General features: G+C 73.3%; 42 protein-coding genes (2 of these 42 cut by a window edge). 31 read left to right on the top strand and 11 right to left on the bottom strand.

The window, feature by feature from the left end; all coding sequences use genetic code 11:
• Positions 1-468, top strand: partial view of a hypothetical protein gene (locus tag WMF11_RS28900; RefSeq protein ID WP_437902473.1) — the 3' portion only. Its footprint begins 39 nt before the window's first position; 468 of the gene's 507 nt are visible here — the last part of the coding sequence; its start codon lies off the left edge, out of view; it ends in the stop codon at positions 466-468.
• 195 nt (positions 469-663) lie between these two features.
• On the opposite strand, the gene mug is transcribed toward WMF11_RS28900, so the two are convergent.
• Entirely contained in the window at positions 664-1,176 is a 513-nt protein-coding gene (mug, locus tag WMF11_RS28895; RefSeq protein ID WP_437979356.1) for a G/U mismatch-specific DNA glycosylase, read from the bottom strand.
• A gap of 392 nt (positions 1,177-1,568) precedes the next feature.
• Between mug and WMF11_RS28890 the strand changes: the two genes are divergently transcribed.
• From WMF11_RS28890 to WMF11_RS28855, 8 genes are all read left to right on the top strand, one after another.
• A complete protein-coding gene (locus WMF11_RS28890) occupies positions 1,569-4,616 on the top strand; it encodes a hypothetical protein (protein ID WP_437972978.1) in 3,048 nt (1,015 codons plus the stop codon).
• Between the two features lie 162 nt (positions 4,617-4,778).
• A complete protein-coding gene (locus WMF11_RS28885) occupies positions 4,779-6,221 on the top strand; it encodes a sigma 54-interacting transcriptional regulator (protein ID WP_437902471.1) in 1,443 nt (480 codons plus the stop codon).
• Positions 6,222-6,279: 58 nt separating this feature from the next.
• The gene (locus tag WMF11_RS28880; protein ID WP_437972977.1) at positions 6,280-9,504 is read left to right on the top strand and encodes a hypothetical protein; all 3,225 of its coding nucleotides are present in this window, start codon (positions 6,280-6,282) and stop codon (positions 9,502-9,504) included.
• A 155-nt stretch (positions 9,505-9,659) separates the two neighbouring features.
• Positions 9,660-12,995: a hypothetical protein gene (locus WMF11_RS28875; RefSeq protein WP_437972976.1), complete on the top strand. Its 3,336-nt coding sequence runs from the start codon at positions 9,660-9,662 to the stop codon at positions 12,993-12,995.
• Between the two features lie 70 nt (positions 12,996-13,065).
• The gene (locus tag WMF11_RS28870; RefSeq protein ID WP_437541615.1) at positions 13,066-13,668 is read left to right on the top strand and encodes a hypothetical protein; all 603 of its coding nucleotides are present in this window, start codon (positions 13,066-13,068) and stop codon (positions 13,666-13,668) included.
• Between the two features lie 136 nt (positions 13,669-13,804).
• Complete coding sequence (locus WMF11_RS28865) at positions 13,805-14,725, top strand: MYXO-CTERM sorting domain-containing protein (protein ID WP_437972975.1); 921 nt, start codon at positions 13,805-13,807, stop codon at positions 14,723-14,725.
• Between the two features lie 196 nt (positions 14,726-14,921).
• Positions 14,922-16,391: an alpha-amylase family glycosyl hydrolase gene (locus WMF11_RS28860; RefSeq protein ID WP_437972974.1), complete on the top strand. Its 1,470-nt coding sequence runs from the start codon at positions 14,922-14,924 to the stop codon at positions 16,389-16,391.
• 42 nt (positions 16,392-16,433) lie between these two features.
• Entirely contained in the window at positions 16,434-17,276 is an 843-nt protein-coding gene (locus WMF11_RS28855; RefSeq protein ID WP_437902466.1) for a glutathione S-transferase family protein, read from the top strand.
• Positions 17,277-17,342: 66 nt separating this feature from the next.
• Here WMF11_RS28855 and WMF11_RS28850 read toward each other — a convergent pair whose 3' ends face one another.
• Positions 17,343-18,383 carry a phosphatase domain-containing protein gene (locus WMF11_RS28850; RefSeq protein WP_437541608.1) on the bottom strand — a complete coding sequence of 347 codons (1,041 nt, stop codon included), beginning with the start codon at positions 18,381-18,383 and terminating at the stop codon, positions 17,343-17,345.
• Between the two features lie 536 nt (positions 18,384-18,919).
• Between WMF11_RS28850 and WMF11_RS28845 the strand changes: the two genes are divergently transcribed.
• Positions 18,920-20,851 carry a M2 family metallopeptidase gene (locus WMF11_RS28845; RefSeq protein WP_437979355.1) on the top strand — a complete coding sequence of 644 codons (1,932 nt, stop codon included), beginning with the start codon at positions 18,920-18,922 and terminating at the stop codon, positions 20,849-20,851.
• 27 nt (positions 20,852-20,878) lie between these two features.
• Positions 20,879-21,466, top strand: coding sequence for an RNA 2',3'-cyclic phosphodiesterase (gene thpR, locus WMF11_RS28840; RefSeq protein WP_437902465.1), 588 nt, complete (start codon positions 20,879-20,881; stop codon positions 21,464-21,466).
• A gap of 64 nt (positions 21,467-21,530) precedes the next feature.
• Here thpR and norR read toward each other — a convergent pair whose 3' ends face one another.
• On the bottom strand, positions 21,531-23,108 hold the full coding sequence (gene norR, locus WMF11_RS28835; protein ID WP_437972973.1) for a nitric oxide reductase transcriptional regulator NorR: 1,578 nt from the start codon (positions 23,106-23,108) through the stop codon (positions 21,531-21,533).
• 329 nt (positions 23,109-23,437) lie between these two features.
• Between norR and WMF11_RS28830 the strand changes: the two genes are divergently transcribed.
• The gene (locus WMF11_RS28830; protein WP_437902463.1) at positions 23,438-23,896 is read left to right on the top strand and encodes a globin domain-containing protein; all 459 of its coding nucleotides are present in this window, start codon (positions 23,438-23,440) and stop codon (positions 23,894-23,896) included.
• Positions 23,897-23,952: 56 nt separating this feature from the next.
• On the opposite strand, the gene WMF11_RS28825 is transcribed toward WMF11_RS28830, so the two are convergent.
• On the bottom strand, positions 23,953-24,366 hold the full coding sequence (locus WMF11_RS28825; RefSeq protein WP_437972972.1) for a secondary thiamine-phosphate synthase enzyme YjbQ: 414 nt from the start codon (positions 24,364-24,366) through the stop codon (positions 23,953-23,955).
• 169 nt (positions 24,367-24,535) lie between these two features.
• Here WMF11_RS28825 and WMF11_RS28820 point away from each other — a divergent pair, with 169 nt between their 5' ends.
• Positions 24,536-24,889 carry an HNH endonuclease gene (locus WMF11_RS28820; protein ID WP_437541598.1) on the top strand — a complete coding sequence of 118 codons (354 nt, stop codon included), beginning with the start codon at positions 24,536-24,538 and terminating at the stop codon, positions 24,887-24,889.
• Between the two features lie 98 nt (positions 24,890-24,987).
• Here WMF11_RS28820 and pdxH read toward each other — a convergent pair whose 3' ends face one another.
• Positions 24,988-25,575, bottom strand: coding sequence for a pyridoxamine 5'-phosphate oxidase (pdxH, locus tag WMF11_RS28815; RefSeq protein WP_437902461.1), 588 nt, complete (start codon positions 25,573-25,575; stop codon positions 24,988-24,990).
• 259 nt (positions 25,576-25,834) lie between these two features.
• Between pdxH and WMF11_RS28810 the strand changes: the two genes are divergently transcribed.
• From WMF11_RS28810 to WMF11_RS28770, 9 genes are all read left to right on the top strand, one after another.
• Complete coding sequence (locus tag WMF11_RS28810; protein WP_437972971.1) at positions 25,835-27,385, top strand: protein kinase domain-containing protein; 1,551 nt, start codon at positions 25,835-25,837, stop codon at positions 27,383-27,385.
• Positions 27,386-27,546: 161 nt separating this feature from the next.
• On the top strand, positions 27,547-28,572 hold the full coding sequence (locus WMF11_RS28805; protein WP_437972970.1) for a hypothetical protein: 1,026 nt from the start codon (positions 27,547-27,549) through the stop codon (positions 28,570-28,572).
• Between the two features lie 910 nt (positions 28,573-29,482).
• Entirely contained in the window at positions 29,483-30,961 is a 1,479-nt protein-coding gene (locus WMF11_RS28800) for a PQQ-dependent sugar dehydrogenase (RefSeq protein WP_437972969.1), read from the top strand.
• 234 nt (positions 30,962-31,195) lie between these two features.
• Positions 31,196-31,387 (top strand): hypothetical protein, encoded by a 192-nt coding sequence (locus WMF11_RS28795; protein ID WP_044965791.1) that lies wholly within the window; start codon positions 31,196-31,198, stop codon positions 31,385-31,387.
• A 41-nt stretch (positions 31,388-31,428) separates the two neighbouring features.
• On the top strand, positions 31,429-33,606 hold the full coding sequence (locus WMF11_RS28790; RefSeq protein ID WP_437972968.1) for a hypothetical protein: 2,178 nt from the start codon (positions 31,429-31,431) through the stop codon (positions 33,604-33,606).
• A 157-nt stretch (positions 33,607-33,763) separates the two neighbouring features.
• Positions 33,764-35,272, top strand: coding sequence for an FAD-binding oxidoreductase (locus WMF11_RS28785; RefSeq protein WP_437902456.1), 1,509 nt, complete (start codon positions 33,764-33,766; stop codon positions 35,270-35,272).
• A gap of 4 nt (positions 35,273-35,276) precedes the next feature.
• Positions 35,277-35,816, top strand: coding sequence for a crossover junction endodeoxyribonuclease RuvC (gene ruvC, locus WMF11_RS28780; RefSeq protein ID WP_437972967.1), 540 nt, complete (start codon positions 35,277-35,279; stop codon positions 35,814-35,816).
• A gap of 309 nt (positions 35,817-36,125) precedes the next feature.
• A complete protein-coding gene (locus WMF11_RS28775) occupies positions 36,126-36,824 on the top strand; it encodes a LolA family protein (RefSeq protein WP_437541581.1) in 699 nt (232 codons plus the stop codon).
• A 469-nt stretch (positions 36,825-37,293) separates the two neighbouring features.
• Positions 37,294-38,832 (top strand): PrsW family glutamic-type intramembrane protease, encoded by a 1,539-nt coding sequence (locus WMF11_RS28770; protein WP_437972966.1) that lies wholly within the window; start codon positions 37,294-37,296, stop codon positions 38,830-38,832.
• A 147-nt stretch (positions 38,833-38,979) separates the two neighbouring features.
• On the opposite strand, the gene WMF11_RS28765 is transcribed toward WMF11_RS28770, so the two are convergent.
• Entirely contained in the window at positions 38,980-39,549 is a 570-nt protein-coding gene (locus WMF11_RS28765) for a serine O-acetyltransferase (protein WP_437902454.1), read from the bottom strand.
• A gap of 253 nt (positions 39,550-39,802) precedes the next feature.
• On the opposite strand from WMF11_RS28765, the gene WMF11_RS28760 reads away from it, so the two are divergent.
• From WMF11_RS28760 to WMF11_RS28730, 7 genes are all read left to right on the top strand, one after another.
• Positions 39,803-40,510, top strand: coding sequence for a response regulator (locus WMF11_RS28760; RefSeq protein WP_437541577.1), 708 nt, complete (start codon positions 39,803-39,805; stop codon positions 40,508-40,510).
• 177 nt (positions 40,511-40,687) lie between these two features.
• Positions 40,688-41,458: an energy transducer TonB gene (locus tag WMF11_RS28755; protein ID WP_437972965.1), complete on the top strand. Its 771-nt coding sequence runs from the start codon at positions 40,688-40,690 to the stop codon at positions 41,456-41,458.
• A gap of 57 nt (positions 41,459-41,515) precedes the next feature.
• Entirely contained in the window at positions 41,516-42,226 is a 711-nt protein-coding gene (locus WMF11_RS28750) for a MotA/TolQ/ExbB proton channel family protein (protein ID WP_437902452.1), read from the top strand.
• On the top strand, positions 42,177-42,638 hold the full coding sequence (locus WMF11_RS28745; protein ID WP_437972964.1) for an ExbD/TolR family protein: 462 nt from the start codon (positions 42,177-42,179) through the stop codon (positions 42,636-42,638). The genes WMF11_RS28750 and WMF11_RS28745 overlap by 50 nt, the downstream gene beginning before the upstream one ends.
• 10 nt (positions 42,639-42,648) lie before the next feature.
• Positions 42,649-43,080: an ExbD/TolR family protein gene (locus tag WMF11_RS28740; protein WP_044965786.1), complete on the top strand. Its 432-nt coding sequence runs from the start codon at positions 42,649-42,651 to the stop codon at positions 43,078-43,080.
• 198 nt (positions 43,081-43,278) lie between these two features.
• Positions 43,279-46,215, top strand: a complete 2,937-nt coding sequence (locus WMF11_RS28735) for a carboxypeptidase regulatory-like domain-containing protein (RefSeq protein ID WP_437972963.1) — start codon at positions 43,279-43,281, stop codon at positions 46,213-46,215.
• Positions 46,216-46,316: 101 nt separating this feature from the next.
• The gene (locus WMF11_RS28730; RefSeq protein ID WP_437972962.1) at positions 46,317-47,723 is read left to right on the top strand and encodes a hypothetical protein; all 1,407 of its coding nucleotides are present in this window, start codon (positions 46,317-46,319) and stop codon (positions 47,721-47,723) included.
• A 128-nt stretch (positions 47,724-47,851) separates the two neighbouring features.
• On the opposite strand, the gene WMF11_RS28725 is transcribed toward WMF11_RS28730, so the two are convergent.
• A complete protein-coding gene (locus tag WMF11_RS28725; RefSeq protein ID WP_437292956.1) occupies positions 47,852-48,499 on the bottom strand; it encodes a hypothetical protein in 648 nt (215 codons plus the stop codon).
• 206 nt (positions 48,500-48,705) lie between these two features.
• Here WMF11_RS28725 and WMF11_RS28720 point away from each other — a divergent pair, with 206 nt between their 5' ends.
• Complete coding sequence (locus WMF11_RS28720; RefSeq protein WP_437972961.1) at positions 48,706-50,094, top strand: sigma 54-interacting transcriptional regulator; 1,389 nt, start codon at positions 48,706-48,708, stop codon at positions 50,092-50,094.
• A gap of 946 nt (positions 50,095-51,040) precedes the next feature.
• The gene (locus WMF11_RS28715) at positions 51,041-52,345 is read left to right on the top strand and encodes a GRAS family protein (protein WP_437520963.1); all 1,305 of its coding nucleotides are present in this window, start codon (positions 51,041-51,043) and stop codon (positions 52,343-52,345) included.
• A 106-nt stretch (positions 52,346-52,451) separates the two neighbouring features.
• Here WMF11_RS28715 and WMF11_RS28710 read toward each other — a convergent pair whose 3' ends face one another.
• From WMF11_RS28710 to gltB, 4 genes are all read right to left on the bottom strand, one after another.
• Positions 52,452-52,862: a hypothetical protein gene (locus tag WMF11_RS28710; protein WP_437902448.1), complete on the bottom strand. Its 411-nt coding sequence runs from the start codon at positions 52,860-52,862 to the stop codon at positions 52,452-52,454.
• A 147-nt stretch (positions 52,863-53,009) separates the two neighbouring features.
• Complete coding sequence (locus WMF11_RS28705; protein ID WP_437972960.1) at positions 53,010-54,005, bottom strand: MDR/zinc-dependent alcohol dehydrogenase-like family protein; 996 nt, start codon at positions 54,003-54,005, stop codon at positions 53,010-53,012.
• A 9-nt stretch (positions 54,006-54,014) separates the two neighbouring features.
• Positions 54,015-55,454 carry a glutamate synthase subunit beta gene (locus WMF11_RS28700; protein ID WP_437972959.1) on the bottom strand — a complete coding sequence of 480 codons (1,440 nt, stop codon included), beginning with the start codon at positions 55,452-55,454 and terminating at the stop codon, positions 54,015-54,017.
• On the bottom strand, positions 55,447-57,671 hold the 3' end of the coding sequence (gene gltB / locus WMF11_RS28695) for a glutamate synthase large subunit (protein ID WP_437541553.1). The gene runs 2,383 nt beyond the window's last position; only the last 2,225 of its 4,608 coding nucleotides appear in the window; the start codon falls outside the window, past its right edge — the gene reads right to left on this strand; it ends in the stop codon at positions 55,447-55,449. The genes WMF11_RS28700 and gltB overlap by 8 nt, the downstream gene beginning before the upstream one ends.

Below are 57,671 nucleotides of genomic sequence, written 5' to 3'. Positions count from 1 at the left end.
CTCGCGGGCGCGCTGCTGCCGTCGCCGGCGGCGGCGGACGACGGAGCGGGGCTCTTCGCGCTCCCGCCGAGCCGGCTCGACGCGGCGGACGTCGCGGGGATGCCGACCTCCGAGCCGCCTGCGATGTCCGGAGCGACGTTCGTCGATCTGATGGCGCGCGCGGTGATGGCCGTGCTGTCGCCGCCTCCGTCGGAGCTCCGCGTGGCGCCCCTCATGGGCCGAGGTGGGGGCGGAGGGCTCCGCCTCGTCCTGCCCGTGTGCGAGGACGGCTGTTCGCGTTATGCGTCCCGCGCCGTCTTGCTCGTCGCGCAGAGCGCGCCCGACTCGCCGCTCGCGTGGCTCGCCGCGGTGACCAACCGCGGAGGGCGATCGCCCGAGGGGCCGCCCGGCCTCGCGGCCGTCCGGGAAGAGGCCCGCCGCGCGCGCGCGAAGGTGCCTCAGGAGGAGGCGAGCGCGCTGCCCGAGTAGGCGCGGCGGCGAGTCACGCCGCGGGTGCCCGCCAGGAGGCCGCCTGTCTGTCCGACCTGTCCACCGTGTCCGCCGTATCCGCTGCTGAGCTGGCCTGAAGCGGAGGAGCCGAGTCGGCGCAAGACGAATGTCGCGCGGGGCGGCGGTGGGCTGGACCTTCCTCTCGGGGGATCGGCGTCGGCGCGCGTCCGCCGCTCACCGCGAGGCCCGGGCCGACGTGACCGCCTCGTGGAGGGCGCGGAACATCGCCGCGAGCCTGTCCGGCTGGTAACTGGCGTTGAGCCCGCTGGGGTTCGGCAGCACCCAGAGCCGCGTTGCGCCGAGCGTCTCTGTCTGGGGGCCGGGCACGGCGCGGGGCCTGCCGAAGGCGCCTCGATAGGCGCCGATCCCGAGCACGGCGAGGAAGCGAGGGCGGTAGCGCCGCACCGTGGTCTCGAGCCGCCGCCCGCCCGCGGCGAGCTCCTCGGCGGACAGCTCGTCCGCCGACGCGGTCGCGCGCTCGACAACGTTGGTGATCCCGTACCCCAGATCGAGCAGCTCGCGCTCCTCGGACGGGGAGAGCACGCGATCGGTGAATCCGCCGGCGTGCAGCGCCGGCCAGAACCGGTTGCCGGGGCGGGCGAAGTTGTGCCCGACGGCGGCGGTGTAGAGGCCCGGGTTGATGCCGCAGAAGAGGACGTCGAGGTCGGGGGCGATGACGTCCCGCACCGTCTTGCCGGCGGCGGCGAGGAGCTCGTCGCGGGTGGGTCGTCGGGGTCGGGGAGGGGAGTGCACAGGCTTTCCAGGCGGGCGCAGGGCGCCGCGGCTGCAGCTTACGACGCCGCCGCGCGAAGGAGCGCGGGCGCCGAGGGCGAGGAGCGCGGGCGCCGGGGACGACGGGCGCGGCCGACGGGGGCGAGGACGTGGATCGACGCTGGACGGGGGCGCGGCAACGGATACCGTCGTGCTTTCCCCGGATGCTGGTGCGCTCGCTCGGTCTGATCTCGGCTCTCCTCGCGGCCGCCTGTGCGCGTGCGCCCGAGCCGAGCCCGGCGAGCGGCGCGGGGGCTACCCGGGCCGCGCGTGCGTCGGGCGCGGCCGGCTCCGCCAGCGCTGCCCCGGTGGGGGCGCGCTATTTCCAGGCGTTCTCCGAGGGCGTGTTCCGGGCAACGCACGACGGACCGGCCGCGGCCGTCGCGGCGCGCGTCGTCACGGAGGGCGCGCGGCTCGAGCTCGGCGGAGACGGCCGCGTCGCCGCGGCGGCCTGGGAGGCCGATCTGTGGGCGTCCGGCGAGCCCGTCGTCGGATCTCTCGCGATCGCGCCCCACCTCGGCGGGGGCTTCCTGCACTGGACCCGGCGCAGGGCGTTCCGCTCGCGCGGCTTCACGGGGCCGCTCGCGGAGGTGGCGCTCGGCGGCGGCGGCGCGGTGCGGGGCGCCCGCAATGGCCTGCGAGGCGTCGTGGTCTTCACGGAGCAGGGGCCGCGGGAGCTCCTGCCGGGCGAGGATCGGGGCCGGGCGCTCGACACGCCGGCCATCCACGATCTGGCCGCGCTGGACGCCGCGCGCGCGGCGCGCCTCGACGTCTTCGGCCGCGCCGCGACGACGGCGGACGGCGGCAGGACGTGGATCGATGTCGGCCAGCGGCTCGGGCTCGCCGTGCGCGTGAGCGTCGCTCCGGACGCGCTCTCGCTCGACACGCCGCTCGGGCGCGTGCCCGTCCTCCCGGACGGATCGCTCGGCCGGCCCGACGGCGATCTCCGCGCGATGTGGCAGCCGAGCGGGTCGTTCCAGCTGCTCTTCGCGGGCGCCCAGGCCGCCTCGCGCGACGCCCCCGTCCTCGACGATCTCGCGCCGCTCGCGGCGGCCGTCTCCGCGGGCGCGCTCTTGCCCGACGGGACCGCGCTCGGGGTGTTCGAGGGCGGCGTCGCGCGGATCGACGTGAGCACGGGCGCGGTGCGCGAGCGGTTCTCCGGCTGGCTCCCGGACGGGCTGGGCTGCGCGCCGGTGCCCGCGAGGGGCGGGCCGCTCTTCCTCTGCGTGTGGGACGATTACGACAACTACGGCAGCTACGTCCTGCGCTCCGAGCGCGGCGAGGCGCCGCGGATGGAGCGCGCCTTCAGCGACGAGGGGTTCTTCGTGGCCGACGACGGCGGCGCGCTCGGCTACGTCGGCGGCTGCGCGGCGTCGCCGCGGGTCGCCAGCGACGAGGAGCGAGAGCGCCGCTACGGCGAGGTCGTGATCCACCCGAGGATCTGCGTGCGGCGCGGCCCGGACGACTGGGTGGAGCATGCGGTCGAGCTCGGCGAGTCGCAGACGCTGGTCGGCTGGGCGCCGCGCCGCGACGGGAGCGCGATCGCGCTGCTGAGGGGCGAGCGCGACGCGCGCCTGCCAGCGCCCGCCGGGGCGCCGCGGGGCCGCGACGAGGGAGGCGCGCGGGTCGTGCAGCTCCGCGGGCACCTCGCCGGCTGGTACTGGACGCCGCCCCCGCGCGACGGGGCACGGGCGCTCGTCGACAGGCGCTTCCGCGCGCGCGAGGACGGCGGGGTCGACGGGTGGCTGTCGTCGGTCGAGTGGCCCGATCCCGTCGGGCAGGCGAGCCTGGGCGTCACGATCGCGGACGACGGGACGGTCTCGCCGCACGTCCTGCCGCCGGATCCGGCGGGGATGGTGGTGACCGGCGACCACGGCGTGCTCGTCACGGCGGGCGCGGAGCTCTACGAGACGCTCGATCACGGCCGCACGTGGCGCGCCGCCGGGCGCTCGCCGGTGCCGCCGCCGTCGTTCCAGGGCGGGTGCTCCGCGCTCGGCTGTGCGTTGAGCGGCGTGGTGCGGCTCGGCTGGGGCGCGGGCGAGCCGTCGCCGGCCATCGCCGCCGCGCGGGGCCCCGGCTGCGGGGCGGCGGAGGCCAGCCGCGCGGGCGCCGCCGGGGCCGACGCGGCGGCTTGCGTGGGCGGCGTCGGTCGGATCGACGAGCCGCCGGCGGCGCTGCCGTCGCTCTCCTGTGCGCCGATCGAGCTGCCGGCGCTGCGCCCGCGCGCCGCGCCCGAGGCTGGCTCGGAGCGATGGACCGTGCCGACGTCGTATGGCGAGACGCTCGATGTCGTCGCCGACGCGCCGCCGCCTGGGCGTGCCGCGCAGCCCGCCGAGGAGGCGCCGCCCGCCGAGGACGCCGCGCCCGAGGAGGCGCCGCCCAACGTCGCGGCGTCGGGCAAGGGCGGCGCGGCGCCGGGAAAGGGAGGTCCGAAGGGCGCGGCGGTCCGGACGCACAGCGTGCTCTACCTCCCGCCGTTCGATCTGCGCGGCGAGGCGCTGCGGCTCAACGCGACCGGGCTCGCGCCGAGCGGCGGGCACGGCGGGAAGCGCAGCGCGTCGATGCCGCTGCTCGCTGCGAGCGGCGAGGTCGGGCTGCTCGTCCTCGCCGAGGCGGGCGAGCTGCTGCTCGGCCCGCAGGGCGCGCGGGCGCTCCCGGCGTTCGAGCCGCGCCGAGGTTACGAGGGCACCGCGCCGGGGCGGGCCCCGGGTCTCCTGCTCGGTCCTGGTCGCGCGCTCGTGCTCGGCGAGCTCCGGCGCCGCGTGGCCGTCGAGGAGCACACGCCGGAGCCCCGGCGGCCTGCGCGCCTCGTGGCGCTCGACCGCGAGGAGCTCCGGGGCCGGCCGATGACCCTCGCGTGGCGCGACGATGGGGAGGCCGGCGTGCTGGTGCTCGACGGCTCGGCCCTCGAGATCGCGGGCGCGGCGGTGCTGGACCGCATGGGGGGGACCGCGGGCGAGGTGGTCGCGCTCGCGCCCTGGGCGACGCTGACCGCCGCCAGCGACGCGCGCTGCCGCGCCCAGCGGGGCGCGTGGCGCGCGCTCGTGGCGCTCGATCCGGAGCGCGCGCTGCGCCTCGACAGGAGGGCGCTGCCCGCGATCGCGCTCGGGAACCAGGGCCTCGCGCAGGTGCGCTGGGGGCGCGAGCGCGTCTGCCTCGAAGCGCTGCACCTCGCGGCCTCCGACTCGAGGCGGCGCGGTGAGCGCGCGGAGGGCGCGGCGCTGATCGCGCGGTGGATTGCCGCGCGGGGGCAGGGGAGCGGCGCCGGCGCCGGCGCAGGACAAGGTGTGCTGCGAGCGCAGGCGACGACGCAGCGCCTCGTGTGCTCCGTGGGCGCGCGGCCCGAGGACGGCTGAGGCGCGGCGTGGATGTGGGCCAGCCGCTCCGAAGACCCCTCCGCGAGCACGATCGGCTCGGACGAATGATGCGCCCGGCGGACGGATAGGTTGGTACCATCACCATTCCCAATGCACGGCGACGGGACAGAACGGTCGAAGGACTTCGATAGTACAGCGTCAATGCAATTTCGTGCTCCGTTCTCTCGGCAGACCAGCGCCGGGGCGGGGCTCGTGTTGCTCTACGCCGACAACTACGAGCAGTTCCGTCCTGCGTACCCCGTGCTCGAGCAAGGCTCGGTCCTCGGCCGCGATCCGACCGCGGATGTGTCCGTGCCGACGCGGAGCGCTTCGCGCCATCATGCCCGGATCGAGCGCCGGGGCGGCGTCTGGCGGCTGACCGACCTCGGCGGCCGCAACGGCACGCTCTGCAACGGCGAGTTCGTCACGGAGGCGTCCATCGCGCACCTCGATCAGGTCCGGGTCGGCGACGCCATCTTCAAGTTCGTCGAGCGCGACGTCGAGAGCTACGCCCGCTACCGCATCGACGGCGCCTACGTCGAGCCGCCGGGCTCGCAGGAGGGGCCGCCGAGCTTCTCGATGGGGCGGATCGTGGGCGGCTACCAGACCCGGAGCCTCGCCCGCAGCCTGCACGAGATCGCGCGCAGCGAGCTCTCGGTGCTGATCCGCGGTGAGAGCGGGACGGGAAAGGAGATCTTCGCCCAGCAGCTCCACGACTGGAGCGGCCGGCGCGGCCCGTTCCTGGCCGTCAACTGCGCCGCCATCCCCGCCGCCCTCGTCGAGGGGGAGCTCTTCGGGCACCGGCGCGGCGCGTTCTCGGGCGCCGACCGCGACAGGGCGGGCATCCTCCGCGCGGCCCACGAGGGCACGCTCTTCCTCGACGAGATCGGGGACATGCCGGTGGAAGCCCAGGCGAAGCTCCTCCGGGTGATCCAGTCGAAGGAGTTCACGCCGCTCGGCGCGACGCAGGCCGAGCGGATCGACGTGCGGATCGTCGCCGCCACGCACCGCGATCTCGACAAGCTCCAGCAAACGGGCGCGTTCCGCGCCGATCTGTTCGGTCGCCTGAACGAGCACAGCGTGACCCTGCCCCCCCTCCGCGAACGCAAGGAAGACATGTTCTTGCTCTGCACCGCGCTCGCGGCGCGCCACGGCCGGTCCGAGATCCGGCCCAGCATGGTCTCCATGGCGGCCCTGCTCCACCACGATTTCCCCTACAACGTGCGGGAGCTCGAGGCGCTCCTGAAGCGCTGGGCCGCCGCGGATCGCGGCGCCGAGTTCGGCATCCAGGATCTCAGCGACAGCATCCGCGATCGGATGAAGACGTACGGGGTCCGGGGCGCTGCCCTCGCGAGCCCGCTCGCGGAGGACTCCCGCGCCACGGTCTACCCGCAGTACGACGAGGAGCCCTCGGAGGACGGAGCGTCCGCGCCGGGCGGGCCGCTGCCGCCGAGGACCGCCCCGGAGGAGAGCGTGCTCCGGGAGCTCCTGGCGAGGCATCAGGGGAACGTCGCCGCCGTGGCGCGCGTGCTGGGGAGGGATCGCGTGCAGGTGCACCGCTGGATGAGGCGGTACAACCTCAAGGCCGACACGTTTCGCGGGTAGCATCGCGCTCGGCGCCGCGCAGAGCGGCACCACTCGCGCCCGCCGAGGCCGCACCCGCATGACCGCCGAAGATGTCGTGGCTCCTCTCCTCGCCGCGCTCGCGCTCGCGCTCGCGGCGTGCGGCGCGGCCGAGCCCTCGGTCGCGCCGCCTGGCCCGCTCGATCCGCCTCCCCGCGCCCCCTCGACCGTCGCGCTCGGCCCGGCCCGGTACGTCGCGCAGCCCTACTTCGGCCTTGTCGAACGCGTGGTCATCGACGGCCGGGAGGTCGACAGGGCGATCGTCAACGGCCAGCGCGCCGAGCTGCACGGCGTCGATCGGCTCGAGCCGCTGGGCGCGGACGGCGTGGTGCTCGCCGGCGGCGCGGCGTTCCCCGCGTGGGCCCAACCCGGCGCGCGCGTTGTCGGCGTCACGCGCGTCACGCGCGCCGCGCGCTACCTGTTCTGGAGCGGCGGCGACATCTACGCCGCCGAGAGCTTCGGCGGGGAGCTCCGCAAGCTCGCGACCCTGCCGGGCGACGTCGCCAGCGCGTTCCCGTGGCTCGACGGCATCGGGCTGCTCACCGCGGCCGGGAGCTTCGTCGTCCAGGGCGCGAGCGGCGCGCTGCGGCCGCTCGGCTCGCCGTCCCTCGTCGCGGCCGCGGCGGCCAGCGAGCGCCGCGCGCTCGTCCTGACCGTCTTCGGGCGCGCGCTCCTCACGTTGGACGCGGGCGCGTCGTACCGCGACGTCACGGCGGAGCTCGGCGATGCGATCGCGCTCGACGTCCGCGGCGAGGAGATCGTCGCCTCGCTGGCCTTCGGCCTCGAGCGCCCCGTCGAGCCGAGCGGTCGCCTCGGCGAGCCCCGCGCGCGGCGCGCGACGCCGGCGGCCGGCGTCGATCCCGGGTGGCTCGGCCGCGCGCCCTTCGAGCGGCTCGCGGACGCCGTCGCCTCGGGCCTGCCGCTCGCCGACGGCGGGGCCGCGCTCGCCGTGGACGGCCTCATCGGCCGCGTCGACCTCGCCACCGGCCGCGCCTCGTCCGTCGCGCCGCTCCCGCCGGGCAGCGGCGAGTGCGCGCCGTTCCGCGCGGGCGACGCGCTGCTCGCCGTCTGCGCCGGTCCGGAGCGCGCGAGCGTCGTCGACCTCTCCAGCGACGCGCGCGCGCTCCGCGTCGAGCGCTCGTTCGAGCTCCTGCCCGAGCCGGGGCGGGAGACCGATCGCTTCGTCGGCGTCGACGGCGAGGCGCTCGGCTACGTGGGGCCGTGCGAGGGGCGGCCGAGGCCGCGGATCGATCTCCGCGAGCTCTCGCAAGGAGCGCTCGGCGGCGACGCGACGCAACAGAGCGCGGTGTTCTGCGTGCGGCGCGGGCCGGGGGACTGGGTCGAGCACCGCCTCGACGCGGCGGACGCGACCGACGCCCTCGCCTGGATCCCGCGCCGCGGCGGGGGCGCGGTCGCGCTCATCGCGCGCCCCGGCACGTTCCTGCCGGACGGCGAGCGCGTCGAGGTGCGCGGCGCGCTGCGCGTCGTGCGGCTCGCGCGGGGCGAGCCGCCGCTCGTCTGGCCTCCGTACGGCGAGGAGCGGGCGGAGCTGCTCTCGCGCGCGCTCGCCGCGCGCGCGGACGGCGCGATCGAGGGCTGGCTCCCCGTGCACGGCTACGCGGCCGATCCCGCGCCGATCACGATCGACCCCGCCGGCCGGCTGCGCCGCCACGCCGTGCCGGCGCGCGCGCGCTCGATCGCGGCGTCGGGCCTCTTCGCGCTCGCCGAGACCGAGGACGGCGGGCTCTTCGAGACGATCGATCGAGGGCAGCGGTGGACGCGCGTCGCGCCGCCGCCGGGCGGCGGGGCCGCGCGCCTCAACGCCTGCTCGGCGGTGGGCTGCAGCCTCGGCACGTTCCTCCGGCTCGGGTGGGCGTCGGCCCCGCGCTCCGGCGGCGGCGGCGGAGGCCGCGCCGCGTCGCCGCCCGGCGCGGCCCTGGCGGAGCCGCCCCCTGCGCGGCTCGCGCCCGATCGCGACAGGGTGCGGCCTCCGGCGCCGCCGCCCCTCGCGCGGCTCGCCTGCAGCTTTGCGGGGCCGCTCGACGCCGCGCGCGTGCCGGAGTCGTCCGGCTTCGGCGCCGTCGCCGCGCCGCCCTCGCGCATGGGGGGCACGCTGCGGCTCGGCACCCTCGGGATGCTGACGCTGCCGTCGTTCAGCGCTGGCCAGTCGGGCAGCGCTGGCCAGTCGGGCAGCGGCGGCCTGCCGGGCGCCTCGTTTGCCGACGCGGAGCTCGCGTGGATCGCGCCGCTCGATCTGCGCGCCGAGATCCACCGCGCCACCGTGCCGCTCGCGAGCGCCGGGCTGCTCCAGCTCGCGTACCGGCCCTACGAGGCGCCGATCGGGCTCGTCATCGATCGCGACGGTCGCGTGGCCCCTGTCGCGGCCGGCCCGGCGGAGGCGTGCCTCGCCGGCCTGCTGGACGCCGCGGGCGTCACGCGGCCGGTCGGCGGCTGCGCCCCCCAGCCCGCGATCGGCGTCGATCTCGGCGATCGCGCGGTGTTCCTGAGCCCGCGGAACGACGGCCTCGCGGTGAGCTCGGTCGACCTCCGCGGCGCGCGCGGCGGGGCTCCTCTCGCGCGGCCCGCGGGCGGCGGGCCGCCTCCGGCGATCCGGGAGCTCCACGTGCAGCGCACCGCGCGCGCGACGGGGGCGGATCGGGCGCGCTTCGCCTTCGGCGCAGGCGCGCGCGCGGGCGCGCCCGTCTTCGTGGCGGTGGCAGGAGACGGCGGCGCGGTGCTCTCGGTGGTCGACCCCGTGCTCGGCACCCTGGGGCCCGAGGAGGCCCTCGCCCCCCTCGGCGCGCTCGGCGCGGGCGGCGACCCCGCCTGCGCGCCGCGCGGCGGAGAGGCGCGCGTGGTCCTGTCGTTCGATACGGAGATCGGCCTCGTGCCCGGCGCGCTGCCGGGGATCACCGCGGCCGGGACGGCAGGCGTCGCGGTGATCCGGTGGTCGCGCGAGCGCGCGTGCCTCGACGCCGTGGAGCTCGCCGTGCGCGACGAGCGCTACGACGGCGGCCTCGGCTTCTACGAGCCGCCCGGCGTCGTGAAGAAGCTCATCGCGCGCTTCGCGGGGCCATCCCCCGCGGCGCCGCTCGGCGCGCACGGCGGGCTCGTCGATCGGCGCGGGCGCGGCGGGCCTGGCCCCGCGGCGGCGCGGCGGAGCGAGCCGGCGCAGGGCGCCGGCGGCGGCACGCTCGCGTTCGTCCTGTTCGGCCAGGAGAGCCGGCAGCCGGTGCAGTGCAAGGCGGTCGTGGGCGTGCGCTGAGCCGAGCGCGCGCTCGCGGACCTCTCGACCGCGCCGCGCGGCCCCGGATCGCGCGGTGCGCCGCGGATGGCGCAGCGTTCGCGGCGCACCGTCTGCCCGTCTGACCGTCCAGCCGCACGCTGCGGCGGATTTCCAGATGGTCTAGGATGCGCCGCGTGAGCGCCGCTGCGATGCCCTCCCGCGCAGGCGTGCTCCTCGCGCTCTCCCTGGCCGCCGCGTGCAGCGCCGCCCCGGAGCGCCCTCCGCGGCCTGCACAGCCGCGGGTCGCCGCGCTCGCCGACCCGCTCCCACTCTCTCCTGCGCGCTACGTGCTCACCGAGGACATCGGCGTCCTCCTCGACGCCGCTGTCGGGGCCGACGAACGCGCGCCCGCGCCCGGTCCGGAGCCCGCGCTCTTCGAAGGGCGCCGCGTGCGCCTCGAGGGCGGCGTCGTGCTCGCCGACGCCCCCGCGGCCGAGTCGCTCCGCGGGTTCCGGTCGATCCCGGCGCGCCTCGGGGGCGGGTTCCTCCTGTGGTCCGAGGGCCGCGTCTACCGCGCCGCCGACTTCCTCGGCGAGCTCGCGCCCATCGCCGACGTCGGCGCTCCCGGCGGCGCGCGGCCCTACCTCGACACGATCCTCCTGCGCAGCGATCGGGGGCTGCTCGAGATCGATCCCTCCACGCTCGCCGTTCGCGGCTTCGGCGCCGCGGGCGTGGTCGACGCGGTGGCCGTCGACGCGCGCCGCGCGGCGCGCCTCGACCTGCTCGGCCGCGCCTCGGTCACCCTCGACGGGGGCGGCACCTGGATCGACGTGCTCGAGACGCGCGGGCTCGCCACGTCGCTCCTCGAGGAGCAGGACGGCGGCAGAGCGGTCGCGCTCCTCGGTCCGCAGGGCGGCGCCACGCTCCACGTGAGCGCCGCCGGCCTCGTCCCCGTGGTGCCCGCGCCGCCGCGGGCCGGGCCGAGCGCCTCGCTCTCTCTCCCGCCTGCGCGGGACCCCACGCTCGGCACCACCTCGGTTCGCGCGCTCGCTCCGGCGGGGGTCGCGCTTGCCGCGGCCACCGGCGCGCTCCTCCCTGGCGGCCGGTTGCTCGTCACTCGCGACGGTGGCCTCGCCGTGCTCGCGGCGGCGACCGCCCAGCCCCTCGCGGAGGCGGTGATCGAGAGCCTCGATCCGAGCTATGCGCGCTGCCAGCCGTTCCGGTCGGGCGACGATGTCTTGCTCGCGTGCGCGCACGAGGCCGCCCAGGTGCTCCGGCTCGAGACGACGCTCTCCGCGCCGCGGCTGGAGGCCACGTTCCCGCCCCGCGGCCGAGGCCCCGACCCGATCGCGAGCCCGCAGGGCGCGTTCGTCGGCGACGATCGCGGCCGCCTCGCCTTCCTCGGCCGGTGCGGCAGCGTCCCCCCTGGGCTCCACGACTTTCCGGAGAGCCCGGGAGACGCCGGCCCGACGGACGACGAGGCGCCATGGCCCCGGCGCTTCGCGCGGCTGGCGCCCGACGAGCCGCAAGGGGACGCCGCGAGCCGCGAGCCCGTGGAGGAAGGCGTTGCGCGCGTATGCGTGCGCGTCGGCGGCGGCCGCTGGGTCGAGCGCCGGATCGAGGGCGAGGACGCCGACCGCCTCTACCGCTGGATCGTCGGCGAGCGCGGGAACGTCACCGCGCTCGTGCTGGAGGCGCCGAGCGGTCCGCGGCCGCGGCCCTCCGAGGAGGACGAGGAATCTGACGAGGAAGTGCGCGGGACCTCCGAGGGCGAGGAGGCGGACGGCGCGCCGCGGAGATCGCCTCCCGGCCCCCCCGCGCGCGGGCGCGAACGTCGTCCTGCGGGCCCGCCCGAGGGCGTCCGCGTGATCCGCGTGCGCGATCGCGACCCGGCGCTCGCGGGCGGCGCCTTCCCGGCGCTCGTGGGCGGCATCTTCCCGGGGTCCGCCGACGCCGTATCGCCGCCGCGCCTCATCGACACCGATTTCTGGGAGGACGAGGACGGCCTCGTGCGCGGCTGGCTGCACCTGCCCGAGGAGGCCGGCGGCGTCTCGCCCGCCCGCGAGGCGCTGCCGGAGGCGGGCTCTCCCGCGCGCGCCCGTCGAGCGGAGCGGCTGCTCTCGGGCCGCCGCGGCGGCCGCATCGCCGGCCTGCGCATCGACGCGCGCGGCGGCGTCACCGTCTTTCCCCTCCCGGCCGGCGTCCAGAACGTCGTCGTCGGCGGGCGGTTCGCGCTCGCCGCCACCGGCGACGACCCGCCGGCCTTCTTCGAGTCGACCGACGGCGGCCGCTCGTGGCGCCCCGCCGAGGGCCCGCCCGCGCGCCAGATCGAGCCTCCCTTCGACGAAGGCGCCCCCTTCGCCTGCTCCCCGATCGGCTGCGCGATGGGCGAGCACGGCCTCGTCCGCCTCGGCTGGGGCGGCCCTCCGCCCTCGCCGCGCGGCGCGCCGCCGCCCTTCGCTCCTGCGGTGAACCCAGCGCTCCGCGCCGCTCCTCCGCCGCTCGTCTCCTGCCGCCTCGACGACGACCCCTCGTCCTTCCCGCCGCCGTCGGCCGCCCCGGCGCCGCCCTCCTCGGGTCGCCGCGCTCCCCGGGGCACACCCGCGGCAGGGGGGCCCGCGACGGCCCGTCCGACCGGCGGCGCGCCCCCTGTCGTCTCGCTGTCGACCGCCCCGTCCTCGCCCCTGGGCGCGCTCCGCGACGGCACCTTCACCGCGAGCGTGCTCCTGCCGTTCGCGCGCGCCGGAGCGCCGCGCCGCCTGTCGCTCCGCGACGGCTCGCTCGGCGCGGCGTCCGGCGACATCGTCCCCGTGCTGCTCGCGCCCGGCGCCAGGGCGCCCGCGGATCTGCTGCTGCTGTTCGACGCGAGCGGCCCGCACGGGCGGCGTGGCCTCCGCGTGCGCGCGGGCGCCGAGCCCCCGGCGCTCCTGCCGTTCGACAACGCCGGCACGATCGCCGCCGCGGTCGAGCTGCCGGGCGGCGAGCTGCTCGCCCTCGACGCCGGGAGGCGCAGCTTCGTCGTCGCCGTGCGGCACGGCACCTTCCCGGCCTTCGGGCTCGCGCGTGTCCCCGAGCTCGCGGGCGCCCGCCTCACCCTGGGCCGCCGGCTCGACGCCCCTGGCGTGGCCCTCATCGGCTACTCCGTCGCTTCCGGGGAGGTGGTCGCGGGGCCGATCGACGTCGCCCGTGGCCACGTCGGTCCGCTCGAGCCGCTCGGGCCCCTCGCGTCGCTCGCGGAGATGGGCGCCGGCGGCTGCGGCGGCGCGCGACCGTCGCACCGGTTCATCGCCGAGCTGCCCGCCACGCTGCGGGTGGCTTCGAGGAACGGGGCGCCGCTGTTCGAGGGGGACGCCCCCGCGTCCGCGCTGCTCTCCGGCGGCCGCGGCGCCCTGTGCGTCGAGGCGATCGAGATCCGCGCCGCGGTCCGGGGCGGGCTGGACCTCGGCGTGGTCTTCGGCCCCGACGGCGCCGCCGCGCTCCGCGACGGCGGGGGTGGCGGCGGCGTGAGACTCCGCTGCGAGCTTCTGTGAAACCGGCCATGACGGGCGGCGAGCATCCGGAGATTCCGCGTCGGCGGACCTATCGTGCTAGGGTCCGCCAATGCCCGCCCTTCGATCCTTGGCCCTGCCGATCGCGGTGGCCGCGTCGATGCTCGCGCTGAACGCATGCTCTGAGCGGCCCACCAACTTCCCCGATCGCGACGGTGTCATCGCCGCCCAGGCCGAGTGGTGCGCCGCGCTCGCCAAGCTCCAGCGCGCCGGTGCCTCCTGGGAGCACCTCAACGCGTGCAAGGCCGCCTACCCGACCTCGTCGCCCACGTACCTCCGCGCGATGACGGCCTGCTTCTCGCGCCGCATGGAGGCCGCCGCCGAGAGCTCGCCGGACCGGAGCCAGATCATCCTGGAGTGCAACGACGAGGTGGCCGTCAAGCTCAACCCGGACGAGCCCACGGCGGCGCCGGTCATCGAGTCCCGCTGCGCGCGCATGGCCCGCTGCGAGAGGGTGCCCGTCCCCGCGTGCAAGAGCGCGTTCAGCAAGCTCGAGGCGGCCCAGCGCGCGATGTTCACCACGATCTACAACGCCGCCGGCCGCTACGAGATCATCGACTGCCTCGAGAACGCGAGCTGCACCGACAACGAGGAGGCGGGCCGCCAGGCCTGTTACAAGCCCACCTCCGACGCGCTGCTCTGGTTCCCCGACTGAGCCCCGCGCGCTGGCGGTCGTCGCCTCGTCCACGCTGGCGGTGATCTTCTCGTCCACGCCGCCAGCCCTCTCGTCCGCGCCGGAAGCCCTCTCGTCCGCGGCTCGTTTCCACGAAATCCCTGGTAGCGTGCCGCGTATGCGAACCGCCCGATCTCGAACCGGTCTCCTGTCTCAGCTCGGCGCGCGGCGTCCGCGCGCCGAGCGTCCTCACGCCCGCCCCGCAGCGACCCAGCCCGGCGCGGCGCGCCGCCTCTTCCTCGCCCGCGTCGTGGCCGCCGCGCTCGCGCTGATCGGGGCGTGGCTGCCCGCGAGCGCCGCGCACGCGGCGGGCACCGTCACCATCGTCGACCGCTCGCCCAAGGAGGACAGCGGCCGATGGAAGCTCAAGATGACGATGAACTACGGAGGGATGCCGCACCTCGGGCACATCCCGATGCTGTTCTCGTTCACGCCGACGGTGCACTACGAGCGAGCGCTCACCGACAAGTCGCCCGAGACCCCGGTCCTCGTCCGCATCCCGCTCCAGAACCAGCAGGGGATCAACGAGAGCATGGACGTCGGCTTCTCCGACAGCAGCGGCAAGGTCTTTGCGATCACCAAGTTCGACTTCGTCCTCCGGCGCGATCGTGGCTTCGAGGCCGGCGAGTACGAGCTCGTGATCAAGCGCGCGAGCGACGGCGTCCAGATGGGGCAGAAGCAGAAGATCACCCTGCAGGGCGACAACCCCGTCATCGATCGCCGCGCGATCGTCTTCAGCGGCGAGAAGAAAAAGAAGGACGACAAGGCGGACAAGGCCGAGGCCGAGAAGAGCGACGAGCCCGCCAAGGAAGAGGCGCCCGAGGGCGAGCCCGCGGAGGGCACCGCCGAGGCGGAGGCGCCCGTCGACGACGCGCCGCCGGCCGAGGCGCCGCCGCCGGTGGAGCCCAAGCAGGGCGGCTGCGGCTGCCGGCTCTCGCCCGACGAGGCCGCGACGCCCCTCGCCCTGCCGCTCGTCGCCCTCGGCGCGGCCGCCGTGCTCGCGCGAAGGCGCGGCGAGCGCCGCGCGCGCCGCGCCTGACAGCGCCCGCGCCGCGAGCGCCCGGGATCGAGCGAGACAGCCTCTGTGCTGGACGTTGCGCGCGGTCTCGACCGGCCGCGCCTGCAGCAGCACATCGTGATCGCGCTTGCAGGGACCACCCGAGCCCGCAGACAATCCCGGGCCGACGTCCGCTGTCCGCGACTCCCTCGCGGGCCCGCCGTCCCCAATCCAATCGATGAGCTCCCTAGTCCCTGCCCACCAGCACCCCCTGCTGTACGCGATCTTCGTGCGTGTCTGGCTCCACGAGCTCTCGCGCGCCGCCAAGGCCAGGGTGACGCTCGCCAGCGTGCCCGACGCGGCGCTCGACCGGCTCGCCGCGCTCGGGGTCGACTACGTGCACCTGATGGGCGTCTGGGCGCTCGGCGAGGAGGGCCCGCGCCGCTCGCTCACGGATCCCGACCTGCGCGCCGAGTACGACCGCGTGCTGCCGGACTGGACCGAGGCCGACGTGGCTGGCTCCCCGTTCGCGGTCGCGCGCTACGAGGTGAACCCCGCGTTCGGCGGCGACGCCGGCCTCGCGGATCTGCGCCGGCGCCTCGCGGCGCGCGGCATCGGGGTCATCCTCGACTTCGTGCCCAACCACGTCGCGCGCGATCACCACTGGGTGAAGGAGAAGCCCGAGCTCTTCATCGCCGGCGACGACGGCGCCCCGCTCAGCGGGCGCGACCCCTACATCCCGCCGTGGCCCGACACGGCCCAGCTCGACTACCGCCTCGCGGCGACGCGCGCCGCGTCCGTCGAGGCGCTCCGCAGCGTCGCGTCGCGGTGCGACGGTGTCCGCTGCGACATGGCGATGCTGGTGCTCGACGACGTCTTCCGGCGCACGTGGTCCAAGCGCCCGCCGGTGGAGCGAAAGGCCGAGGCCACCGGCGAGTTCTGGGCCGAGGCCATCGACGCCGTCCGCCGCGACCACCCGAGCTTCGTCTTCATCGCCGAGGCCTTCTGGGACCTCGAGTGGCGCCTGCAGATGCTCGGGTTCGACTACACCTTCGACAAGAGCCTTTACGATCGGCTGAGCCACGCCTCCGCGTCGTCGGTCCGCGGCCACCTCGCGGCGACGCCCGACTACCAGCGGCGGAGCGTCCGCTTCATCGAGCACCACGACGAGCCGCGCATCGCCGCCGTGCTCCCCCCGGATCGGCGCCGGGCCGCCGAGTTCATCGCGGCGACGGTGCCCGGGATGCGGTTCATCCACCACGGCCAGCTCGAGGGGCGGACGGTGCGCGCCTCCTTGCACCTCGCCCGCGCCCCCGAGGAGCCGGTCGATCAGGCCTGCCTCGCCTTCCACGAGCGGCTGCTCGCGGCCGTGCGCCGCCCCATCCTGCGTACCGGGAGCTTCGCCACGCTCACCGCGCGCGGGCCGGGCGCCGACGCGTTCGTCGCCTACCGGTGGGAGCCGCTCCCGGCCTGCGGCGCGCCCCGGAGCGCGGCGCCCCTCGTGGCGGTGATCAACTTCGCCCCGTCGCGCAGCGGGTGCCGCATCCCGCTCGACATCGCCGGCATCGCCGGCCGCAAGGTCCTGCTCGCCGACCTCATGACCGGCAACGAGCACCCGCGCGACGGCGACGAGCTCGTCGATCTGTCGCGCGGCCTCGGCGTCGAGCTCCCCGCGTACGGCATCCACCTCTTCGAGATCCGGCGCTGATGCGCGTCGCGCCCGGGTCGTCCAGGGCCATTGGAGATGCTCATGCCTGATGCTGGCGCGAGCGCGCCCCTCCGCCTCATCACCATTCCCTGGAGCCACTTCTGCGAGAAGGCGCGGTGGGCGCTCGATCGCGCCGGCGCGCGGTACCGGGAGGACGCCTACCTCCCGCTCGCCCACGCGCTCCCTTCGCTGAGGGCCGGCGGGCGCCGCTCCGTGCCGGTGCTCGTCTCGCCGGCGGGCGTGCTCGCCGACTCGACGGACATCCTGCGCTACGCCGACACGCTCGTGCCGCCGGAGCGCGCGCTCTTCTTCCAGGGTTCCCGCGAGCCCGGCGCGGGCCGCGCCGAGGTCGAGGCGCTCGAGGAGCGCTTCGACGCCGACCTCGGCCCCGCGACCCGCCGCGTCGCGTACTTTCACCTCCTGCCCGACGAGGAGGGCGCGTTCGCCTTGATGGGCGGGTCGTTCCGCGGGCTCGAGGGCGCCGGCGCGGCGCCGCCCTGGTGGTTCGGGCGTGGCATCTTCCGCGCTTACTACCCGGTCGCGCGAGCGGTCATGAAGCGCGTCATGCGCATCGACCCCGCCGCCGCCGAGCGCTCGCGAGGCAAGATCCGCGCGGTCTTCGACGCGGTGAACGAACGCCTGCGCGATGGGCGCCCCTTCCTCGTCGGCGACCGCTTCTCGGCGGCCGATCTCACGTTCGCCGCGCTCGCCGCGCCGCTGCTCGTGCCCGAGCACCACCCGTCGCCGCTCCCGCCGCCCTCCGAGCTGCCGTCCGAGCTCCGCGCGCTCGTCGAAGGGCTCCGCGCCGAGCCGGCCGGCGCGTTCGCCCTGCGCATGTACCGCGAGCAGCGGCGCGCGAGGCCTGGTCGAAGCGCCGGCGGGTGACGCTCGACGCTGCCCGGCCGCGGGCCGGCGCCGGCGTCGGCCCGCGAGCTCACGCGAGCGGCGCGCTCACGCGAGCGCCGGCACGCCCGCGATGAGCTCCCGCGCCGCAGGCCCTGCCTTCAGCGGGTCGCGGTGCGCGCCGAAGTGCCGCGCGTGATCCCGGACCGCGCCGATCGCCGCCTCGGGGGCGAGGCCGTGCCGGGCGCGCAGCCACGCTGCGAGCACGACGCCCGCGCGGCCCGCGCCGGACGCGCAGTGCACGACGGCGGGCGCGCCGCTGGACTCGGCGCGCCTGAGCGCGTCGAGCGCGCGCTCCAGCGCGTCGGGCGAGGGGAGCGCGCCTCCGTCGAGCGGCACGTGCGTCACCCGGAGGAACTCGCGCTGGTAGCGGCCGAGGAGCGGGATCCGGTGGAGCGCCAGCTCTCCCTCGTCGAGCAGGCAGAGCACCTCGCGGATCCCGTGCCGCGCCATGAAGGCGAGCCACGCCTCGACGGGCGCGTCGCTCGGATCCGGGTGCGCTGCCGAGCTCGGCGGCGCGACAACGGACGAGCGGATCCCGGAGGCCGACCAGTTCGCCATCCCGAAGCCGGGCCGCTCCGCGCCGTGGACGATCCGGTCGAGCGGCGACGCGGGCGCGAAGTTGAAGGGGGCCGGCGTCGCCTGCTCGTGCGCGCTCCGGTAGAACAGCTCGAACTCCGCGACCGACGCCTCGAGCTCGGGGTCGTCGATGGAGCCTGGCCGCACGCGCCGCACCTCGGCGATGGCCTCGGCCGCCGATCTGCCCAGCGACACGAGGCGGCACGCCAGCACGACCCCGGTGCGCCCGACGCCGCCCTCGCCGTGAACGGCGATCGGCCGCGGCGCCCGCCCGAGGAACGCCACGGCGCGGAGGAGGTCCGCGCTCGGGATGCGCGTGAAGTCGGCGAGCGGGCAATGCAGGTGGATGAGCGGGCCCACCGCCGCAGGCGGTGGCGCCCGACGCGAGAGCGACACCAGGCTGCGGAAGCCGAGCTCCGCGAGCTCCTCGACCGCCTGGGGCGCGTGGGGATAGGCCATGCCGGCGAGCTCGCCGGGGATCACGAACGAGAAATTTTCGAGCTCACTCATGGCCGTCGCTCGGTGCGCAGGGGGTCGTGGCTCGCGCCTCGGGGTGGGGCATCCGTCTGCACCTCACCTCGAGATCGCAGCTCGTCGCAGCGCTTCGCCGCCTCGCGCTGCGAGGCGACCGGGAGCGGCTGCTCCGGGCCGTCGGGCGGCGGCCGCTCGTCCATCCTGCGGGCGAGCGGGGCGCCGGGCGGGCGGCGGCGGCGAGGCCGAGGACCGCCGAGAGCGTGGGCCTGGGCGCAAGGGCATTCCTCATGGTGGGTGAGCATTGTAACGGCAGTTCACCGCCGCATGGCAGCCGTCACCGCGGGGCGGTTCGTCCAGGTCGCGCCGACCCGCGCGAATCGCGGACGGTACGGGTGAATCGCGGACGGTGCGGGTGACTCGCGGGGGGCGCGGCTGAATCCGGAGGGGCGGCGCGGCGGGGGCCGCGCCCCGACGATCGCACGTCGCTCCTGGTTCCCTCGGCACGGTCCGGCGTGTATGAAGGGCCCGTGGTCCGCTTTGCCCTCGCCCGGACGGCCATCGCGCGTCCGCTGATGCTCGTCGCGCTCGGGCTGGGCGCGGCGTGCAGCGGCGCCGCTCCGCCGGCGACGGCGCCAGCGCCGCCGCGCCAGGGGGAGGAGGCGCCGGCGCCCGCGGCGGCCCGGCCGGAGGCCGCCCCCCCGCAGGCGGCGCCGCCCAGCCCGGCCGAGGCGCAGGCCTTCGTGGCCGCCGTCGACCGGGAGCTGCGCAGGCTGCGGATCCAGTCCGCGCGCGCGTCCTGGGTCAACCAGACCTACCTCACGGACGACACCGACGCGCTCGCCGCCTCTGCCGAGGAGGCGAGCATGGAGTACCTGAACCGCACGATGAAGGCGGCGGCGCGCTTCGACGGGCTCGCGTTGCCCGCGGACGTCGCCCGCCAGCTTTCGCTCCTCAAGATCTCGACCTCCCTTCCGGCCCCGAGCGACCCGGCGGAGCGCGCCGAGCTCGCCGCGCTCTCGGTCGAGATGACGAGCCTGTACGGCAAGGGAAAGCACTGCCCGAAGGCCAGGCCAGGGCGGGCGACGCCCGCGGGCTTGGGCGCGGCGCGCGCCGCGGGCGCCGGGGCCGAGCCGAAGTGCCTCGCGCTCGACGAGCTCGAAAACCTCCTGAAGACCAGCCGCGACTGGGACGAGCTGCTCGATGCGTGGGCGGGCTGGCACGCGATCGCCCCGCCGCTCCGGCCGAAGTTCGAGCGTTACGTCGCCCTCGGCAACAAGGGGGCGGCGGAGCTCGGCCTCCCGGACGTCGGCGCGCTATGGCGCGCCGGATACGACATGTCCCCCGAGGCGTTCGAGGCCGAGACCGAGCGGCTCTGGGGCAAGCTGAAGCCGCTCTACGACGAGCTGCACTGCTATGTGCGCGCGAGGCTGCGCGCGATCCACGGCAAGGACAGGATCGGCGAGAAGGCCCCGATCCCGGCGCACGTCCTCGGCAACATGTGGGCGCAGGAGTGGTCGAACGTCTACGCGCTCATGGAGCCGTACAAGGGCCAGCCCTCGCTCGACGTGACGCGGAAGATCAAGGCGAAGAAGCTCGACGGGAAGCAGATGGTCGCGCTCGGCGAGCGGTTCTTCACCTCGCTCGGGTTCGACCCGCTGCCGGCGACCTTCTGGGAGCGATCGCTGCTCAAGAAGCCGGCCGACCGCGAGGTCGTCTGCCACGCGAACGCCTGGGACGTGGGCGACCGGGGCGATCTCCGCCTCAAGATGTGCATCGAGCCGAGCGAGGAGGATCTCATCACGATCCACCACGAGCTCGGGCACGTCTATTACTTCCACCAGTACTACAAGCTCCCGATCCTGTTCCAGTCGGGCGCCAACGAAGGCTTCCACGAGGGGATCGGGGACACGCTGGCCCTCTCCGTGACGCCGAGCTACCTGAGGTCGCTGGGGCTGCTCGACAGGGTGTCCGAGGACGAGAAGGGGGTCATCAACTTCCTCTTCAAGAAGGCGCTCGACAAGATCGCGTTCCTCCCGTTCGGCAAGCTCATCGACCAGTGGCGGTGGGATGTCTTCTCGGGCAGGACGAAGCCGGCCGACTACAATGCGGCGTGGTGGGCGCTGCGGCTGAAGTACCAGGGCGTCGCGCCGCCGGTGCAGCGCAGCGAGGCCGATTTCGACCCGGGGGCGAAGTTCCACGTCGCGGCGGGCGTCCCGTACATGCGCTACTTCCTGGCGCACGTCTACCAGTTCCAGTTCCACCGCGCGCTGTGCAAGGCGGCCGGGCACACGGGGCCGCTCCACGCGTGCTCGATCCACGGCAGCGCGGCCGCGGGCGAGAAGCTGCGCGCCATGCTCTCGCTCGGCGCGAGCCGCCCGTGGCAGGAGGCGATGCAGGCGGTGACGGGGGAGACCGCGGCCGATCCGGGCGCCATGCTGGAGTACTTCGAGCCGCTCCGGAGGTGGCTCAAGGAGCAGAACAAGCGTGAAGTCTGTGGGTGGTAATTGAGCGTGGGTGAGCGTAGGTGAGCTGTGCGCGTCTTCGTCGCTGTTGATCCGGGAGCCGAGCTCCTCGCCAAGATCGGAGATCTCCTGCGGGAGATCTCGCCGCGGGCTCCGTCCGCCAAGTGGGTGGAGCCTGCCGGGCTGCATATCACGCTCGCCTTCATGGGCGAGATCGGAGAGGAGCGCCTGCCGCTCGTCATCGCTGCGGCCGGGAGCGTCGCTGCGTTCCACAGGCCGCTCACGTTGCGCATCGAGAAGGGCGGCGCGTTCGGAACGCGGCGTCGCCCGCGCGTGCTCTGGCTCGGCGTGGGCGGCGCTGTCGGCGCCCTCACCGCGATCCACCGCGACCTGGAGCAGACGCTCTCGATGTCGACGGGCTACGTCCCCGAGGACCGGCCGTTCGAGCCGCACCTCACCCTCGCCCGCTCGCGCGATCCGCGCGGCGATCCGGCGCTCGACGCCTGCGCTCAGGCGGTCGGCAGCGTCGACTTCGGCGAGACGCGGGTCGAGGAGATCATCGTCTACCAGAGCGAGCTGACCCCGAAGGGGGCGCGCTACACGGCGCTCGCGCGCGTGCCGCTCGAGGGGATCGGCACCCCCGAGCAGGCGCGCTGAGCGTCGTCCTCCGTGGAGGCGCCGCGCTCCGTCCTTCGAGAGGACGGCGTCTCGCTCGGGCGCCTCAGCGCTTGCGCGGCCCTGCCGGAGGGATGAGCCCGAGGCGCACCGCCTCCTTGTAGGCGAACGATCGGCTCAGCCCGAGCAGCCGTCCGGCCGTCGCCGCGTTGCCGCCTGCCGCCCGGAACGCTCGGGCGAACGCCTCGCGGCGGGCCCTCTCGAGCGCCTCTGCCAGCGGCTCCACGGGCTGCCCCAGCGACCCGTCCGCGAGCCGCAGCCGCTCCCCGGGGAGCTCGATCCGCGGGGCGAGCGAGCGCTCCTGCGCGCCGCCGTCGATCGCGTCGAGATCCTCGCGCCGCACGACGAGCGCCCTGCCGGCCGCGCTCTTGCCCTCCGCCATCGTCCGGCGAAGCACGGCGCGCTCCACGGCGTTCTTCAGCTCGCGGACGTTGCCCGGCCACGCTCCCTGCGCGAGCGCGCCCAGCGCCGGCTCGGTGAAGTCCACCCGCCCCGCGCCGAGCTCGGCCGCGAGCTCGGCGGCGAAGCGCTCGCAGAGGGCGGGGATGTCCTCGCGCCGCTCGCGCAGGGGCGGCACGCAGATCGGGTAGACCCAGAGCCGGTGGAACAGATCGGCGCGGAAGCGCCCCTCGGCGACCTCGCGCCGGAGATCGCGGTTCGTGGCCGCGACGACCCGCGCGTCGACGCGGCGCGCCCGGTCCTCGCCCACGGGCTGGATCTCCCCCTCCTGCAGCGCGCGCAGGAGCTGCGCTTGGGCGGAGAGCGGGAGCTCGCCGATCTCGTCGAGGAAGATCGTCCCGCCGTGCGCCGCCTCGAACCTGCCAGCGCGCGCGGCCGTGGCGCCGGTGAACGCGCCTCTCCTGTGGCCGAAGAGCTCCGATTCGACCAGCTGCGCGGGGATCGCCGCGCAGTTGACGATCACGAGCGCCCGGCGCGCCCGGGGCGATCGCTCGTGCAGCGCGCGGGCGACGAGCTCTTTCCCCACGCCCGTCTCGCCCGTGACGAGCACCGGCACCGACAGCGGGGCGAGCACCGCGATCTCGCGCTCGATCCGCCGCATCCCGGCCGAGCGGCTCGCCGGCGCCGGACCGCTCGACGCCGGGCCGAGCGCGCGGCGCGCCTCCGGGCCGGCGCCGAGCGGCCCGGCGCCGGCGTCGAGCCGCAGCGCGCCGGCGCAGAGCCCCGCGAACACGCGCGCGTCCTCGTCGCGCAGGCCGCGGAGGCCATGGGGATCGCAGGCGTCCAGCGTCAGCAGCCCGGCGAGACGGCCCTGCACGTGCAGCGGGACGGCCATGCAGGCGTGGATCGGGTGGATCTCTCCGGGGCTGCCGAGCAGCCAGCCGCTGTAGGGGTCGGGCTCGCTCGGATCGAGGAAGCGGATCGGCCCGGCCGCCTGCGTCGCTCTGCGGAGGCGCGGGTGCTCGGCGGGCCGGAAGCTCATCCCCAGGGCGGCCGGCGACAGCCCGATCTGCGCGGCGACGCCGACCGAGCCGTCCTCCGCCGCCGTGAGCACCGAGAGCGCGTCCGCCGCCGTCACCCGCGCGAGCGCGCGGAGGATCCGCTGCAGCGCCTCGTCGCGGGCGGGCGCTTCGGACAGGCTGAGCACGGCGTCGAGCAGGGTCACGCGGGTTCCTCGAGGAGACGGAGGCGACGGAGGTTTCCTGTCGGAGACACCGGCAGGAAACACCGTGGGGTGCAGCGGAGCAAGGCGCGCGGCGGGGCGGCGCGCGGGTGGGCGCCGCCGGAGCGGCCACCCTCGGCAGCGGGCCAGGTTTCCCGTGGGAAACCGCCGCCGGCTGCCGAGGTCGCGCCGATCCGGCGAGGATCGACGCGATCCCCGGAGAAACGCTCCTGGCACGGCCCGTGCGAACGCGTTCGGCCAGCGCGAGCCGACGGGCGAATCGACCGCCGACGACGGCTATCACCGGCACAGCGCCCGGCCTGGAGGTTTTCATGGGATTGAACGTTGGCTTGCTGCGGGAGAGCTTCGAGCTCGTGATCGAGAGGGCGCCCAACCTCACGCACCGTTTCTACGGGATCCTGTTCTCTCGGTATCCGCAGGTGAAGCCGCTCTTCGGGCGCAATAGCCAGGAGCAGCAAGAGAAGATGCTCACCGAGGCGCTCGCCGCGGTCATCGACCGGCTGGAGGACGCGTCGTGGCTCGAGGAGAAGCTCATGGCGATGGGGGCAAAGCACGTCGATTACGGCGTCACGGACGCGATGTACCCCTGGGTCGCCGACGCGTTGATCTCCGCGATGGCCGAGGTCGCGGGGGCGGACTGGTCCCCGGCGCACCAGCAGGCCTGGACCGACGCGCTCGGCGCGATCGCCTCGCTCATGCAGCGCGGGGCGAGGGAGTACGGCGCCGCGACGCCGCACGCGTCGCCACCGGCGGCGCACGCGGGCGGCTAGGGAGACGAGCCCCCTCGCCCCTGTCGCCCGCGGGGCCCGCGCGTCGGCCGGCGGCGTCACTCTCCCATCGCCTTCACGACGACGCGCTTGCGCCGTCCGCCGTCGAACTCCGCGTAGAAGATCTGCTGCCAGGGCCCGAGATCGAGCTTCCCCGCGGTGATGGGCACGATCACCTGGTGGTGCACGAGGATCGATTTGAGGTGGGCGTCGCCGTTGTCCTCGCCGGTCCTGTGGTGCTTGTAGTCGGGCCCCTCGGGGGCGAGCTGCTGGAGCCATGTCCAGATGTCTTCCCAGAGGCCCGGCTCGTGGTCGTTCACGAACACGCCGGCGGTGATGTGCATGGCGCTCACGAGGACCATGCCCTCCCGGATGCCGCTGGCGGTGACGACGGCCGCGACGCGCTCGGTGACGTTGATGAGCTCGCGCTTGGCCTTCGTCTCGAAGTAGAAATAGTCGGTCTTCGATTTCATGGCTTCTCCCCCGCGCGGGTCACGGAGCGTGACGGAGCGCGTGATCGACGATCGCGCCGCGGCCGCCTGCCGCCGCGGGCGCGCGCCGGCTCCGGGGCTCCATAGCCCACCTCCTGGCCTTTCGCGAACCGCGTGCGGGCGCAGCGCCGTGGGGCTACGATCGAGCGCCGTGAAGGCGGCGCGGCGGCGGCTCATCCTCGAGATCGTGGCGACCGACGCGACGTTCGAGCGCACCGAGATCCGGGGTCAGGCGGCGTGGGTGGGCAAGTGCATCCATTGCCTCTCGCACGTCGTCGTCGGCCTCGACGGCGAGCCGATCCAGCGCGCGACGATCGAGCACATCGTCCCGCGCACGCACGGCGGGACGGACGCGCTCGACAACCTGGCGCTCGCGTGCGGCCGGTGCAACGCGCTGAAGGGGATGCGGCTCGACGTCCGGCGCCGCGACGATCCGAGGCTCGTCGCGGTGATCGAGCGGCTCAGGGAGCGCAAGGCGAGCCGCCTCCGCGGCGCCGGGACGTAGCGCCGCTCCGCCGTGGCGCCGCGGGCCTGCACCGCCCTGGATCCCCCGTCGGGAGCCCGACGCGCGGCCGCGAGGGCTCCCTCCTCGCGGCGCCGCGCTCAGGGGTAGAGCCGCTCGACGCGCCAGCCGTCGCCGTGGCGGACGTAGACCACGCGGTCGTGCAGGCGGTTCTCCTGGCCGTACCAGAACTCGACGCGCTCCGGCACCACCCGGTAGCCGCCCCAGAACTCCGGCCGAGGCACCGGCCGGCCCTCGAAGCGGCGCTCGATCTCGCGCACCCGATCGAGGAGCGCCTCGCGCGAGGGCAGCGGCGCGCTCTGCCGGGACGCCCACGCGCCGATCTGGCTGCCCCGCCCGCGGGTCTCGAAGTAGGCGTCCGACTCCGCGTCGCTGACCCGCTCGATCCGCCCCTCGACGCGGATCTGCTCCGCGGCCTTCGCCCAGTGGATGCACAGCGCGGCGAACGGGTTCGCCGCGAGATCCATCGACTTGCGGCTCTCGTAGTTGGTGAAGAACACGAACCCGCGATCGTCGATGCCCTTCAGCAGCACCATCCGCGCCGAGGGGCGCCCGGACGCGTCCGCCGTGGCGAGCGTCATGGCGGTCGCGTCGGTCGGTTCGGTGGTTTGCCGCTGCTCGAGGAGCTCGCGCGCGATGACGAACGGATCGGTCGGCTCGGTGATCATGGTGAAACGGTGCTCATGGTGAAATTGCGTCATGCATATACAAGCAGAGCGCGCCGCTGGCGAACCCGCGATGCATGCGAGCAACGCGCGCGCGCTCGGGTGGCTGCGTGGCTGCGTGGCTGCGTGGCTGCGTCGCTGCATGGCTGGGTCGCTATGGCGGCACGGCGGCTTCCCTCGTCCCTCGCTGATTTCCGGGAAAGCTCGCGTTGTCGCGCACGCGCTGGTTTGATACTAGCGGAGGGGCGGAGCGAGGGCGTGCATGGTCGTACCGGTGAGCGTGGGGGACGTCCTCGCGGAGAAATACGAGGTCGAGCGCGTCCTCGGTGAAGGCGGGATGGGCGTGGTCGTCGCCGCCCGCCATCTCCTGCTGGGCGAGCGGGTGGCCATCAAGTTCCTGCTGCCCCAGGCCCGCGGGCGCGCGGACCTCGTCGCCCGCTTCCTGCGCGAGGGGCAGGTCGCGGCGCGCATCCGGAGCGAGCACGTGACGCGCGTGTACGACGTCGGCACGCTCGCGCGCGGCGAGCCTTACCTCGTCATGGAGTACCTCGAGGGGACCGACCTGAAGGCCGTCCTGCGCGATCGCGGGCCGCTCCCGGTCGCGCTCGCCTGCGACTACCTGCTCCAGGCGTGCGACGCGCTCGCGGAGGCGCACGCGCTCGGCATCATCCATCGGGACCTGAAGCCGGCCAACCTGTTCCTGACCCAGCGGGCCGACGGCAGCCCGCTCATCAAGGTCATCGACTTCGGCATCTCCAAGATGGCCCTCGCGGCGGAGGCGACGGCGCCCAAGGCGCACGACATGACCGAGAGCTCGGCGATGCTGGGCTCGCCGTTCTACATGGCGCCCGAGCAGATGGTCTCCTCGAAGAGCGTCGACGCGCGGGCCGACGTCTGGTCGATGGGCGCCATGCTCTATCAGCTGCTCACGGGCGCCGTCCCCTTCCGGGGCGACTCCCCGATGGCCATCTACGACCGCATCCTCGAGGGACCGCCGCGGCTCGACGCGCAGCGGTCCGACGCGCCCGAGCGCCTCGGCTGGGTGGTCCAGCGCTGCCTCCAGAAGAGCCCTGCCGATCGCTTCGGCAACATCGCCGAGCTCGCCGCCGAGCTCGCTCAGTTCGCGCCGCCGCACGCGCGGCACCTGGCCGATCGCGCCGCGCGCGTGCTGCAGATCCGCCTCGACGCGAGCGCCGAGGCGGGCCGCGCGCCCGGGCAGCCCCGGCGCTCGAGCTCCACGTCGCCCGGGCCCGCCGGCGGGACGCCGTCGTCCAGCGACCCGGATGGGAAGGGCGTGGCGGCCGGCTCCGCGTGGGATGGCGCGCCCACGGCGCTCCTCGCGGACGGCGCGGCGACGGATCGCTCCTGGGGCGGCACGCGCGCCTCGTCGCGCCAGGGCGGCGGGGCGCGCACCCTGGGGATCGCGGCGGCCCTCGCGGCGGCGCTCGTGGGCGCCGCGGGGCTCGCGTGGCTCGTGTGGTTCGCGCTCCGCGCCCCCGCGTCGGGTGGGGCGCCGCTCGCCGCGCCGGCGCCCTCGGAGGCGCCGCTGGCGCCGGAGGTACCCTCGCGCGACGCGGCGGTGCCCGCGGCCGATCTGGCGGCGGGCAAGGCGGCCGAGCTCCTCGACGGCGGCCCTGCGCCGCCGCCTGAAGCGCCCGTGCCCGAGGTCGCGACGGCGCGGCCGACCGCGAGCGGGTCTGCGGCGCCGCGGCCGCCGGGGTCGTCGAAGGGCGCGCGGCCGTCGGGGCGGACCCAGCCGCCGACCCGCCCCACGTCGACCGCGCCGCAAGACTTCTTTTCCGATCCGCGATGACATCCCGTGAGCCCAGGAGAGGTGCCGTCTTGCTTTGCCATCGTCGTCTCTCGAGCCCCTGTCCGGAATCCGGCGGCCCTGCTGCGGTCTCCCGCGCGCCGCTGGCCGGGTCCGGTCGCCGTCGAGCGGCAGCGCTCCTGTCGGCGATCGCTGCGCTCGCCTTGCTCGCGCCGGCCGCGCGCGCCGCCGAGCCGACCCGGGAGGAGCGCGCCGCCGCGGTCGCGCTGTTCGACGAGGGCCGCGCGCTGATGGCCGCGGGGAAGCACGCCGAGGCCTGTCCGAAGTTCGCCGAGAGCCATGCGATCGACCCCGGCATCGGCACCCTCTTCAACCTCTCCGACTGCTACGAGCGCACCGGCAAGATCGCGACCGCGTGGATCGGCTTTCGCGACGTCGCGGCCGCCTCGCTCTCGGCCGGGCAGACGGAGCGCGAGCGGGTGGCGCGCGGCCGGGCCGCCGCGCTCGAGCCGCGGCTCTCCCGCCTCCAGATCGTGGTCCCGCCGGCGGCGTCGATCGCGGGCCTGGGCCTCACGCGGGACGGGGTCGCCGTGGGCAGCGCGCTCTGGGGGACGGCGGTGCCGCTCGACCCGGGCGAGCATCGGATCGCCGCCGCCGCGCCTGGCTACGAGCCCTGGGAGGTGAAGGTCACGATCGACAAGCCGGGCGTGGTGAGCGTGACGGTGCCGGCGCTCGAGCGCGCCACGGAGACGGCCTCCGCCCCGGGATCGAGCGGCGCGTCGACGCCGGCGGTCGCGGCGCCGCCTCCTGTCCGTCCGCCGGCGAGCGACCCGCCCCCGGCGCAGGGGGGGAGCATCCGCAAGCCGCTCGGCATCGTCGGGGTCGGGCTCGGCGTGGTCGGGCTCGGCGTCGGCACGGCGCTCGGCTTCATGGCGAAATCGACGTTCGACAAGGCCACCGAGGGCGGCCATTGCGACGAGGCGGGCCGCTGCGTCGATCAGACGGGCCTCGATCTGCGCGACGAAGCGGTGGCGAAGGGCAACATCGGGACGGCGGTGTTCATCGCGGGTGCGGCCCTCGCCGTGGGCGGGGCGATCCTCTGGATCACCGCGCCGTCTGCGCCTGACGCCGCGGCGTCCGCGCGCGGCCGCGGGCCGACGGCCGGCGCCCCCTGGAGCGCGCGCGTCGGCCTGGGCCCCGGGAGCGTGTGGATCGCGGGCACTCTCTGAGCGGCGCGCCACAGGAGCAGGAGCGGCCGTCGTCGCAGCGGCGGAGCGCGGGGCGCCCCACGACGTCCGGCATCGAGCCGGGTGAGGCGATTGGCACCGATGACAGAGGAGAGCCGGCGTGAGCGAGGGCGCCCCGAGATACCGGCGTTCAGCGCGGCCCCGCGATTGACACGGATCACCTCTCCGACATGGCGCCGTGCGGCGAGCTGACCGATGATGCCGAGTCGATCGGCATCGATTGCGGTGCACGGGTGAAACACAGCACGTCTCTCCGCCCGGGCTCGTCCGGCGCGGTGAGCCAGGCGCCTTCGCGCTATGGCGCGGCGCGGCTGGCCTGCTGGTGACGCTCCGCGCCGGCCAGCGAGCTCCGGCGGCGAGGGCGTGGCGAGCGATGATCCGTCGCAGGCGATGATCAGAAGGGTCCTGGACGGGAATATAGCCCCGGCCCCGAGCGGACCTCGGGGACTCGCACGTACCGCTCTGTTTCAAATATCCACTTCGACGAGTGAGCAGCGCATCGATGGCCCACGCTGGCGTGCGCCGGGCGCATTTCATCTGAACGGCAGATCAAATCATGGCAATGCTGCTCGACGCCGGTCGAGGGGCGCTTTTCTCCCATTGCCCGATTGCGGTGGCGACCGTTTGAGCGAGCCTGTCGAATGCCCTTGAGCCCACCGGCCCTGGGGAGAGGTGCGCCCCCGGCGTCTCCGATCTCGCATCGAGCAAACGTGCGCCGTCGGCCGGCCAGGCGAGCGCGTGTTGGCGTTCTGCAGGCATGATCCGTCACCTGCTCACGCCGGGCTCCGATGTCCTGTTCTTTCGCCCGGCGGTAGTTCATGAGTGCGCCACGGCGCTTGTCATGTATAGAATGCGTCTCATGACGAAACAGCGTTCAACCTTGGCTTTGTGGATGACCTTCGCGCTGGGTGGCGGCGCGTGTCTCGCGCTGGGCGCCGGTGCGTGCAGCGACGACGGGGCGACCAGCTCTGGCGACACCGTGACGAGCGGGGGGAACCAGGGCTCCTCCGGTGCGCAGACGGGGACGGGGGCCGGCGCTGGCTCCGCCTCCAGCTCCGGCGCGGGCGCTGGCTCCGGCTCTGGTTCCGGCTCCGGCACCGGCGGTGGCAGCAGCACCTCGTCGTCCGGGACCACCGCGGGACAGGGCGGCTCCGGCGCCGGCGGCGGCGACCCGGTGGCGTGCGATGCCAGCGCGGCGCCTGACGTCGGGAAGCTGGCGCTCGCTCCCGTCGTCAGCAACGTGGACAAGCTGGTTTACGCCGCTCAGCCGAAGGGGTCGAGCGACTGGTATCTCGTGCTGCAGACCGGGCAGATCCGCGTGTTCTCCGGCGGTCAGCTGCGCAGCGAGGTCTTCCTCGACGTGAGCAGTCAGATCCGGCTCAGCTCCGGCGGCTTCGACGACGAGCGCGGGCTCATCAGCATGGCGTTCCCGCCCGACTACGCGACGAGCGGCAAGTTCTACATCATGATGACGGCGACCACGGGCACGGACATGAACCGTGACATGGTGGTCGAGTACAAGCGTTCCAGCGAACCTTACGTGGCGGATGCGAACTCGGCGAAGACGATCGTGCGGCTCGACACGTCCGCGGTGAATCACAACGGCGGCCATATCGCGTTCGGGCCCGACGGCATGCTCTACGTCGGCACGGGCGACGGGGGCGGGTCCTGCAACAGCGACAAGCCGGGCGGGTCGCAGGACCCGGCCTCGCTGTTCGGCAAGATCCTGCGCCTCGATCCGAATGCTGCCGAGCCGTACGCCGCGGCCGGCAATCCCCTCGACGGCGCGGCCTCGCGGGTCTGGCACTATGGTCTGCGCAACCCGTATACCTTCACCTTCGACCGGGGGACGGGCGACCTCTTCATCGGCGACGTCGGCCAGGATAGCTACGAGGAGATCGACTACGTTCCTGCCGGCACCTCGGGGCTGAACTTCGGCTGGCCGAAGTGGGAAGGCACCCACGCGGATACCTGCCAGGGGCGCACCATGCGCGCGGGCGATACGCACACCCCGCCCATCACCGACATGGATCGGCGGCAGAGCGCGACAGGGCCGTACCGCGACTACAAGTCGGTCGTCAGCGGGTTCGTGTACCGGGGCAGCCAGGTGCCGCAGCTCCGGGGCGTCTACCTGTTCGGCGACTACACCGGCGGGAAAATGGGCGCGCTCATGCAGTGCGGGGCGCAGACGTCGCCCATCACGGTCATCAGCAAGAACCCCGATCCGAACGCGCCGAACGCGCCGGCGTTCGCGCGTCAGGGCAGCCTGCCGACCTTCAACGCGCTCACCGCGATCGTCGAGGACAACGACGGCGAGCAATACTTCGTCGCGAACCGCAACAGCCTGGTGAAGATCGTTCCCGGGACCTGACCAGGCATGTCCAGGGCGCGGGCGCCGGATCTCGCGCCCGGCCCTGGATCCGGCGCGCGAGCTCCCGCCCGCTCCGGCACGCGGGCGGCCACGCGCGCCCGCTCCGCCTCCGCCGACGCAGCCAACCCCGCGCAGCCGCCGTCGCGCCGCCTCCGATGGCAGCGGACGGCGCGCCCCCCTTCCGAGCGCACAGCGGATGTGCTTCGCTTGCCCCGCTCGTTCAGGAGGAGTCCCATGAAGAATGTCTTGACAGTGCTTGTTGCGCTCGGCGCCCTGTGTCTCTTCGGCTGCGAGGGCAAGCCCCAGGCGACGCCCGAGGCGAAGCCCGCGGCCACGACCGAGGCGGCGAAGCCCGCGCCCAAGGCCGAACCGGAGAAGGCGGCGCCGGCCGAGACCGCGAAGCCGGCGAGCACCGGCGGCTGGTGATCGGCGCGGCGGCTCGGCCCGCTGCCCCCCGGCGCAGGCGCATGGCCGCGGTCCGCCTCGCCCTCGCGCTCTCGCTCGGCCTGGCCGCCGTGGCGTGCGACGGCCGCCCTGCGCCCCCGGTCCACGGCGGTGCCCCCGATCCGGACCCGCTCGAGCCGCTGCGGCGCTTCGAGGCGGCGCGCCGAGCGGAGGCCGATTTCTCCCGCGCACCCAGCTCCGACCGGCTGTTCGGGCCCGACCCGATCGCGCTCCTCCCCGTGGATCCGCTGGGCCGCCCTGCCGCGCCGGGCGCGCCCGCGCTGCTCTCTCCGCTCCGCGGCCGCGACGCGCTCGTCCTGCTCGACGCGTCGCTTCGCGAGCTCGCCCGCGCCCCCGCGCCGGCCTCGCCGACAGGGGTCGCGGTCACGCCCACCGGCGAGGTCTTCGCGAGCGGCGAGGCGTCGCCCTCGCTCTTCCGCTACGCCGTCCGCGGCGCCTCGCTCGAGCCCGCGGGGCGCATCGAGCTCGCGGGCCTCCACGGCGTCCGGGACGTCGCGGCCGGCCCCGAGGGGCTCCTTTACGCGCTCGACGAGCGCGCCGGCACGCTCGTCACGCTGCGGCCTGGTCCCACCGGCGCGGACGGACGCATCGATGTCGAGCGCTGGGACGAACCCATCGGCGCTGGCCCGTTCCGCGTCGTGCGCCTCGCGCATCACCTGATCGTCGATTGCCTCCTCGACAAGACGCTCGTCGTGCTCCCGGTCGGCGCCGACGGCCGCCCGCTCCCGGGCGGCGCGGCGCGCGTCCGCCACGACGGCCCGATCTGGAGCTTCGACGCGATCGAGACGGGCGGCGCCGGGGGCGGGCTCCTTCTCGCGGCTGGCGGGGTCGAGGATCACCCGCTCGACAGGACCGGCGGCTCGTTCGGATACATCGACTCGTTCGTCTTCCTCTACCGCGTCGCCGCCGGCGCCCGGCCCGAGGTGACGCGGCTCTCGGCCGTCAACGTCTCGGAGCTCGGCGTCCTCACCCCGAAGGCCGTCGCGCTCTCGGCGATCCCCGGATCGAGCGGCGTGCGCGTGATCGCGACCGGTTATGGCGGCGATCGCCGGGCCGAGCTCCTCTTCCGCGCCACGGACGCCGGCCTCGCGAGCGCGCCGGAGGTCTCCACCCGCCCGCTTTCCCCCGGCGTGGCCGCCATGGCCGCGCTCGGCGGCGGCGCCTTCGCCTATGCGAACCCGTTGCTCGACGCGTGGCTGCTCGACGCAGGCGACGGCGCGGTCGTGAAGCAGCCGGTCCGGGACGGCGGCGAGGACGACGCCCGCTCCGACGAGATCCGCCTCGGCGAGGCGCTCTTCTTCACCTCGCTGATGGCCCCGTGGAACAAGGCCGACGGCCCGCTCAGCCGGTTCACGTGCGAGACGTGCCACTTCGAGGGCTACGTCGACGGCCGCACGCACCACACCGGTCGAGGCGACGTGCGCGCCACGACCAAGCCGCTGCTCGGCCTGTTCAACAACCGCCCCCATTTCTCCCGCGCCCTCGATCCGGATCTCACCGCGGTGGCCGACAACGAGTTCCGCGTCGCCGGCGCGCTGAGCGGCCACGACCCATGGTTCTCGATCTCGAGCGAGGGCGCGCCGTGGCTCGCCGATCTCGGGCTCGCCGACGCCGGGCGCGCCGCGCGGCCGCCCGAGGCGCTCCGCCGCGCGCTCATGAGCTTCCTCATGGCGTTCTCGCACCGCGCGAACCCCGCCGTCCTTGGCCGGACGAGCTTTACCCCGCTCGAGCGCGACGGCGCCCGGGTGTTCCGGGAGCGCTGCGCCCGCTGCCACGCGCCGGTGCTCCGCAGCGACGACCCCGGCTCCGCGGCCCCGTTCGAGCGCTGGGAGGCGCTCGTGCTCGCGCCCGAGGGCCCGATCGTGTGGGGGAGGGCCGGCTACGAGAAGACCGGCGTCGTCCCGTACGTGCACGAGGACGGCGCGCGGGTGCCGTCGCTCCGGCGGCTCTACAAGAAGCGGCCCTACTTCACGAACGGCTCCGCGAAGACGCTGCGCGATGTGCTCGAGCGGGCGCGCTTCGAGGACACGGGCGGCCGCGCCGCCGGCGATCACCGCGGCACGGCCGCTGCCGCTGCGCCGGGCGCCTTCTTCCACGACGGCGCGCCCGCGGGCGAGGGCCTCGTCGCGCTGGACGCCGGCGCGATCGAGGCGCTCCTCGCCTTCCTCGATCTGCTCTGATCGCGCGGCGCGCCCGCTCGCCCGCGGCCAGGCAGACCGTGGGCACGCAGCGCGGAGCGCGCGTGTCCGCGTGCACTCGATCCCCGCGGCGGCCAGCCCTGAGCCTGCCCGCGCGGATCCCCCAGCATCGCCGCGCGATCCGCGGTAAATGGGGGAGATGCGACAGCACCCCACGTTCCCCCGCCCGTCGGCGTCGGCCATCGACAAGGCGCGCCGGCTCCTCGAGCGCGCGCTCGGCCCGTCGAAGGTCATCACGTCGGCCGACGGGTGCGCGGCCTACGCGGGCGACGAGTCCGATCAGCCGCCGGTGAGCCCGGATGCGGTCGTGCTCGCGTCCTCGGCCGCCGACATCGAGAAGGCGGTGCGGGCGGCGAGCGAGGCGGAGGTGCCGGTCGTGCCGCGCGCCGCTGGCAGCGGCAAGTCGGGCGGCGCGGTGCCGGTCGGGGGCGGGATCGTCATCGCCACGATCGGCATGAACTCCATCAAGGAGATCAGCCGCGAGGAGCAGATCGCGGTCGTCGAGCCGGGCGTCATCCTCGCCGACCTGCACGCGGCCGTCGAGGCCGAGGGGCTCTTCTACCCGCCCGATCCGAACTCGCTCAAGATGTGCGCGCTCGGCGGCAACATCGCCGAGAACGCCGCCGGCCCGCGCGCCTTCAAGTACGGCGTCACGCGCGAGTACGTGCTCGGGCTCGACGCGATCCTCATCGACGGCACGCGCCTCCGCACCGGCCGGCGCACGGTGAAGGGCGTGACGGGGTACGACGTCACGGCGCTGCTCGTCGGCAGCGAGGGCACGCTGGCGATCACGACGGAGGCGACGCTCCGGCTCATCGCGAAGCCCCCGTCGGTCATGACGCTGCTCTGCCTGTTCCCGGACGTGCGCGCCAGCGGGCGCGCGGTGAGCGCCCTGGTCGCCGCCGGCGTCGTCCCGCGCTGCCTCGAGCTGCTCGATCGCCCCACGCTCGACGCGGTGCGCGCGCGCGGCGTCGGGGTCGACGAGCGCGCGGGCGCGATGCTGATCATCGAGGTCGACGGCGAGCCCGCGGACTGCGAGGTCCAGGCCGAGCGGGTGGGGGAGGTCTGCATGGATGCCGGGGCGCTCGACGTGCTCGTCGCGCAGGACGAGGCGCAGCGCGAGCGGCTCTGGGAGGCCCGCCGCCAGCTCTCGCCCACGACGCGCGCCATGGCGCGCTACAAGATCTCGGAGGACGTCGTGGTCCCGCGCGACAAGATCCCGGCGCTGCTCGACGAGGTCGCGGAGATCTCGGCGGCGACGGGCGTCCGCATGCTGACGTACGGCCACGCCGGGGACGGCAACCTCCACGTCAACATGCTCTGGAACGACCCGGACCTCGTCCCCCAGGTGGAGACGGCGCTGTCGCGCCTGTTCCGCGCGGTGATCGGCATGCGCGGCACGCTGAGCGGCGAGCACGGCATCGGGACGTCGAAGGCGGACTTCCTCGCGCTCGAGCAGTCGCCGGAGCTCATCGCGATCGAGCGCAAGATCAAGGCGCTCTTCGACCCGAAGGGCCTGCTCAACCCGCACAAGATCTTCCCGCGGCGGACGCTCGAGGCGGCCGAGCGGGGCGAGCGCGACGGGGGGGCCGAGCGCGCGCCGGGCTTCCCGTCCCACGTCGTGGCGCCCTCGCACGGGGCCTGCTGAGCCGATGCGGGTCCTCGGCATCGATCCCGGCTCGCGCCACCTCGGCTGGGGCCTGCTCGTGCGGCAGGGCACGCGCATCGAGCACGTCGCGCATGGCGTCATCGACATCGACACGAGCGGGACGTTCGCCGCCCGGCTCGTGGAGATCGACGACGAGCTCGGCAAGGTGATCGCGTCGCTCGCGCCCGACGCGGCCGCGGTGGAGAGCCTGTTCTTCGCCAAGGACGCGCAGAGCGCGGCGAAGCTCGGCCACGCGCGCGGGGTCGTGCTGCTGCGGCTGGCGCGCGCGGGCGTGCCGATCTCGGAGTATCCGCCGGCGCTGGTGAAGCGGACCATCGTCGGCCGGGGCGCGGCCGAGAAGGCGCAGGTCGCGCAGGTGATGACCGCGGTCCTGCGCCTCGCCGCGCCCCCGCGGCCGGACGCTGCCGACGCGCTGGCCATCGCGATGACCCACCTCAGCGCCGCGGGCTTCGCGGCCGCGCTGGCGGCGTCGGGCGCGCCCGTCCCGCGCCGCGCCCGGCCGCGACGGGCGCGCTTCGGGTGAGCGTGGGCCGACGCGGCTCCCTGGTCGCGCATGGGGACGAGAGGCGCGGCGGCTTGGTCGACCGCTGACCGCTGACCGCGCGACAGGGGGCCGGCGGGCGCGGCCCTGGCGGTCCGGGCGCACATCCCGTGTGCTATGGAGCCTGCATCGGACGCTCCCGCGCCGCGTCCAACATGAAAACGTGCGGCGCGCCCCGGCTTCAGCGAGGGTGCGGCTGCCAGGGCACGGAACCGGCGGTGCATCGCCGGCGCCCCCGTCGCCGACGAGCGGGGGCGAGACGCCTCTGGACATCAAAGGAGATCGGGAAGGATGACGCGAACCTCACTCAACCGCCTCGCCGCCGCGTGCCTCATCGGGCTGACGGCGCCCCTCACGGTCGTGCTCGCGACGCTCGCGACCGCCGGCGAGTCCCAGGCCGCGGGTCCCACCGCCGAAGAGCTCGGCAGGCGCGTCCAGCAGTTCTACGACTCCACGAAGACCTTCAAGGCGAGCTTCACCCAGACCTACACGATCAAGGTCCAGGACGTGAAGAAGGTCTCCACCGGCAAGGTGACCTTCGAGAAGCCGGGCAAGATGAGCTGGATCTACGACGCGCCGAACGGAAACCGCGTCGTCTCCGACGGCATCACGATCAAGGTCTACGAGAAGGACAACGAGCAGATGTTCGAGACCCCGGTGAAGGGCTCTCAGTATCCGGCGGCGCTCGCGTTCTTGATGGGCAAGGGGCAGCTCACGAAGGATTTCTCGCTGCGCCTGCTCGATCCTGCGCAGATGAAGTTCGAGGGCGGCTATGTCCTCGAGGGGACGCCGAAGGAGGCGACCCCTGCGTATCAGAAGATGCTCCTCTATGTGGACGGGCAGACCAACCAGGTCCGCCGCGTGCTGATCCTCGACGCGCAGGGCAACCGGAATCGGTTCGACTTCTCGTCGCCGGTCGTGAATCAGCCGGTCGGGAAGACCGAGTTCGATTTCACGCCTCCACCGGGCACGCGCGTCGTCCGCCCCTGACGTTCTCCCGCCACGTTCCCGGCGCGGAGGAGCCGCTGCCGCGTTACCCCGCCGACCCCCGACAGCTCGTGGAACCCGTGGAAGCGGAGCGTCACAGCCTCCGCGCTCCTCGCCGGCAGCACGCCGTGGCGAAGCTGCTGGGATATATGCCCGGCGCGTCCCTGCCGTGGTAGAAATATTCCGTGATACTTCGATCCCACGGGCGTGAGCGACAGCTCCGAGGCTGGCGTCGCCCGGCGCGGATCGTCACCGCTGCTTTCGGCTCCACGCGCGCGGCGGGGATTCGCCTCGGCTGAACGGTCACCCGCTGTCACGAGGCTTTCGCGAGAGCGCTCGATCCATGAACAATCCCCACGGACATCGTCCCGATTCCCCCGGCGTGCCGCAACAACCCCGGCCGGCGGAGCGCTTGAGCGAGCGCGCGCAGGGCCCTTCGGGGTATCCGGCGCAAGGTGCGGGGCAGAGCTCCATGGGGCAACCGCCGCACGGGCAGCAGGGCCACGGGCAGGCGCCGCAGGGGTACGCGCACGCGCAGCCAGCGCAGGGCTACGGGCAGGGGCACGTATATCCCCAGGGGCCGCAGGGCCATCCGCAAGGGCCGCAGGGGCACGCGTATCCGCAGGGGCCGCAGGGCCATGCGCAAGGGCCGCAGGGCCATGCGCACGGGCCGCAGGGCTATGCGCACGGGCCGCAGGGTCACGCGTATCCGCAGGCTCCACAGGGCTACGCGCAGGGGCACGCGTATTCGCAGGGGCCGCAGGGTCACGCGTATCCGCAGGGGCCGCAGGGTCACGCGTACCCGCTGGCACCCCAGGGCTACGCGCGGGGGCATCAGGGTCACGCGTACGCGCATCACCACGCAGGCTACCCGGCGGCCGTTCGGAGGTTCGACCCGGACCGGCGGCTGCGCATCGCCGGGCTGTGGCTGTGGGCCATCGGCCTCATCGCGGGCGCGGTCCTCAACGTGCTCTTCACGCTCCTCGGCGTCATCGAGTCCGGGGGGAGCATGCTGAGCGCCATGCTCGTCGGGGCGCTCTTCGCGTTCCCACCGCTCGTCCTCTACCTGTTCGTCCCGATGATCATCGATCGGTACGATCCCGAGCCGTGGTGGTGCCTGCTGATGGCGTTCCTCTGGGGAGCGCTCGCGGCGACCGGCTTCTCGATCCTGATCAACACGGGCGTCCACATCGGCGTCTCAAGCAACTTCGGCGAGCCGGCCGGCGAGCTCGTCAGCGCATCGGTCAGCGCGCCGTTCGCAGAGGAGCTCTTCAAGGGGCTCGGCGTGTTCGGCTTCTTCTACTTCCTGCGCCGGGAGTTCGACGGGATCGTCGACGGCATCATCTACGCCACGTTCTGCGCGCTCGGCTTCGCCGCGGTGGAGAACGTGCTCTATTACGCGCGCGCCTCGATGCAGGGCAGCGACGTTCTCGCCGGCACGTTCGTCCTGCGGGGCGTCTTCACGCCCTGGCTCCATCCGCTGTTCACGTCGATGACCGGCATCGGCTTCGGGCTCGCCCGGGAGTCGTCGAAGACGTGGGTGCGCGCGGCGGCCCCGATCGGCGGCTACCTGCTCGGCGTCGCGCTGCACGCGGTGTGGAACTTCCTCCCCACCGCGCTGGGGCGCGCGATGGGGGACATCTTCATGCCGTGGCTCCTGCTCTGGTTGTGCTTCGTCGCGTCGTTCTTCGGGATCATCGTGGCGCTCGTGATCCGCAAGGGCTGGGTGATCCGGGATCATCTGCGCGACGAGGTCGCGCTCGGCATGCTCACCCAGGACGAGCTCGAGCTCGTCTGCTCGCCGATCGGCCGGCTCCGGTGCACCCTGGGCTGGCGCGGCGCCACGGGGCGGAGCTTCATCCGCGCCGGCGCGCGGCTCGCGCTCAGCAAGTGGCACACGGCGCGCGCGCTGCAGGGCCGCAACCGCACCCTGAGCGCCGATTTCATCGGCCCGCTCCGGCAAGAGATCGCGCAGCTCAGGCACGAGCTTCTGGCCCGAGCGCCCCGGTAGAGCGGCGGTCACCCGCGTCGGATACGGGCCCATCTCGACCTTTTCGGTGCTCAGCGCACGTGAGTGCGCTTCCGCGCCGAAAACGCCGATCTGGACCCGTCTCCTGTGCGGGTGACCGCCGCTCTGGAACCCTCGATCCGCCGGCGGTCAGCTCTGCGAGGTGTTCGTCCCGTCCGCGGCTGGGCGCGCGGCGCGGTCCTCGCGCCGCTGCACGGGCTTCGCGGGGATGCCCACGACCGTGGTGTTCGGCGCGACATCGTGCACGACCACGGCATTGGCGCCGATCCTGGCGCCGTCACCGACCGTGACCCCGCCGACGATCTTCGCCCCCGCGCCGATGAAGAGGTCGCTCCCGAGCACCGGTGTCTGCCGCCGATCGGCGCCGATGGTCACCTGGTGCTCGATGAGCACGTTCGATCCGCCGCGGACGTTGCCATTGATGACAACGCCGTTCGAGTGGATGAGCACGAACCCGGGCCCGAAGTCCGCGCCGCGCCCGATCACGCAGCCGCCGGCCAGGTTGGTCGCCTTGTTGAGCACCATCTCGAGCACCGGCATCCGGTGGGCTCGCGCGGCCTGCGTGAACCTGTAGAGGACCATCGCCGCCGTGCCGTCGGTCGCCAGCGTCTTCAGGATGATTGGCAGTGGATCGCTGCCGTAGCACCATGTGGCCTTCTGGCGCACGTCGGCCGCGATGAGTCGCAAAGTCCGCAGCATCCCGACGAGCCTAGCGCATCTCGCCCCGCCCGTGCGACCTTTCGCCGCGCGCCCTCGGGGGCACCTCGTCGCGTGGCGTCTCGTCGCGCCGCGCCGCGCCCGCGTGACCTTTCGCCGTGCCTGCGCTCCCCTGCTACATCCCGTCGCGCGTCCGCTGCGCCTGCGTGCTCGCGCGGTCTTTTCGACGCCGCACCGCCCTGTTGCCATCCGGTCATCGGTCCGTCACATCGCTCGGGTACACGCGCTCTTCACCATGGCGCGGATTTTAGTCATCGAGGACGAGCCGGCGCTCCAGAAGGTGCTCGATTACAACCTCAGGCAAGCCGGGCATGAGGTGCTCCTCGCGGGGCAGGGCGGTGAGGGGGTCCAGCTGGCCGTGGACCAGCGGCCCGATCTCGTCTTGCTCGATCTCATGCTGCCCGACATCCCGGGGACCGAGGTGTGCCGTGCTCTCCAGCAGAGCGATGGCACCCAGCGGATCCCCGTGATGATCGTGTCGGCGCGCGGGGACGAGGTCGACCGCATCGTCGGCTTCGAGCTCGGCGCCGTCGACTACGTCGTCAAACCGTTCAGCGTGCGGGAGCTCGTGTTGCGCGTGCAAGCCGTGCTCCGCCGCGCGAAGTCCTCCGGGGACGGGGAGCGGAGCATCGAGTTCGGGTGCCTGCGGATCGACGAGGGCGCTCACCGCGTGTGGGTCGAGCGCGAGGAGGTCGAGCTGACGCTCCTCGAGTTCAAGCTCCTCGTCGCGCTGTACGAGGCGCGCGAGCGCGTGCAGACGCGCACCGCGCTCCTCGACGGCGTGTGGGGCATCGACGTGAGCATCACGACGAGGACCGTGGACACCCACGTCAAGCGGCTTCGCGACAAGCTGCGCAGCGCCGGCGATTATATCCAGACCGTCCGCGGTATCGGCTATCGATTCGCCGCTTCGCCCGACCTCCCCGAGAGCCGCAGCGCCTGAGCGCCCTGCCGGGCGAGCACGACAATCGTTGCCACACCGTCACCGGGCTGCAACGGCAGCGAGTGTACCCTGCAGACGGTGATTCACATGCTGGGCGACCTTGTTGAAGCCTGCCGGTCCCTCTCATGAGGTCAGGTGGAGCTCTTGTGTTGTCGCCAGCGTGCGCCGGGAGCCTCGATGTATCTTGAAACGTGGAGTGCAGGGGAGGCCGATCCTGAGCGGGCGAAGCGCCTCGCGATCGGGGTTGCGGCAGGGCTCCTGCTGTTCGCGGCCATCGCGCTCGCCGCCGCCCGCCTGAGCGGCGCGATCGCGCCTCCTCCGCCCGAGGAGGAGGTCGTCGAGGTCAAGCTGGCCACCCAGATCCCCGAGGCGCCCCCCGTGGCCCCGGCGCCCGCGCCCCCGCCGCCGGCGGCGGAGGCTCCGGCGCCTCGCCCCGCGGCGCCCAGGCGCCCGGCGCTCGTCGCGCCGACCGCGGTGCCCAGCGAGGCGCCGGCGGAGGCGGACCCGGGCCAGGCCAAGGCGAGCGACGACGACACCTACGGAGAGCCGGGAGGCGTACCGGGCGGCGTGCCCGGCGGGGTCCCCGGCGGCACGGGGACGGCCGCCGTGGCTGCGCCCGCGCCGCCGCCGCCACCGCCGCCGCCTCCGCAGCCGAAAGGGCCGATTCACCTCCCCGAGAACGCCACGCCGCCTGTCGCGCTCTCCAATTCGCTCCCTCCCATCCCCGAGGCGGCGCGGAGCGCGGGGATAGAGGCCACCGTGGTCGTCAGGTTCGTGGTGACCGAGACCGGCGAGGTCACGAACGTCACCCTCGTCCGCGGCCATCCGCTGTTCAACGACGTGGTGCTCGCGACGGTGAAGACGTGGCGCTATCGGCCGGCGATCCACGAGGGGAGGCCGGTGTCGACCTTCAAGACGGTCCGGATCCCGTTCAAGGCGAAGAGATGACGTCGAGCGCGCGGCCGCGGACTCGGCCTCTCGCGCGAGGAACGAAGGAGGTTCACCATGATGCAGTTTGATCTCGGGCACATCTGGGCGACCATGGGGCTTTTGAGCAAGCTCGTCGCGTTCGCCCTCGTGCTCATGGCGCTGGCGAGCGTCGCCGTCGTTGTGGAGCGGCTCATCGCGCTCGCGCGTCAGGCGTCGGAGACCCGGCGCTTCGCGAGGGAGGCGCGCCCCGTGATGGAGGCCTGGGACACCGCGCGGCTCGTCTCGATCGCCGACGGCTATGGACGCTCCGCGCTCGCCCGGCTCGTCGGCGCGGCGGTGCGCCGCTTCCAGCGCGCCGTCGAGGCGGGCGACGGCGGCGTGCCACCGGTGGAGCTCGCGCGCCGCGAGGTGTCGCGGCGCCGGGAGGCGATCTCCGCCGACCTGCGCCGCGGCCTCTCGGTGCTCGCGACGGTCGGCTCGGTGGCCCCGTTCGTCGGGCTGCTCGGCACCGTCATCGGCATCATCACGGCCTTCCAGACCATCGCCTCGACCGGCTCGGGCGGCCTCGGCGCCGTGAGCGCCGGCATCTCCGAGGCGCTCATCGTCACCGCGCTCGGGCTCGCGGTCGCCATCCCGGCGGTGCTTTGCTTCAACTACCTCACCACCCGTATCGCCGCTGTGGAGCTCGCGCTCGAGCGCAGCGCGGGTGAGCTCATCGACGAGATGGAGAACGAACATGGGCGTTCGAGTGGAGAGCGGTCGCTCGGGTCGGCAGCAGCCGCCTGAGCCGGAGATCAACGTCACGCCGCTCGTCGACGTGGTGCTCGTGCTCCTCATCATCTTCATGGTGATCGCGCCCCAGATGGAGCACGGCGAGCGGGTCGAGCTCCCGGCGGTATTTCAGCCGGATCCGAAGTCGAAATCGAAGCTCGATCCGATCTACGTGACGATCACCGGCGCAGGCACCGTGTTCCTCGAGAAGGAGGCTGTCGCCGACCTCGGCGCGCTCGGCGAGCGGCTGCGGGCCATCCGCGCCGCCGAGCCGGAGCGCCGGGTGGTCATCAAGGGCGACTCCTCGGTGCGGTACGGCCGCGTCCGGGAGGCCTTCGCGCTGTGCCAGGAGGTCGGGTTCGCCGGGATCTCGCTGCAGGTGAGCCAGCGGGGCGGCGGGGCGTCCGCGATGCCGGAGGAGGGATAGCGCCGTGGGGATGAGCGTTCCGCAGGGCGGAGGCAAGAAGGGCGGCGTCGCGCCGAGCATGAACGTGACGCCGCTCGTCGACGTGGTGCTCGTGCTCCTCATCATCTTCATGGTCGTGACGCCGCTGCTCGCCAAGCAGCTCTGGCTGAATCTGCCCAAGAAGGACGACACCGCGAAGCTCGCGCCGCCTCCCATCGACGCCGACAAGCCCGTGGTGCTCACGGTGGATCAGCGCGGCGTCCTCCGCATCAACCAGGCCGAGGTGCAGCGCGGCGAGCTGAAGGAGCGGCTCGCGCGGATCTTCGCGGCGCGCTCGGACAACGTTCTTTACTTCGACGCGGATGACGAGGCCGTCTACGCGGTCGCCGTGGAGGCCATGGACGCCGCGCGCATGGGCGGGGCCAAGACGATCGCCGTCCTGACGGAGAAGCCCGCGCGCTGAGCCAGGGCAGAGCCCCGATGAGGTGAAGTCGAGGCGCGCGGGAGCCGCCGCCGCGTCGCTCGAGCGCGCGGGCGCGGCGGGGTGCACGGGAGAGGGCGCGAGGTGGCCCTCCGCTCTCCTCATCAGACGGGCGCGCGTGCGCCCGGCCATCGAATCGAGAGTCGCGCCCGGGCTCGGAGCGCGCGAAGGGACAGGTGCATGAGTCGCAGAAGGATCTCGGGGGTAGTCGCAGCGCTGGTGACACCGCTTTGCTGGGGGGCCACGGCCCTCGCGCAGGGCGACCCCGGAGCCGCTGCGCCGCAGCCAGACGGCGCGGCGCCTCAGGCCGTCGGTCCTGCGGCGGAGGACGCCGCGGGGCTCGACGAGCCGAGCCCGTCGCGCCCGCCGCCCGCGGGGAAAGGCGTGGTGTGGGGCGTCGTCTCGGACACCGCCACGAAAGAGCCCTTGCTCGACGCCCAGGTGTCCGTCGTGGGGACGAAGCTCAAGGCGATCGCGGACCTCGACGGGCGGTTTCGCCTGGAGCTCCCGCCGGGCACCCATCAGCTGCGGGTCTGGTACGAGGCGTACAAGCCGCAGCGCGTGCAGGACGTACGGGTGACCGCCGGGCAGGTGGTCCAGGTCGATGTCGGCCTCGAGGCGGATCAGCAGACAGAGGAGGTCATCGAGGTCGAGTTCGAGCCGGAGCGGGCGAGCGTCGCGGCGCAGCTGCTCATCCGGAAGAACGCGGCCCACGTGGGCGACGCCATCGGCGCGAAGGAGATCGCGAAGACACCCGATCGCAACGCCGCCGAGGCCGCGAAGCGCATCGTCGGCGCGACCGTTGTCGACAACAGGTACGTCTACGTCCGCGGCCTGGGCGAGCGCTACACGAACGCGCTCCTGAACGGCGCCCCGCTGCCGAGCCCCGAGCCCGACCGGCAGGCCGTCCCGCTGGACCTCTTTCCGTCGCTGGTCCTCAGCGACATCACCGTCGTCAAGACGTTCACGCCCGATCTCCCCGGCGACTTCGCGGGCGGCTCGGTCCAGATCAACACACGTGAGCTCCCGACGAAGTTCCTCTTCCAGGCATCGCTGTCGCTCGGGCTGAACAGCCAGGCGACGTTCCGTGATCGCCTGACCTACGCCGGATCGGGCACCGACTGGCTCGGGATCGACGGTGGCGCGCGCGCGCTCCCCGGTGAGATCCCCGACTACAAGGTGGTGCGGCTCGGCCCCAAGCCTGGCGGCGGCACCATCACGAGGGACGAGATGACGGCCTATGGGCGGGCGATCAACTCATCGATGGTGACGACGCGGTCGTTCACCCCGCCGAACGGGAGCGGCAGCGTGGTCGTCGGCGACACCCTGAAGCTCGGCGGCGAGCAGCGCCTCGGTTACATCGCCACCCTGAGCTATGGCCGGAAGTTCGCTCCGCGCGCTGAAGAGCGCACCAGAACCTTCGAGCCCGATCCTCTGGGCGGTGAGCCCGCACCCAACGGCGACACCAGCACCGGGAGCATCCGTGATCAGGTGTCCTGGGGCTCGTTCGCCAGCGTCACCTACAACCCGGATCAGAACCACAAGGTGACGATCACCGGACTCCACAGCCGCTCGTCGGAGGATCTGGCCAGCGAGATCAGCGGGAACCCTACAGACGGCAGCAGCGCGTTTCGCGACACCCAGCAGCGGTTCATCTCCCGGGCCCTCACCTTGGGTCAGCTCCAGGGAGAGCACCGCATCGGCGCGCTGGACGGCGGCACCCTCGACTGGAAGGCGTCCATCTCCCACGCGTCCTCGGACGAGCCCGATACGAGGGAGACCGTCTACATCAGGGACGATACGAGCGGGGCCTTCTCGTGGGACGAGGGCACGCTGAGCGGCGCCCACTTCTTCAGCGACATGACCGACGTGAACTACGGCGGGCAGCTCTCCTATACCCAGCCTCTCGTCCGTGGGGACACCCCGACCCGGGTGAAGCTGGGCGGTCTGTTCAACCTTCGAGAGCGCGAGTTCAACGCGCGCCGGTTCCGGTTCAAGCAGCGCCCGGGCTCGGACCCGACGATCCTGCGCCAGGAGCCGGGCCAGCTGTTCTCGGACGAGAACATCGGCACGGCGCTCGAGCTGGAGGAGATCACGCGCGAGACCGACTCCTACACGGCGAACAGCGATCTCTATGCAGGCTACGTGATGACCGACGCCGCCGTCACACGATGGCTCCGCGCGGTGCTCGGCGCCCGGATCGAGGCCTCCACGCTGTCGCTGAGGGCGTTCGACAGGTACTCCCCGGCAAGCCCGGAGATCAAGGAGGAGAGCGACAAGGTCGATATCTTGCCCGCGGCCAACGTCATCTTCAAGGCGAGCTCGATCTCGAACGTCAGGCTCGGCGTATCCAGGACGCTGGCCCGACCCCAGCTCCGCGAGCTCAGCCCGACCTTGTATCAGGAGGGATACAGCGGGATGGAGGCGAAAGGCAATCCGGACCTCGGGCGGACGAGCGTCGTGAACGCCGATCTCCGCTTCGAGGTCTTCCCGACGGCCGGCGAGGTGGCCGCGGTCAGCGTCTTTTACAAGCACTTCCAGGATCCGATCGAGGAGATCATCGTCCCGAACAGCGGCAGGGGCAGGCTCAGCTACGTGAACGGAGAAGCCGGTTATGTCGCCGGGGTCGAGCTCGAGCTCAGGAAGGGCCTGGGCTTCATCACCCCTCTCCTGAAGGAGGTCACGGCGCTCGGAAACCTCACGTTCGTGCAGTCGGAGGTGACGATCGATCCCGAGAACACCGAGGGAGGGGTCACCATCGAGAGCACCCCGACGCACCCGCTCCAGGGCCAGTCTCCCTTCGTCGTGAACCTGGGGCTCGATTACGCCAGAGAGTCGACCGGCACGAGCGCCCGGCTCCTCTACAACGTGTTCGGCGCCCGGCTCAAGCGGGTGGGTCGCAACGGGCTGGCGGACGAGTACGAGCAGCCGCGGCACCAGATTGACCTGACCGTGGCCCAGCGCCTCGGCGAGCACGTCGAGGTGAAGCTGGCCGGCGAGAACCTCCTCAATGCGCCCGTCCGCGTCACCAGGGGGAGCGACGGTGATGAGGACAAGATCGCCAGCCAGTACAGCGTCGGGACGACTGTGACGTTGAGCGCCGCCCTCACCTACTGAGCAGCTGCCATTGAATCGTCACGCGGCGCTCGTCACGAGTTTTCCTGCACACGCCATGTTGGGGGAGGAGGTAGAATAAATTGCGTACATTCAAATTGGGCTTGGTTTGCGCCTCGGCGCTCTCCGTCGCGGCGTTTGCCGCGTGCGGCGATGACGACTCGATCTCCCCGACCTCGACAAGCACCTCGTCCGCGAGCAGCTCCGCCAGCGGCGGTGACGGTGGCGGTGGCGGCGAGGGCGGCGGTGGCGACGGCGGCGGTGGTGGCGACGTCATCGCCGATTGCTCCTCCCCGGTGGAGGTCAGCGAGGCGATCTCCGCCAGCACGAAGTGGACCGCCGACAAGTGCTACCTCATGAAGGGGATCGTCTTTGTCGAGCGCGGCGCGACCCTGACCATCGAGCCCGGCACGAAGATCATGGGCGAGAAGGTGAGCCTCGCCACGCTCGTCGTGAAGCCCGGCGCCAAGATCAACGCCAAGGGCACGGCGAGCAAGCCCATCGTGTTCACGAGCCAGGGCGAGGAGGGCGATCGCGCCGCCGGCGACTGGGGCGGCGTCATCCTGCTCGGCGAGGCGCCCGTCAACGTCGAAGGCGGCAAGGCCAGCGTCGAGGGCATCACCGGCGAAGGCACGGAGTACGGCGGCGACAAGCCCGCGGACAACAGCGGTGTCCTCGAGTACGTGCGCATCGAGTACAGCGGGATCCTCCTCTCCCAGGACAACGAGGTCAACGGCCTCACCTTCGCCGGCGTGGGCTCCGGGACGACCGTCGATCACGTGATGGTGCACCACACGCTCGACGATTGCTTCGAGTTCTTCGGCGGCACCGTCAACGCGAAGCACCTCATCTGCGCGCAGAACGGCGACGACGGCTTCGACTTCGACCTCGGCTACACCGGCAAGCTCCAGTTCCTCGCGCTCCAGCAGGACCCGTCCGTCGCCGACGAGACGAACGGCTTCGAGGGCGACAACGACGCCGACTCGTCGGCCAACACGCCCCTCAGCGAGCCGACGATCTACAACGCGACCCTGTGCGGCAAGAACAAGGAGGTCGACAAGCAGCAGTACGGCATGCTGCTCCGCCGCTCGACGAAGGCCCACATCTTCAACACCATCGTGACCGGCTTCGAGGCGGGGGTGGATCTCCGCAACGAGCTCACCGAGGTCGAGCTCGCGAGCTCGATCTTCTTCGGCAACATCGAGGCGAACATCGCCTACGAAGAGACCGACACCGAGGCGGCGACCGAGTCGAAGCTCGACGACGACGATGACGCAGGCACGGACGAGGTCGCGTGGTTCGAAAGCGAGGCGACCAACAGCGCCGAGGATCCCGGGCTCGCCGACTGCTTCGCCGCCACGCCCGACTTCCGGCCTGAGGCCACGCTCACCGAGAACGCGGCGACCCCGCCGGATGACGGCTTCTTCGACCCGGAGGCGAGCTACATCGGCGCCTTCAAGGCCGATGACACCTGGGCGACGGGCGCCTGGGTCTCGTTCGACGCGAACTGACGCGGCGCCGTCCGCGCCGGCCCTCCGCGATGCGGCGGGCGGACCGGATCCGTGGCGGGAGAAATGACGAAGGCCGGCTCTTCAGCCGGCCTTTATCGTCTCTGGCGTCACGACTCCGCCGCAGGCGCTCAGCGCACCCGCGGCGTAAACCCGGACACACTGCTGCGATGCTCGCTGCATACGCCTCGCGCGTCCGCGGTCTCCTTGAATGACACCCTTCCGCACACCTCGCAGATGCACAGGTGTGCGCGATAGAACTCCCGGTCGAGCAGGATGTCGGCGGCGAGCAAACTGAGCACAATGTCGCCGAGGAAGTCGATCTCGCGCGGCGAGGCGACCCAGACGGGACGGCCGCCGACCGCCGCCCGGCGGACCCTGCCCCCGTAGATCGCCGCGTTCAGGAATCGATCGTCGGCGACGGGCGCGATCAGCCCCCGGAGGGCCGTGATGACGCGCCCGCGGGCCTTGTGGATGAGCTCCTCGAGGTTGCTGCCGCCGTCGGCCCGGGGATCGAGCATGACGGGCGTCGCGCCGGGCTCGCGCACGATCTGGGGGCGCTTCATCAAGCCCGGGGTCACGAGGTGGTCCACGAACCATTCCTGGAGGTCCTTGGGCGTCCACTCGGACGCCGGCCACTCCAGGAACTCGAGAGCGCCGCGGAGTCCGCTGATGCTCTGGAGACCGGGGTGGGTGGGGAGGCTCGGCAGGGTGCGGGATGTGTGCAGACGCCGGGACGAGCGGCGGCTCGCCTCCTCGATGTTGCGGCCGGATCCCATGTTCACCTCGAGGGCAGACCCCCGGTCCCGATGGATGCGAGCTCTTGCAGAGGCCACCATGCCGAGGGAACAAGCACAACTTGTGCCGAACCTGGCGAACGGGGCGACCTGGATTTGCTGGGAGTTCTGCCCAGAGAGCCTTCGCATGCCGTTGGGATGGCCGGCCACTGGCCGGCCAGGTTCTTCAGCGGGTAAGATTGTGCCCGATGGACCACTCCACCGTCCGCGTCTCGGTTGCACCGGAGCCCTCGGTCGCCGAGCCTGTCCCCGGCATCGTCCTGATCTTCTCGGGGGATCAGCCGCGCTGCGCTCCCATCCCGCTGGATCGTGGCTCCGTGGTGGTGGGTCGCGGAGGCGTCGGCGGCGTGCCGCTCATGGACGACTCGCTCATGTCGCGGCGACACGCCCGCATCGCGTACGACGGCGGCGCCTGGACCGTGGAGGACCTCGGCAGCACCAACGGGACGTCGGTCAACGGCGAGCCGATCCGCGGCGAGGTGCGGAGGGACGCGATCCAGGTCGTCGGCGCGGGGACGTCGGTGTTCCTCGCGCTCAGCGACATCCGGAGCTTCGCGCGCGGGGGCGTGCGCCTCGAAAAGGAGAGCGTCCTCGGGCCGAGGCTGCAGCTCATTTACGACACGATCATCCGCGCCGCGGCCGGGGGAGACAGCCTCCTCGTGACGGGCGAGAGCGGCACGGGCAAGGAGCTCGCGGCGCGCGCCTACCACGAGGCAGGGCCGCAGGCGCGCGGCCCATTCGTCGCCGTCAACTGCGCGGCCATCCCGGAGGGCCTGGCGGAGCGGCTCCTCTTCGGCGCCAGGCGCGGCGCCTACTCCGGCGCGACGCACGACACCGACGGCTATGTGCAGGCCGCCCACGGAGGCACGCTCTTCCTCGACGAGGTGGCGGAGCTCGACGCGGCCGTCCAGGCGAAGCTGCTGCGGACGATCGACACCCGGCAGGTCCTCGAGCTCGGCGCGGTCGCGCCTCGCCCGGTGCAGATCCGGATCTGCGCGGCGACACACGACCTCCGCGCCCGCGTCGCCCAGGGCCGCTTCCGGGATGATCTCTACTACCGTATCGGCCGGCCCGAGGTCCGGCTCCCGCCCCTCCGCGAGAGGACCGAGGAGATCCCGTGGCTGCTCGCGCAATGCGCGAAGGCGGTCGGCGCGGCCGCTCAAAGCGCGCCGCCGGCGATTCACCATTCGATGATCATCGCGTGCGCGATGCGCCGATGGCCGGGGAATCTGCGCGAGTTCGTCGGCGAGGCGCGGCGCGCCGTGACGCGCGCGCTCGACGAGAAGCGGCGCACGGTCGAGGCCAAGGATCTGGATCCGCTCGCCGGCGTCGGGCTGAGCCCGGAGTCGATCGAGCCGCAGGTCCGGCCGACGGCGAGCGATGTTCGACCGGCGCGCGCAGGACAGGCGCTGCCCGAAGATGAGATCGCCGAGGCGCTTCGCCTCGAGCGAGGCAATGTGTCTCGCGCGGCCACCAGGCTCGGAGTGCACAGGAATCGAATTCGACGCTGGCTCGAGAAGAATGGCGTCGATCGCTCCCACTTCGCCGAGGGAAGCGACCTGTCCGACAACGACTGAACCGCTGGCGCCCGCCGTCGCATGCACAGGTGCAGGAGTGCGTCAATGGTGCCGCAGCGTCGCTGGAGAGCGCTCGTCTTCCGGCTGCGTCGCGATGAGGAAGTCACTCCCGGCGTAGGCTGCTGAGCCCGAGGGGGCGGTCGTTCCATACATCACCTCCAGCAAACGCTCTGCTCCTTCCGAAGGCCTGAAGGCCGTCGCGGCGCTGTTTCTCCGGCGAAGAGGCGCGCGATCGTCGCAGGGTTGCCTCCATCCGGCGACGCAACGTGGGCTCGATCGACCGAACGCCCATGTATAGGGACTTTACAGAGCTGATTATGCGGGTTGTAATGTGGTGTGTAAGCCCCGTCCCCAGCGAGGTGCTGTCACGACCACGGTCAACTCAACGAGTCCGGCGCGTGCTCGCCAGGTCGGAGCCCACGATGCGCCCTGAAGAGACCACCGGTGAAGTGTGCCGTGGCCTGCGCGTCGCGCGCGGCCTGCGTCATCGAGGCGGCGCTCCTCGCGATCCGCGCGCGCCGGGGCCGGCGGGGCTTCCGCCTGCGGCGCGATCACGCGCGCCTCGCGGGACGCCTACGAGTGCCTACGTCTGTCGCCAGAAGACAGGCTCGGACGGCGCGCGGAACACGAGGACGGGGGCGCGACGCACAATGACGATCTTGGACTTGACCGGGCGGGCGGCTTCATCGATGTACAGAGAGTTGTCTGTCGGGTCTCCTTGCGAGCTCAGGCCCCGTCGCGTCACGGGCGGGCGCCGTGCTCCGCGGCCTTGCCGCGGGCGCCTGCCCCTTGCTCGCCGTCGGGCTCTCCCTCAGCGACATCTGCAAACATTGAAACCCCTGGCTCCTGCGAGGTGGTCGACGTCATGCGTTCTCGCCTGAAATCGGCTGCCCGCGGAGAGCCCAGCCAGGACGGCGGGCTGCCTGGTTGAACAGCCCTGGACACCATGAACGCGATCCGTAGACACGTATCGGCCGAAGAGGCGCCTCTTAGCCTACGAGCGCACATCGAGGGGCCCACCAGCTCGACAGCGTCCAGCCCAGGGCAGCAGCCGAGCTCGGGGACCCGCCAGACCCACTCGCGTCGCCGCCCGTTCCTGAGCCGCCTCCTCGCGGCGGGCGAGGCGATCGACGCGGGGGACAGCGAGCGCGCGAGGGCCCTCATCGAGGGCATCCTGCGGGCCGAGCCCGATACGGGGGACGCGTCCGAGCGCATTTCTGGCGTGTTTGGCCGGGCGCTGCTCGCCCGCCTGGACGGAGATCGCTCCGGCGACGGGAATCTGTACCTGCGCAGCGCCGGGCCGCGGGACATGCTCGCGGCGTTTCAGCTGCTCGTGCACGCGACGCCGCTCATCCGGTTCGGCTACCTCAGCGCGAACGCGGCCATCGTCGAGGCGTTCCAGGACGAAGGGGAGATCCATGTCATCGACATCGGCGTTGGCGGCGGTACGCAGTGGCCATTCCTGCTACACCGGCTGGCGACGCGGCCCGGCGGCCCGCCGCGGGTCCGGCTGACCGGCATCGACCTGCCGTGCCGGGGCCCCGATCCCGAACAGCGGCTGCGCTGGGCGGGCGCGTTCATCGGGGGGTGGGCGGAGCGCCTGAAGGTCCCCTTCGAGTTCCACGGCGTCGCGTCCTCGGTGGAGCGCGTCGACTGGAGCCGTATCGCGTCCCGCTCCACGGCGCCCATTGCGGTCAATGCGGCGTTCGCATTGCACCACGTGCCGGATGCCTCGGTGCACGCCACCGCGAACCGCGACACGATCCTCACGAGGATCCGGGCGCTGTCGCCGCGCGTGCTGACGCTCGTCGAGCCGGATGTGGAGCACAACGCGCACCAGTTCCTCCCGCGGCTGTCGGAGGCGATCGGCCACTACTACGCGGTATTCCAGGCGCTCGAGGCGCTGCTCCCGCCGCACATCGCCGCGCGGGAGACCATCGAGCAGGTCTTCTTCGGGCAGGAGGTGATGAACGTGGTGGTGGGCGAGGGGGCCGCGCGGGTCGAGCGGCACGAGCGCCGGGGCGCCTGGCAGCGCCGCCTCCGCATGAACGGCTTCGAGCCGCTCCGCGTCTCGCCGCACGAGTCGCTGGTCCGCGGAGCGCTCCGCCTGAGCCAGGGGTTCGACGTCCGGAGCGACGAGCCCGCGCTCCTGCTCATGCGCAACGGCGTGTCCATCGTGGCCGCGTCGGCGTGGCGTCCGCGGCAGCTCCCGCCGCCATCGCGGTTCATGTCCGGCCTGTTCCGCCGCTAGGAGCGCCGCACAGCGCAGGTGATCCCATAACGCACGAATCTGCGCCCCTCTTTCAACGACCGCTTCCCTGTCCGGATCACATCCGGACGCGAGCGGCCCCTCGCCCTCAGCGCCTCAGGAGGACGAATGCCACCCAGAGCACCAGCGCGCCGAGCGCGAGGCACGCGAGGGGGATCCACAGGGCGCGGCGCTTGTGCATTGCGGCTTCCCGGAGGTGGCGCCGGTACCCCGGCGTGTGACCGCCCTCGGCCGCGGACGGGGGGTCGTGGAAGGGAAGAGGGCTCAGCCCTTCGCGCCTGACGAGCTCGAACAGCACCGAGCCGCGCGCCTGGGCCCGTGCGAGCTGCCCCAGCAGCTCACGGCGACAATGAAGGCAAAACGTCGACGCATCCTCTTCGATGCCGACGAGGTCGAGCTCCCGTAGCCGCTGCTGCTCCCAGCTCTCCCTGGCTCGCCGGGCCTCGTTGTGCGCGTCCTCTCGGCGGTCGTCGTGGTGTGGGCTGTCCGTCGCGCTCATCGCAGCTCCTGATCGGGGGCGCGGCCTGCGGCCCCCCTAGAAGGATCTATTCCGGCCAGCCGCGAGAAATTCTCACGCAATGCGCCTGGCGAACATGCCGCGCTGGCCGCAGGCCACCCGGACGAGCTGACAGCCAGCGCGCCGAGCTCAGCCGGTGACGAGCACCTTGAGAGCGCCGGGCGCTGCGGCGGCCGCCAGCGCCTCTGCGGCGCGCTCCAGCGGGAGCCGCGCCGACACGAGGGGGCGGACATCGACGGTCCGGGCCTCGAGGGCGCGCAGCGCTGGCCCGAACAGCCCGCAGCGCGAGCCGACGACGGTGATCTCGTTGATGACGAGCTCGGCGAGGTGGACGCTGGAGAGCCCGGCCACCGTGCTCTTGAGTACGAGCGTGCCCCTGGGCCGGGTCGCGCGGACGGCCCTCACGAACCCCTCGGCGGTGCCGGTGGCCTCGACCACCAGCTCGGCCGGATCTCCGGCCCAGGCGCCCCGGGGCGGCGAGGCTCCGGCGCCGGCCTGGCCCGAGGGCTCCGGGCGAACGAGCTCGGTCGCGATGCCCTGCGCGCGCAGCAGGGCGAGCTTCTCCTCGTGTTTGCCGACCGCGAGTACGCGGGCGCCAGCCTGGTGGAGCACCTGCGCGATGAGCAGGCCGAGCTTCCCGTCGCCGAACACGAGCGCCGACGCGCCCGGCGACACACGCACCTGCTCCAGGATCGCGAACGCCGCCGCGAGCGGCTCCGCGAACACCGCCTCCTCATCGTCGACCCCGTCGGCCACGGCGTGGAGGTTCGCCACGGGCACCGCGACGCGCTCCGCCAGCGCGCCGTCGGCGCCGACGATGCCCATGACGGTGCGCGTCGGGCAGTGCCTGCCCAGCCCGCGCGCGCAGCTCTCGCAGCGGCCGCACGCGAAGTTGATCTCGCCCACCACGCGGCGGCCGAGCCAGGCGGCCGGGCCCTCCACGACGTCGCCGACGAACTCGTGCCCGAGCGTGCCGCGGAAGCCCATGTAACCTTGGATGATCTCGAGATCCGTGTTGCAGATCCCGGCGCACCGCACCTCGACCACGGCCATGCCGGCCGTGGTCGAGGGGGGGTCGCGGTCGATGACGCGCGCGGCCGTTCCGTCCCAGACCAGCGCTCGCACGGTCGAGCTCTAGCCCGCCGCGAGCGCCAGCCGGCGCTTGGCCGGCTGCATCAGGTACGCGTCGACCGCGTCCGCGGCCTTGCGCCCCTCCGCGATGGCCCAGACGACGAGGCTCTGTCCGCGCGACATGTCGCCCGCGGCGAAGACGCCCTCCACGCTGGTGCGCCCGCCGTGGGCCTTCACGTTGCCGCGCTGGTCCATCTCGACGCCGAGCTGCTCGAGCAGCCCCTCGCGCTCGGAGCCGACGAAGCCCATCGCGAGCAGGACGAGCTCGCACGGGATCTCGAACTCGCTCCCCGGGACCGGCACGAACTTCCCACCTTCCAGCTTCACCCGTATCGCCTGGAGCGCGCGGACGTGCCCGTGCTCGTCCCCGAGGAACGCGGTGGTCGACACCGACCAGTCGCGCTCGCCGCCCTCCTCGTGCGAGGACGAGGTGCGGAGGATGAGCGGCCACGCGGGCCACGGGTTCGTCAGCGAGCGCTGCTCGGGGGGGCGGGGGAGGAGCTCGAGCTGCGTCACGTGCGCCGCGCGGTGGCGGTGGCTCGTGCCGAGGCAGTCGGAGCCGGTGTCGCCGCCGCCGATGACGACCACCCGCTTGTCCGTGGCGAAGATCGCCTCGCTGTCGGGGATCACGTCGCCGGCGACCCGCTTGTTCTGCTGGGTCAGGAAATCCATCGCGAAATGGACGCCCTTCAGGTCCCGGCCGGGCACCGGCAGGTCGCGCGGCCGGCGCGCCCCGCCGCACAGCACGACGGCGTCGTACTGCTCGCGCAGGGCGTCGCCGGTGATGTCGACGCCGCAGTGGACGCCCGTGCGGAACGTCACCCCCTCGGCCTGCATCTGCTCCATGCGCCGGTCGATGAGGTGCTTCTCCATCTTGAAGTCGGGGATGCCGTACCGGAGCAGGCCGCCGATGCGGTCGTCGCGCTCGAAGAGCGTCACGTCGTGGCCCTTGCGCGCGAGCTGCTGGGCAGCAGCGAGCCCGGCGGGCCCCGAGCCGATCACCGCGACCTTCTTGCCCGTGCGCTGCTTCGCGATGACCGGCGCCACCAGGTTCCGGTCGAACGCGCGATCCGCGATCGCGCGCTCGACGTTCTTGATGGTGACCGGCTTGCTCTCGATGTTCAGAACGCACCCCGCCTCGCAAGGCGCGGGGCACACGCGCCCCGTGAACTCGGGGAAGTTGTTCGTCGCGTCGAGCGACGCGATCGCCTCGGGGAGGCGATCGCGGAACATGTGATCGTTCCAGTCGGGGATCAGGTTCCCGAGCGGACATCCGTCGTGACAGAACGGGATGCCGCAGTCCATGCACCGGGCTGCCTGATCGCGCAGCTCGGCGTCGGGGACCGGGAGCTCGAACTCCTGCCAGTCGTTCAAACGCTCGGAGACGGGCCGCTTCTTGATGTCGACCCGCTGGATCTCGAGGAAGCCTCGTACCTTACCCATGGGCGGCCGACCTCTCTCCCGTGCTCAGGGGACCCGCGTTGGCGGGGATGTAACGTCCAGTGGAAACATAGGGGGTGGAAGGAGAAAGGAGAGACACGAGCCTGTCGGACCCGTCCGCTCCGTTCGTCGCGGGCGACGCCGCGGCCTCCAGGGCGCGGCGGTACTCGCTCGGGACGACCTTCACGAACTTCGACAGCACAGCCTGCCAGGACTCGAGCAGCTCGATCGCCTTCCGGCTGCCCGTGCGCCGCACGTGCTCCTCGAGCAGCGCCCGCACCGACTCGGCGTCGGCGGCGGTCATCGTCTCGAGCTGCACCATCTCCTTGTTGCAGCGCGCCTCGAAGAGCGCGTCCTCGTCGAAGACGTAGGCGAGCCCGCCGCTCATGCCGGCCCCGAAATTGCGGCCGGTGGTGCCCAGGATGATCACGGTGCCGCCCGTCATGTACTCGCAGCCGTGGTCGCCCACGCCCTCGACGACGGTCGTGGCCCCGCTGTTCCGGACCGCGAAGCGCTCGCCGGCGCGGCCGTTGAAGAACGCGCGGCCGTTCGTCGCGCCGTACAGCACGACGTTGCCCACGATGACCTGATCGTCCGGCCGGAACGGCGCCTCGCGCGGCGGCCGCACAGCGACAACGCCGCCCGAGAGGCCCTTGCCGACGTAGTCGTTCGCGTCGCCTTCGAGCTCGAGCGTCATGCCCCGCGAGGCGAAGGCGCCGAAGCTCTGGCCGGCGCTGCCGGCGCACTTGACCACGATGCTGTCCTCGGGGAGCCCGGCGCTGCCGTGGCGGCGCGCGATCTCGCCGCTCAGCATCGCGCCGAGCGTCCGATCCGAGTTCTTGACGCGGGTCTCGATGACGACGGGCGCCCCGCCGTCGATCGTCGCGCGCGCCTTCTCGATCAGCTTGAGGTCGAGCACCCGGTCGAGCTTGTGGTCCTGCAGCTCCACGCAGTGGGTCGGGCTCGTGAGCGCCTCCTTCGGGCGGTACAGCACCTCGGAGCAGTCGATCTTCCTCGCCTTCGGGTGGAGCCCGGCGCTCCGCTGCACGATGCAGTCGGAGCGCCCGACCATCTCGGTCAGCGTGCGGAAGCCCAGGCGCGCCATGATCTGCCGGAGCTCCTCCGCCACGTAGAAGAAGAAGTTGATGACGTGCTCCGGCGCGCCCGTGAACTTCTTGCGGAGCTCCGGGTCCTGCGTGGCGATGCCGACCGGGCAGGTGTTGAGGTGGCACTTGCGCATCATGATGCAGCCGGTCGCGACCAGCGGCGCCGTGGAGAAGCCGAACTCCTCGGCGCCGAGCAGCGCGGCGAACGCGACGTCGCGGCCCGTCATCAGCTTGCCGTCGGTCTGCACGATGGCGCGGCCGCGGAGCCCGTTCATCACGAGCACCTGGTGCGCCTCGGCGAGGCCGAGCTCCCACGCGACGCCCGCGTGGTGGATCGACGTGAGCGGGGAGGCGCCGGTGCCGCCCGAGTCGCCGCTGATCAGCACCACGTCGGCGTGCGCCTTCACGACGCCCGCGGCGATGGTGCCGACGCCCGCCTCGGCGACGAGCTTCACGCTGATGCGCGCCTTCGAGTTGATGTTCTTCAGGTCGAAGATGAGCTGCGCGAGATCCTCGATCGAGTAGATGTCGTGGTGCGGCGGCGGCGAGATCAGCGTCACGCCGGGCGTCGAGTGGCGCACCTTCGCGATCACCGCGTCGACCTTGTGGCCCGGGAGCTGGCCGCCCTCGCCGGGCTTGGCCCCCTGCGCCATCTTGATCTGCAGCTCGTCGGCGTTCACGAGGTACTCGGCCGTGACGCCGAACCGCGCCGAGGCGACCTGCTTCACCGCGCTCCGCTTCGAGTCGCCGTTCGGCAGCCGGAGGAAGCGCGCCGGGTCCTCGCCGCCCTCGCCGGTGTTCGACCGCGCGCCGATCCGGTTCATCGCGATCGCGAGCGTCTCGTGCGCCTCCTTCGAGATGCTCCCGAAGGACATGGCGCCCGTGGCGAAGCGCTTCACGATCGAGGCGGCGGGCTCGACCTCCTCGATCGGCACCGGCGGGCCCGCGGGCCTGAAGTCCCACAGCCCGCGGAGCGACATCGGGTGCTCCTGCTGCTCGTTGATGACGGAGGCGTACTCGGCGTAGCTCTTCGCGTCGTCGAGGCGGACCGCCCGCTGGAGCGAGGCGATCGACTGCGGCGTCCAGAGGTGCCGCTCGCCGGACACGCGGAAGT

Source organism: Sorangium sp. So ce295, assembly GCF_051527405.1.
GTDB classification, from domain to species: Bacteria; Myxococcota_A; Polyangia; order Polyangiales; family Polyangiaceae; genus Sorangium; species Sorangium cellulosum_B.
The sequence above is the reverse complement of the archived record's forward strand: the minus strand, read 5'-3'. Positions and strand labels throughout refer to the sequence as shown.

Bases quoted from the DNA above. Each gene is read 5' to 3' on its own strand.
- WMF11_RS28885 (WP_437902471.1), top strand. From the start codon at position 4,779: ATGCAATTTCGTGCTCCGTTCTCTCGGCAGACCAGCGCCGGGGCGGGG.
- WMF11_RS28880 (WP_437972977.1), top strand. From the start codon at position 6,280: ATGACCGCCGAAGATGTCGTGGCTCCTCTCCTCGCCGCGCTCGCGCTC.
- WMF11_RS28870 (WP_437541615.1), top strand. From the start codon at position 13,066: ATGCCCGCCCTTCGATCCTTGGCCCTGCCGATCGCGGTGGCCGCGTCG.
- WMF11_RS28865 (WP_437972975.1), top strand. From the start codon at position 13,805: ATGCGAACCGCCCGATCTCGAACCGGTCTCCTGTCTCAGCTCGGCGCG.
- WMF11_RS28860 (WP_437972974.1), top strand. From the start codon at position 14,922: ATGAGCTCCCTAGTCCCTGCCCACCAGCACCCCCTGCTGTACGCGATC.
- WMF11_RS28855 (WP_437902466.1), top strand. From the start codon at position 16,434: ATGCCTGATGCTGGCGCGAGCGCGCCCCTCCGCCTCATCACCATTCCC.
- WMF11_RS28850 (WP_437541608.1), bottom strand. From the start codon at position 18,383: ATGAGTGAGCTCGAAAATTTCTCGTTCGTGATCCCCGGCGAGCTCGCC.
- WMF11_RS28845 (WP_437979355.1), top strand. From the start codon at position 18,920: ATGCTCGTCGCGCTCGGGCTGGGCGCGGCGTGCAGCGGCGCCGCTCCG.
- WMF11_RS28830 (WP_437902463.1), top strand. From the start codon at position 23,438: ATGGGATTGAACGTTGGCTTGCTGCGGGAGAGCTTCGAGCTCGTGATC.
- WMF11_RS28825 (WP_437972972.1), bottom strand. From the start codon at position 24,366: ATGAAATCGAAGACCGACTATTTCTACTTCGAGACGAAGGCCAAGCGC.
- pdxH (WP_437902461.1), bottom strand. From the start codon at position 25,575: ATGATCACCGAGCCGACCGATCCGTTCGTCATCGCGCGCGAGCTCCTC.
- WMF11_RS28810 (WP_437972971.1), top strand. From the start codon at position 25,835: ATGGTCGTACCGGTGAGCGTGGGGGACGTCCTCGCGGAGAAATACGAG.
- WMF11_RS28800 (WP_437972969.1), top strand. From the start codon at position 29,483: ATGACCTTCGCGCTGGGTGGCGGCGCGTGTCTCGCGCTGGGCGCCGGT.
- WMF11_RS28795 (WP_044965791.1), top strand. From the start codon at position 31,196: ATGAAGAATGTCTTGACAGTGCTTGTTGCGCTCGGCGCCCTGTGTCTC.
- WMF11_RS28790 (WP_437972968.1), top strand. From the start codon at position 31,429: ATGGCCGCGGTCCGCCTCGCCCTCGCGCTCTCGCTCGGCCTGGCCGCC.
- WMF11_RS28785 (WP_437902456.1), top strand. From the start codon at position 33,764: ATGCGACAGCACCCCACGTTCCCCCGCCCGTCGGCGTCGGCCATCGAC.
- ruvC (WP_437972967.1), top strand. From the start codon at position 35,277: ATGCGGGTCCTCGGCATCGATCCCGGCTCGCGCCACCTCGGCTGGGGC.
- WMF11_RS28775 (WP_437541581.1), top strand. From the start codon at position 36,126: ATGACGCGAACCTCACTCAACCGCCTCGCCGCCGCGTGCCTCATCGGG.
- WMF11_RS28770 (WP_437972966.1), top strand. From the start codon at position 37,294: ATGGGGCAACCGCCGCACGGGCAGCAGGGCCACGGGCAGGCGCCGCAG.
- WMF11_RS28765 (WP_437902454.1), bottom strand. From the start codon at position 39,549: ATGCTGCGGACTTTGCGACTCATCGCGGCCGACGTGCGCCAGAAGGCC.
- WMF11_RS28760 (WP_437541577.1), top strand. From the start codon at position 39,803: ATGGCGCGGATTTTAGTCATCGAGGACGAGCCGGCGCTCCAGAAGGTG.
- WMF11_RS28755 (WP_437972965.1), top strand. From the start codon at position 40,688: ATGTATCTTGAAACGTGGAGTGCAGGGGAGGCCGATCCTGAGCGGGCG.
- WMF11_RS28750 (WP_437902452.1), top strand. From the start codon at position 41,516: ATGATGCAGTTTGATCTCGGGCACATCTGGGCGACCATGGGGCTTTTG.
- WMF11_RS28745 (WP_437972964.1), top strand. From the start codon at position 42,177: ATGGGCGTTCGAGTGGAGAGCGGTCGCTCGGGTCGGCAGCAGCCGCCT.
- WMF11_RS28740 (WP_044965786.1), top strand. From the start codon at position 42,649: ATGAGCGTTCCGCAGGGCGGAGGCAAGAAGGGCGGCGTCGCGCCGAGC.
- WMF11_RS28735 (WP_437972963.1), top strand. From the start codon at position 43,279: ATGAGTCGCAGAAGGATCTCGGGGGTAGTCGCAGCGCTGGTGACACCG.
- WMF11_RS28725 (WP_437292956.1), bottom strand. From the start codon at position 48,499: ATGGGATCCGGCCGCAACATCGAGGAGGCGAGCCGCCGCTCGTCCCGG.
- WMF11_RS28720 (WP_437972961.1), top strand. From the start codon at position 48,706: ATGGACCACTCCACCGTCCGCGTCTCGGTTGCACCGGAGCCCTCGGTC.
- WMF11_RS28715 (WP_437520963.1), top strand. From the start codon at position 51,041: ATGAACGCGATCCGTAGACACGTATCGGCCGAAGAGGCGCCTCTTAGC.
- WMF11_RS28710 (WP_437902448.1), bottom strand. From the start codon at position 52,862: ATGAGCGCGACGGACAGCCCACACCACGACGACCGCCGAGAGGACGCG.
- WMF11_RS28700 (WP_437972959.1), bottom strand. From the start codon at position 55,454: ATGGGTAAGGTACGAGGCTTCCTCGAGATCCAGCGGGTCGACATCAAG.